Source organism: Rhizobium oryziradicis, assembly GCF_001939045.1.
Lineage (GTDB): Bacteria > Pseudomonadota > Alphaproteobacteria > Rhizobiales > Rhizobiaceae > Allorhizobium > Allorhizobium oryziradicis.
The window spans coordinates 631,576-689,246 of the sequence record NZ_MKIM01000028.1; the positions used below are offsets into that span (position 1 = coordinate 631,576).

The 57,671-nt window shown below is 54.6% G+C and carries 55 protein-coding genes and 1 pseudogene (2 of these 56 only partly in view); 14 read left to right on the forward strand and 42 right to left on the reverse strand.

The window, feature by feature from the left end; all coding sequences use genetic code 11:
* The 5 genes from BJF95_RS18465 to BJF95_RS18485 all read left to right on the forward strand — a co-directional run.
* A protein-coding gene (locus BJF95_RS18465) for a hypothetical protein (protein WP_075640878.1) crosses the window boundary here: on the forward strand, positions 1–91 show its end. 2,264 nt of this gene lie to the left of the window's left edge; the window shows 91 of its 2,355 coding nt (coding positions 2,265–2,355); the start codon falls outside the window, past its left edge; it ends in the stop codon at positions 89–91.
* Positions 84–539 carry a hypothetical protein gene (locus tag BJF95_RS18470; RefSeq protein ID WP_075640879.1) on the forward strand — a complete coding sequence of 152 codons (456 nt, stop codon included), beginning with the start codon at positions 84–86 and terminating at the stop codon, positions 537–539. The genes BJF95_RS18465 and BJF95_RS18470 overlap by 8 nt, the downstream gene beginning before the upstream one ends.
* The gene (locus BJF95_RS18475; RefSeq protein WP_075640880.1) at positions 539–946 is read left to right on the forward strand and encodes a hypothetical protein; all 408 of its coding nucleotides are present in this window, start codon (positions 539–541) and stop codon (positions 944–946) included. Before BJF95_RS18470 ends, BJF95_RS18475 begins: the two co-directional genes overlap by 1 nt.
* A gap of 139 nt (positions 947–1,085) precedes the next feature.
* Positions 1,086–3,377, forward strand: a complete 2,292-nt coding sequence (locus tag BJF95_RS18480; RefSeq protein ID WP_075640881.1) for an AAA family ATPase — start codon at positions 1,086–1,088, stop codon at positions 3,375–3,377.
* 57 nt (positions 3,378–3,434) lie between these two features.
* Positions 3,435–4,709: a DUF3644 domain-containing protein gene (locus BJF95_RS18485; RefSeq protein WP_245297367.1), complete on the forward strand. Its 1,275-nt coding sequence runs from the start codon at positions 3,435–3,437 to the stop codon at positions 4,707–4,709.
* A 90-nt stretch (positions 4,710–4,799) separates the two neighbouring features.
* Here BJF95_RS18485 and BJF95_RS18490 read toward each other — a convergent pair.
* The 4 genes and pseudogenes from BJF95_RS18490 to BJF95_RS18505 all read right to left on the reverse strand — a co-directional run.
* Positions 4,800–5,663: pseudogene (locus tag BJF95_RS18490) on the reverse strand (S66 peptidase family protein); the annotation flags it as partial.
* Positions 5,650–6,375: an alpha/beta fold hydrolase gene (locus BJF95_RS18495; RefSeq protein ID WP_075640883.1), complete on the reverse strand. Its 726-nt coding sequence runs from the start codon at positions 6,373–6,375 to the stop codon at positions 5,650–5,652. The pseudogene BJF95_RS18490 and the gene BJF95_RS18495, both read right to left, overlap by 14 nt.
* Positions 6,372–6,773 (reverse strand): hypothetical protein, encoded by a 402-nt coding sequence (locus BJF95_RS18500; protein WP_245297368.1) that lies wholly within the window; start codon positions 6,771–6,773, stop codon positions 6,372–6,374. Before BJF95_RS18500 ends, BJF95_RS18495 begins: the two co-directional genes overlap by 4 nt.
* 122 nt (positions 6,774–6,895) lie before the next feature.
* Positions 6,896–7,606, reverse strand: a complete 711-nt coding sequence (locus tag BJF95_RS18505) for a cysteine hydrolase family protein (RefSeq protein ID WP_075640884.1) — start codon at positions 7,604–7,606, stop codon at positions 6,896–6,898.
* Between the two features lie 302 nt (positions 7,607–7,908).
* Between BJF95_RS18505 and BJF95_RS18510 the strand changes: the two genes are divergently transcribed.
* Positions 7,909–8,664 (forward strand): glyoxalase superfamily protein, encoded by a 756-nt coding sequence (locus BJF95_RS18510; protein WP_075640885.1) that lies wholly within the window; start codon positions 7,909–7,911, stop codon positions 8,662–8,664.
* A 366-nt stretch (positions 8,665–9,030) separates the two neighbouring features.
* Here the strand turns inward: BJF95_RS18510 and BJF95_RS18515 are convergent, their stop codons facing one another.
* The 4 genes from BJF95_RS18515 to metG are packed head-to-tail and all read right to left on the reverse strand — an operon-like array spanning position 9,031 to position 14,013.
* Positions 9,031–10,815 carry a chloride channel protein gene (locus tag BJF95_RS18515; RefSeq protein WP_075640886.1) on the reverse strand — a complete coding sequence of 595 codons (1,785 nt, stop codon included), beginning with the start codon at positions 10,813–10,815 and terminating at the stop codon, positions 9,031–9,033.
* Between the two features lie 31 nt (positions 10,816–10,846).
* Positions 10,847–11,674, reverse strand: a complete 828-nt coding sequence (locus BJF95_RS18520; RefSeq protein ID WP_075640887.1) for an MBL fold metallo-hydrolase — start codon at positions 11,672–11,674, stop codon at positions 10,847–10,849.
* A 7-nt stretch (positions 11,675–11,681) separates the two neighbouring features.
* Complete coding sequence (locus BJF95_RS18525; protein WP_075641145.1) at positions 11,682–12,464, reverse strand: TatD family hydrolase; 783 nt, start codon at positions 12,462–12,464, stop codon at positions 11,682–11,684.
* Between the two features lie 4 nt (positions 12,465–12,468).
* Complete coding sequence (gene metG / locus BJF95_RS18530; RefSeq protein ID WP_075640888.1) at positions 12,469–14,013, reverse strand: methionine--tRNA ligase; 1,545 nt, start codon at positions 14,011–14,013, stop codon at positions 12,469–12,471.
* 494 nt (positions 14,014–14,507) lie between these two features.
* Here metG and BJF95_RS18535 point away from each other — a divergent pair, with 494 nt between their 5' ends.
* On the forward strand, positions 14,508–15,308 hold the full coding sequence (locus BJF95_RS18535) for a sulfite exporter TauE/SafE family protein (RefSeq protein ID WP_245297369.1): 801 nt from the start codon (positions 14,508–14,510) through the stop codon (positions 15,306–15,308).
* Positions 15,309–15,329: 21 nt separating this feature from the next.
* Here BJF95_RS18535 and BJF95_RS18540 read toward each other — a convergent pair whose 3' ends face one another.
* The 4 genes from BJF95_RS18540 to BJF95_RS23685 form a co-directional block, all read right to left on the reverse strand.
* Positions 15,330–16,349, reverse strand: a complete 1,020-nt coding sequence (locus BJF95_RS18540) for a DNA polymerase III subunit delta' (protein WP_075640889.1) — start codon at positions 16,347–16,349, stop codon at positions 15,330–15,332.
* A 1-nt stretch (position 16,350) separates the two neighbouring features.
* Positions 16,351–17,028 carry a dTMP kinase gene (gene tmk, locus BJF95_RS18545; protein WP_075641147.1) on the reverse strand — a complete coding sequence of 226 codons (678 nt, stop codon included), beginning with the start codon at positions 17,026–17,028 and terminating at the stop codon, positions 16,351–16,353.
* A gap of 126 nt (positions 17,029–17,154) precedes the next feature.
* Positions 17,155–18,402: a D-alanyl-D-alanine carboxypeptidase family protein gene (locus BJF95_RS18550; RefSeq protein ID WP_083638921.1), complete on the reverse strand. Its 1,248-nt coding sequence runs from the start codon at positions 18,400–18,402 to the stop codon at positions 17,155–17,157.
* A gap of 140 nt (positions 18,403–18,542) precedes the next feature.
* Positions 18,543–19,556 carry a septal ring lytic transglycosylase RlpA family protein gene (locus BJF95_RS23685; protein ID WP_425348713.1) on the reverse strand — a complete coding sequence of 338 codons (1,014 nt, stop codon included), beginning with the start codon at positions 19,554–19,556 and terminating at the stop codon, positions 18,543–18,545.
* A gap of 555 nt (positions 19,557–20,111) precedes the next feature.
* Here BJF95_RS23685 and BJF95_RS18560 point away from each other — a divergent pair.
* A complete protein-coding gene (locus tag BJF95_RS18560; protein WP_075641149.1) occupies positions 20,112–20,726 on the forward strand; it encodes a GntR family transcriptional regulator in 615 nt (204 codons plus the stop codon).
* Positions 20,727–20,874: 148 nt separating this feature from the next.
* On the opposite strand, the gene BJF95_RS18565 is transcribed toward BJF95_RS18560, so the two are convergent.
* The 6 genes from BJF95_RS18565 to cysG form a co-directional block, all read right to left on the reverse strand.
* A complete protein-coding gene (locus BJF95_RS18565; RefSeq protein WP_075640890.1) occupies positions 20,875–21,969 on the reverse strand; it encodes a hypothetical protein in 1,095 nt (364 codons plus the stop codon).
* 551 nt (positions 21,970–22,520) lie between these two features.
* Positions 22,521–23,333 carry a ferredoxin--NADP reductase gene (locus BJF95_RS18570; protein WP_075640891.1) on the reverse strand — a complete coding sequence of 271 codons (813 nt, stop codon included), beginning with the start codon at positions 23,331–23,333 and terminating at the stop codon, positions 22,521–22,523.
* Between the two features lie 167 nt (positions 23,334–23,500).
* Positions 23,501–24,004, reverse strand: a complete 504-nt coding sequence (locus BJF95_RS18575; protein ID WP_075640892.1) for a DUF934 domain-containing protein — start codon at positions 24,002–24,004, stop codon at positions 23,501–23,503.
* 12 nt (positions 24,005–24,016) lie between these two features.
* Positions 24,017–25,690 carry a nitrite/sulfite reductase gene (locus BJF95_RS18580; protein ID WP_075640893.1) on the reverse strand — a complete coding sequence of 558 codons (1,674 nt, stop codon included), beginning with the start codon at positions 25,688–25,690 and terminating at the stop codon, positions 24,017–24,019.
* Between the two features lie 8 nt (positions 25,691–25,698).
* On the reverse strand, positions 25,699–26,013 hold the full coding sequence (locus BJF95_RS18585; RefSeq protein ID WP_075640894.1) for a DUF2849 domain-containing protein: 315 nt from the start codon (positions 26,011–26,013) through the stop codon (positions 25,699–25,701).
* A 2-nt stretch (positions 26,014–26,015) separates the two neighbouring features.
* Positions 26,016–27,458 (reverse strand): siroheme synthase CysG, encoded by a 1,443-nt coding sequence (gene cysG / locus BJF95_RS18590; RefSeq protein ID WP_075640895.1) that lies wholly within the window; start codon positions 27,456–27,458, stop codon positions 26,016–26,018.
* A gap of 224 nt (positions 27,459–27,682) precedes the next feature.
* Between cysG and BJF95_RS18595 the strand changes: the two genes are divergently transcribed.
* Complete coding sequence (locus tag BJF95_RS18595; RefSeq protein ID WP_075640896.1) at positions 27,683–28,270, forward strand: deaminase; 588 nt, start codon at positions 27,683–27,685, stop codon at positions 28,268–28,270.
* A gap of 23 nt (positions 28,271–28,293) precedes the next feature.
* Entirely contained in the window at positions 28,294–29,133 is an 840-nt protein-coding gene (mazG, locus tag BJF95_RS18600; RefSeq protein ID WP_075640897.1) for a nucleoside triphosphate pyrophosphohydrolase, read from the forward strand.
* 47 nt (positions 29,134–29,180) lie between these two features.
* Here mazG and hflX read toward each other — a convergent pair whose 3' ends face one another.
* The 7 genes from hflX to dusB all read right to left on the reverse strand — a co-directional run bounded on the left by hflX (position 29,181) and on the right by dusB (position 38,549).
* On the reverse strand, positions 29,181–30,536 hold the full coding sequence (gene hflX, locus BJF95_RS18605; RefSeq protein WP_139317559.1) for a GTPase HflX: 1,356 nt from the start codon (positions 30,534–30,536) through the stop codon (positions 29,181–29,183).
* Positions 30,537–30,670: 134 nt separating this feature from the next.
* Positions 30,671–30,913 (reverse strand): RNA chaperone Hfq, encoded by a 243-nt coding sequence (gene hfq, locus BJF95_RS18610; RefSeq protein WP_075640898.1) that lies wholly within the window; start codon positions 30,911–30,913, stop codon positions 30,671–30,673.
* A gap of 181 nt (positions 30,914–31,094) precedes the next feature.
* Entirely contained in the window at positions 31,095–32,459 is a 1,365-nt protein-coding gene (gene ntrX, locus BJF95_RS18615; RefSeq protein WP_075640899.1) for a nitrogen assimilation response regulator NtrX, read from the reverse strand.
* Complete coding sequence (locus tag BJF95_RS18620) at positions 32,449–34,719, reverse strand: sensor histidine kinase NtrY-like (protein WP_075641151.1); 2,271 nt, start codon at positions 34,717–34,719, stop codon at positions 32,449–32,451. The genes ntrX and BJF95_RS18620 overlap by 11 nt, the downstream gene beginning before the upstream one ends.
* Positions 34,720–34,936: 217 nt before the next feature.
* A complete protein-coding gene (gene ntrC, locus BJF95_RS18625) occupies positions 34,937–36,388 on the reverse strand; it encodes a nitrogen regulation protein NR(I) (protein ID WP_075640900.1) in 1,452 nt (483 codons plus the stop codon).
* The gene (locus BJF95_RS18630) at positions 36,385–37,527 is read right to left on the reverse strand and encodes a two-component system sensor histidine kinase NtrB (RefSeq protein WP_075640901.1); all 1,143 of its coding nucleotides are present in this window, start codon (positions 37,525–37,527) and stop codon (positions 36,385–36,387) included. The genes ntrC and BJF95_RS18630 overlap by 4 nt, the downstream gene beginning before the upstream one ends.
* Positions 37,524–38,549 carry a tRNA dihydrouridine synthase DusB gene (gene dusB / locus BJF95_RS18635; protein ID WP_075640902.1) on the reverse strand — a complete coding sequence of 342 codons (1,026 nt, stop codon included), beginning with the start codon at positions 38,547–38,549 and terminating at the stop codon, positions 37,524–37,526. Before dusB ends, BJF95_RS18630 begins: the two co-directional genes overlap by 4 nt.
* 137 nt (positions 38,550–38,686) lie before the next feature.
* Here dusB and BJF95_RS18640 point away from each other — a divergent pair, with 137 nt between their 5' ends.
* The 4 genes from BJF95_RS18640 (at position 38,687) to BJF95_RS18655 (ending at position 42,140) form a co-directional block, all read left to right on the forward strand.
* A complete protein-coding gene (locus BJF95_RS18640; RefSeq protein WP_075640903.1) occupies positions 38,687–39,910 on the forward strand; it encodes a bifunctional 2-C-methyl-D-erythritol 4-phosphate cytidylyltransferase/2-C-methyl-D-erythritol 2,4-cyclodiphosphate synthase in 1,224 nt (407 codons plus the stop codon).
* The gene (locus tag BJF95_RS18645; RefSeq protein ID WP_075640904.1) at positions 39,907–40,407 is read left to right on the forward strand and encodes a CinA family protein; all 501 of its coding nucleotides are present in this window, start codon (positions 39,907–39,909) and stop codon (positions 40,405–40,407) included. The genes BJF95_RS18640 and BJF95_RS18645 overlap by 4 nt, the downstream gene beginning before the upstream one ends.
* A 155-nt stretch (positions 40,408–40,562) precedes the next feature.
* Complete coding sequence (locus BJF95_RS18650; RefSeq protein WP_075640905.1) at positions 40,563–41,303, forward strand: hypothetical protein; 741 nt, start codon at positions 40,563–40,565, stop codon at positions 41,301–41,303.
* 96 nt (positions 41,304–41,399) lie between these two features.
* A complete protein-coding gene (locus BJF95_RS18655) occupies positions 41,400–42,140 on the forward strand; it encodes a hypothetical protein (RefSeq protein WP_075640906.1) in 741 nt (246 codons plus the stop codon).
* 44 nt (positions 42,141–42,184) lie between these two features.
* Here BJF95_RS18655 and BJF95_RS18660 read toward each other — a convergent pair whose 3' ends face one another.
* The 17 genes from BJF95_RS18660 to mfd all read right to left on the reverse strand — a co-directional run.
* Positions 42,185–42,637, reverse strand: coding sequence for a type II toxin-antitoxin system RatA family toxin (locus tag BJF95_RS18660; protein WP_075640907.1), 453 nt, complete (start codon positions 42,635–42,637; stop codon positions 42,185–42,187).
* Between the two features lie 9 nt (positions 42,638–42,646).
* On the reverse strand, positions 42,647–43,219 hold the full coding sequence (locus BJF95_RS18665) for a P-loop NTPase family protein (protein WP_075640908.1): 573 nt from the start codon (positions 43,217–43,219) through the stop codon (positions 42,647–42,649).
* 3 nt (positions 43,220–43,222) lie between these two features.
* Positions 43,223–43,798, reverse strand: coding sequence for a P-loop NTPase family protein (locus BJF95_RS18670; protein WP_245297371.1), 576 nt, complete (start codon positions 43,796–43,798; stop codon positions 43,223–43,225).
* Between the two features lie 80 nt (positions 43,799–43,878).
* Complete coding sequence (lipA, locus tag BJF95_RS18675; protein ID WP_075640910.1) at positions 43,879–44,850, reverse strand: lipoyl synthase; 972 nt, start codon at positions 44,848–44,850, stop codon at positions 43,879–43,881.
* Positions 44,851–44,892: 42 nt separating this feature from the next.
* The gene (locus tag BJF95_RS18680; protein ID WP_075640911.1) at positions 44,893–45,147 is read right to left on the reverse strand and encodes a GlsB/YeaQ/YmgE family stress response membrane protein; all 255 of its coding nucleotides are present in this window, start codon (positions 45,145–45,147) and stop codon (positions 44,893–44,895) included.
* Between the two features lie 65 nt (positions 45,148–45,212).
* Positions 45,213–46,658, reverse strand: coding sequence for a dihydrolipoyl dehydrogenase (gene lpdA / locus BJF95_RS18685; RefSeq protein ID WP_075640912.1), 1,446 nt, complete (start codon positions 46,656–46,658; stop codon positions 45,213–45,215).
* Positions 46,659–46,736: 78 nt separating this feature from the next.
* Positions 46,737–47,003 (reverse strand): HP1242/YdcH family protein, encoded by a 267-nt coding sequence (locus tag BJF95_RS18690; RefSeq protein WP_075640913.1) that lies wholly within the window; start codon positions 47,001–47,003, stop codon positions 46,737–46,739.
* Between the two features lie 92 nt (positions 47,004–47,095).
* A complete protein-coding gene (locus tag BJF95_RS18695) occupies positions 47,096–47,734 on the reverse strand; it encodes an SGNH/GDSL hydrolase family protein (protein WP_075640914.1) in 639 nt (212 codons plus the stop codon).
* A 15-nt stretch (positions 47,735–47,749) separates the two neighbouring features.
* A complete protein-coding gene (locus BJF95_RS18700) occupies positions 47,750–49,075 on the reverse strand; it encodes a pyruvate dehydrogenase complex dihydrolipoamide acetyltransferase (RefSeq protein WP_075640915.1) in 1,326 nt (441 codons plus the stop codon).
* Between the two features lie 15 nt (positions 49,076–49,090).
* Complete coding sequence (locus tag BJF95_RS18705) at positions 49,091–50,461, reverse strand: pyruvate dehydrogenase complex E1 component subunit beta (protein WP_075640916.1); 1,371 nt, start codon at positions 50,459–50,461, stop codon at positions 49,091–49,093.
* An 18-nt stretch (positions 50,462–50,479) separates the two neighbouring features.
* A complete protein-coding gene (gene pdhA / locus BJF95_RS18710) occupies positions 50,480–51,526 on the reverse strand; it encodes a pyruvate dehydrogenase (acetyl-transferring) E1 component subunit alpha (protein ID WP_075640917.1) in 1,047 nt (348 codons plus the stop codon).
* Positions 51,527–51,703: 177 nt separating this feature from the next.
* Positions 51,704–52,015 (reverse strand): FtsB family cell division protein, encoded by a 312-nt coding sequence (locus BJF95_RS18715; RefSeq protein WP_075640918.1) that lies wholly within the window; start codon positions 52,013–52,015, stop codon positions 51,704–51,706.
* A gap of 200 nt (positions 52,016–52,215) precedes the next feature.
* Positions 52,216–53,490: a phosphopyruvate hydratase gene (eno, locus tag BJF95_RS18720; protein WP_075640919.1), complete on the reverse strand. Its 1,275-nt coding sequence runs from the start codon at positions 53,488–53,490 to the stop codon at positions 52,216–52,218.
* Positions 53,491–53,606: 116 nt separating this feature from the next.
* The gene (gene kdsA / locus BJF95_RS18725) at positions 53,607–54,452 is read right to left on the reverse strand and encodes a 3-deoxy-8-phosphooctulonate synthase (protein WP_075640920.1); all 846 of its coding nucleotides are present in this window, start codon (positions 54,450–54,452) and stop codon (positions 53,607–53,609) included.
* Positions 54,449–55,303 carry a VOC family protein gene (locus BJF95_RS18730; protein WP_245297372.1) on the reverse strand — a complete coding sequence of 285 codons (855 nt, stop codon included), beginning with the start codon at positions 55,301–55,303 and terminating at the stop codon, positions 54,449–54,451. Before BJF95_RS18730 ends, kdsA begins: the two co-directional genes overlap by 4 nt.
* A 634-nt stretch (positions 55,304–55,937) precedes the next feature.
* A complete protein-coding gene (locus BJF95_RS18735) occupies positions 55,938–56,612 on the reverse strand; it encodes a hypothetical protein (protein WP_075640921.1) in 675 nt (224 codons plus the stop codon).
* Positions 56,613–56,776: 164 nt separating this feature from the next.
* A protein-coding gene (gene mfd / locus BJF95_RS18740; protein ID WP_075640922.1) for a transcription-repair coupling factor crosses the window boundary here: on the reverse strand, positions 56,777–57,671 show its 3' end. Its footprint extends 2,618 nt past the window's final position; only the last 895 of its 3,513 coding nucleotides appear in the window; the start codon falls outside the window, past its right edge — the gene reads right to left on this strand; the stop codon is at positions 56,777–56,779.

Here is a 57,671-nt window from a genome sequence, read left to right on the forward strand (position 1 = left end):
CGACGGTATCGACCTGTCGGTCACGCCGAAACAGCAGTTCGGCAATACCATCATCGACACCATGAAGAATCTGAGAGACCTCGATGTTTGACAAGGTACGGGTGCTGGAGGAACTGCTCGAGGCGATGATCGCCGAAAACGAGACCATTACCGTCAGGGCGGTTTGCCGCCGGAGCGACGGGGTCTTCAAGCACGCTACCGACATCACGCGCAATACCCAGCGGCAGGCGACGGTCAATGCGGCGGTAGCCAGACAGGAAACCATCCGGACAGCCGTCGAGCGCAGTAGTAAGAAGTCCCGTAGCGAACTGGAAAGGCTGGTCGCGACCAAGAACGACGAGATAGCGCAGTTGCAGGCGGATAAGGAACTTCTGATAGCTTCGCACCGCGCCATGATCCTCGCCGTGGCCGAAATGGGCGGGTTCGCCACCTGGAGGAAGTTCTACGAAGGCTACCAGGAGGTCATAGACAGGCTTGAGAAGATGCGCGCCATCCCGTCAGGCGAAGTGGTGGACTTTCCCCCGAGAGGCGTCACCTGATGGCGCGGGGCACAGGCAAGAGCGGCATCGAGGTCGCCCAGGAGAACGTCGAGGCTCTACAGGCATATCTGGAGGACCTCGGCGACCAGCCGTTGCCTCGTTATGGCGTCGATCTGAACAAGAGCATCATCGCGAAGGCGTGCGGGTTCGACCGTAAGGTGTTCCAGACAAACCCGCGCTGCAACGAAATCTTGAACGAGGCCGATAGCCGCGACCGCGAGGCGAACCTGACGCGCCTCGACCAGGCAGAAGCGGACCGCGAGCAGAAGTCCAAGGTCGATGGCAACCAGATGGCGTTGGAAGAGGAGAACCTTCGGCTGAAGGCAGAGAATGCTTCGCTACGCCGCGACCTTGACCGCCTTAAGAGGCTGAGCGCGGTGATCGCCGAGACTGGGAGGCTTCCATGATTGGGTGTTTGAAGTTTGGTCCTCGGAGCCGCGCCGTCGTGGCCCCGACAGGCCATGGGAGCTGGATCGCAGTGAATGAGGCACAGGGACCCGCGACGGAACGTCGTGGGTGGCCGCAGTGAACGGAGAGCTGGAACCCATGGCAGGGGCCACTGAACGACGGCGTGGTTCCGAGGATCAGACGTTCCTGGTCCTTGGTGAGCGTTCTGAGCAGTCTTCCTGGGAACTTTCCATCACCTCGGTCCATGCCAGCCGGTTCGGAGACCATGTCATCATCGGCCGGGACGAGACCGAGCAGCTCCGCCGTGCCCTCGTTCTTTCCAAGAGGTCACCGCGTGATCCGGCCGTCGGCGAGACGTGGCGTGTCACAGGCTCGATCCAACTCCATCCCGAGTATGGTCCGCAGCTCCATGCCGAGGTAGCCCTTCCGCTCGTGACCAAGGGACGAGCGATCATAAGGCATCTTGCGACCGACAAGCGCTTCGTCAGCATTGGGTGGGCTACGGCCGAGCGGGTCTGGGAGCGCTTCGGCGAGACCATCTATGACATCATCCGAGATCGCGACCTGAAGGTGCTTGCGGAGGTCGTCGGCGCGGATCGGGCCATCGCCATTGTCGACGGCTTTGGCATGCTTGCTGAGGAGGTCGAAATCTTCCGGTGGCTGGATCGGTACGGCGTCTCGCCTCGTGTGGCTGGTGCTGCCGCCCGCGTCTGGAGTCTTGGAGCCATCGACCGCATCAAGGCCGATCCGTTCACGATGACATTGCTGGAGCCGTGGAAGGACGTCGACGCAAGAGCGTTGCGGCTGGGCGTCGCGCTTGACGACCCGAGGCGATTGATGGCCGCCGTCGAGGAGGCGTTGGCCATCCGCTTCCGGGCAGGGAACATGGCCTCCCCTTCCCCGGTTCTGAAGCCTCTCGTGAAACGCCTGCTCGCACCTTGGTCGGGCGATCCAGCGACTGCCATCGATCTCGCCTTGGCCAAAGGTCGCGTGGTCTCACCGTCACCCGATCTTCTCCAGTCGCGAGCCTGCCAGTTCATGGAAGAGGAGGTCGCCCGACAGATCAACGAGCGCATCGGCCGTGAGATTCCAGGATTCGATGGCAAGCTCGTCGTTGACGCTATCGCGAAGGTCGAGGAGGAAATAGGATACGCTCTCACCGATGCACAACGAGAGGCCGTATTCATGGCCACGAGCTGCGGCGTCTGTGTGATCAGCGGCGGCGCAGGCACGGGTAAGACGACAGTCGTCCGGGCGATCCTTGCCGCTCTGGAAGCCGTCCGCGACAGCCTTCCGGCTTCGCAGCGCCAGGGTATCGAACACCTGCAGGTCGCTCTGGCAGGCCGCGCAGTCAGACGCATCAGCGAAGCCACCGGTCGCCCGGCGAGCACCCTCTCAAAATTGGTTCACGAGATCGAAGATGCAGGCCGCCGCGTTCGGGCAGGAACCGTCATCTTCGACGAATCTTCAATGCTCGATACCCCCTCGATATACAGGGTGCTCGCCCAGTTGCCCATCGAGGTGAACCTGATCTTCATCGGCGACCCCGGACAACTTCCGCCCATCGGACCCGGCCTGCCCTTCCACACCATGGTCGAGGCATCAGGCATTCCTTCCGTTATCCTGAACGTGATCCATAGACAGGACGAAGCAACTGGCATTCCAGTCGTCGCGTCAGCCGTGCGTATCGGCAAGGCAATTGACATCAGGCGCTTCGATCCGAATGTTGCGATGGCACCTGGCATCTATATCTTCCCAGCGACGAACGAAGACGTGGCAGTAAAGACCATGGCCGCCTTCCGCGCCATGTGCGGGCGCGTACCGGCCAAGGGCAAAACGGCTGACCTGCATGACTTGGACGTTCAAATACTCACGCAGGTGAAAAACGGCCCCGCAGGATTGAAGGAGCTGAACCGCGCCATCGAGACCGAATACATGGCCAGACAGGCGAACGTCGAGGACTGGGGGCTGAGTGTCGGGTCCAAGATCATGTGGCTGAAGAACGATTACTCGAAGGCCCCTGAGCTTGACACCGAAGGCAAGCCCGTAGTCGATAAGCTAACTGGTGATCCAATCTGCGCGGGGTTCATGAATGGTTCGCTGGGCGTCGTAATGAAACCTCATCCAAAGGGTGCGTGCGTCAGATTTGACGACGGCGCTGAAGACGTAATCACCACGGCTGACCTTGAGAAGCTCACCCTTGGCTATGCGATCAGCGTGCACAAGGCACAGGGATCGGCCTTCAAACGCATCATTATTCCAGTCGTCAGGTCGAAGCTGTTGGACCGGACTATGCTCTACACCGCCATAACTCGCGGAATAGAGACCGTGGTTCTTGTTGGCGATATCGATCTCGTTAACGATGTAATCGCCACCAGCCCACATACGCTCCAGCGCAACCATAGTTTAAGATTCGAAGTTGCAACTTAATGTTGCTCTCGCAGCGACTCTCGCTAATATCTCCTGCAAACGGGGGGGGGATGGTGAGTGGCGGTAGAAACTGATTTGGCGGCGGTCGCGGTAGCTAATGAAGAAAACGACGACATCGAGATCGGCATTATAGGAGCCGAAATCGAGAAGCCGAAGGTCAAGCGACGTCGTGGCAATACGCTTGAAAAGTGGGAAGCGGCTCTGGTTAAGGCGATGATCCGCCGCAAGACTTACAACGACCAGGATATTCTTTCCTACTTCACTCGCCCCACGCGGACTGTGAATCACCGTCTAATCGGTGAAATAAGAACAGGCTCAAAACATAAAGCTGTGAAAGCAGCAGACGACGAGGGACTGGATGCTTTCCTCTCTACGTGGCCCGATATCGATCATGAGACGGGACTGAGTGTCCGTGGCGACGAACTCCTGATTAAGGCCCGAGAGGCGATGATCGCCGCCGTTCATACCTTCAACAGCGCTGGTCTGACGTTCCGCGCTGAATTGTTTGTGGTGACCGCGATCATCGCATGGACCTACTTGTTGCACGCATACTTCAAGCGCGAGGGCGTTACCTACATCTACAAGGGAAGCAAAACACCTAACGGCCAAGATCGCTTCTGGGACCTTGCTCAATGTTTGGACACTGGCAAATGCCCCTTGTCTCCGGGCGTCAAGACGAACTTGCGCTTCCTAATTGGGCTTCGGAACGAGATCGAGCATCAGTCCACCAGTAGGATCGACGACGCGGTTGGCGCAGAGCTTCAATCCTGCTGCTTGAACTTCAACGACGCCTTGAGAACTTATTTTGGACACCAGTTCGGCTTGGAGAAGCGATTGCCTATTGCACTTCAGTTTGTGTCTTTCGGCATGGACCAGCGCACGGCGTTGAAGAAGGCTTCGAGCTTACCTGTTCACGTGTCCTCCTTCATATCGGCATTCGAACATGATCTGACAGAGGAGCAGGTTAAGGACCCTGCGTTCAGGTTGAAGGTAGCTTTTGTTCCTATAGCAGCGAAAAAGGCTGCCGGTGCGGATCAGGCTGTCGTCGTCGTCTCGCCGGTGTCAGACCTCGCCGAACAGGTCGAGGTGGTCTTCAAAGAGGTCAACCGCACTCGCTACATCAGGCAGGACATCCTCGATAAGGCCGCAGAAGCCGGATTCCCGAAGTTCGGCGCCGGGGCACACACGAAGCTGATGAATGAGCTTGACGCAAAGAATCCCGCGCGGGGATACGGCTGCGTGGGTGATTATAAGGCTCACTGGGTATGGTTCGACAAGTGGCTTGAGACGGTCCTGCAGCACTGCAAGGACAATGCGGAAAAATACCAGTAGATACGTGACGGCCAGATCGTGGCCTGCGGTCGCTCGTACGAAAGCAGACTTTATCTTCAGCGTCCTACTGTCGGCGTCAAGAGTGGCTTCAGTGCCAATCGGTATCGCCAGGGCATTGTCTCCGTGGCCCAATGGAAGGCCTCCTAGCACGGGGACCCCAAGTAGGCTTAGTCGATCCCGCAAGACATCTACCACTGTCAAACCCTTGGAAGGGGCGAAGTTGGTGAACTGACCGACAGCCACGCCCTTCACTCCCGCAAGGGAGCCGCTCTTGATCAGTCGCGTAAGATTGCGGTCGATATGCCCGATTCCCTTCTCCACATCTTCGATCAGCAGTATCGCGCCATCGAGGTTAGGAAGTGTCCAGCCTGCTGCTGTTGCGATCATGTCCAGGTGACCGCCTATGAGCGCACCGGTGACCTTTCCGGACGTCGTCAAATCAGCGGTTGGTTCGCCTTCGTGCGAATGAACAAGGGTATCTTCTGTCGACGAGATAGCCGTTTCGAACGATCTGGAAGAAGTCTCACCTGATTGAACCGGATTCCATGCTGCGCCATGTATTCCTGGCACTGAACACTGCTTCCAGATCGCCAAGTGAAGGATAGTGATCTCGCTGAAGCCGATCAGGACCTTTGGGTTCGCACGCATGGCAGCGAAGTCGACACCATCCGCAATCCGGTAGGCCCCCTTTCCGCCCCTCGTCGCGATGATGGCTCGAACGGTCTGATCCCTGATGGCGTCGTTGAGGTCTGCGAGACGGTCTTCGTCTCGACCGGCTAGGTACCCGTATCGGTCAAGGGCGTGGGCTCCCACTTGCGGTTTGAGGCCGAGTCCCGCAAGGAATGTGAGGCAGCGTTGCACGTCAGCTTCATCAGGGGGGCTTGCTGGCGAAACCAACCGGACGATGTCTCCGACAGCTAGCGGTGCCAACTTTGGCGTCTTAGTCGATTCCATTGTTACCTCGGCTCCGGCTCGAAGGAGTCAATTGGTCAATTAGGTGTTTGATTATCGAATTGAGTGCGGCGGGTCGTTCCATCGGCACGTAGTGTCCACAATCCGGAATGACGTGCAGATAGCCATTGTACGCTGAGGCTGCTTGGTTCGCGCTTGTGGTCGTCCCTGGCAATACGTCCGCGTCGCCCGTCACGACATGCACAGGGCCACGGAATGTGGAAAGGATGTCGCCCCTGCTTTGGCGGCTATGGAATGCCCTGACGCCTCGCACTACGTCCTCAAGCGGCTGACGCATAAGAATACCTTCCGCTTCAGCGATGATATCAGGGGAAGTGCTTGAGGAAAAAGCGGGCTTCCACCATTCGGCCCACGCAGCCTTTAGTCCCATCCGCTGGAGGTCATCGGCGTAGGTTATGTTCGCCCCTGAATCCACCCGCCTTGCAGCTTTTGTCCCTATGATTATCAACCCGGCGACACGATCTGGTGCAAGCGCTGCAACCTCCAAGGCGCATGAGCCGCCAACCGAGCAGCCGACGACGATCAGTTTGTTACCCATCGGGAGTTTTAGGGCCTCAGCAGCCCAGTCTTCGACGCGATCACCGAAACCATAAAGCGTTGGCGCATGCGTTGCACCTGGTAGGAGGTCGAGCTGGGCTGCCCACATCGATCCATCCAAAGGCAGTGCATGGAGCAGCAGGAGTTCGGGATTCATGCGGAAGGTTCCAACGATTGCGGGTCACGCCAGCGATGCGGCTGAGTGTCTTTATGGAGATCGCGGTACCGCTTGAGGTTGTTGGCAGATACGACTGAGATCGGTTCCATGCCAACCACCACTAAAACCCCATGCAGCAGCGGATTATCCCACTGGAAGGGAACGTCGCCCCAGAAGAGCGTAAAAGGCCCCTCTCGTTCTTGAACCAAGGTTATCTCGCACAGCGTGCCATAAAAGCGAAAAGCTCGTTTGTGCCGGAAGCGCTTCAGCGGAACCTCTTCGAACTCAGGAATCTCCCGGAGCTTCGTATCCAGTTCTTCAAAGGTCTCGCTGCGATAGAGCATGTCGATATCGCTGTGAGCGAAGGGCTCACGGAGACCCAAAACTTCCTCCGCCATCCCCCGAAGAGATCGCAGGTCATCCCTGAACTTCGTAGCTTGGCTATGATGGCGGCGACTTTCTCTCGGGTGTTTTCCATTGATCTCTCCGGACCTGCGTCGAACATTGTTAATTACCCTGCTTAGGCGGACATAGGGGCGATGGCATCGTCTGTCGGCCGCACATCGCCAAAGCTCCGATAGATGTTGTGGAGTGCTGCGTTGTGGTCCTGATCCCGCCTGGCAGCCGTCCCGTCGGCTATGAAGATTACCCGGAAGCCGCTGGCATAGGCGTCTCGGGCCGAGGACTCACAGCAGATGTTCGTCAACGTTCCGGTGATGAAGACCGTATCGATTCCGCGAGCGCCAAGTACAGCGGGCAAGTCTGAAGAGCCGGGGAAGAACGCGCTATAGGCGGACTTCTCGAAATACAGGTCTTCTGCCTGCGGAGATAGCCCGGCCCACACTCTCTCCGATATCGGACCAGCCCCGCCTGACGTCCGAAATACTTCCGCTACTTCTTCGCCAAAGAATTCCTTGGTGAGGTCGGGATATGGTTGATCGATCCCAGGGACGACCCACGCCACCGTGCCACCAGCGGTGCGAAGCGCGGCGGAGAGACGAACGATGTTGGGCAGTATCCCTCGGCAATAGCCGCTTTCCTCGACGAAAAACCGGACCATGTCGATCACGACCGGAGCCGTTCGACGTGGATCGACAGATTCATAGGCATGGCGTCGCCCGCGCCTTTCCTCCTGCCGGTCGTACTCCCGCTGCTCAATTAGCCAATTGTGAAGCTTTGGGCGTGGACCCGTTATTTGGAGTGATATTGCGCTGCCCTGATCAGAATCCATCTCGGCGAATCCTCGTGCGATGCAACGATGATCACCAGCCGTTGCATCAACGTCAATGGCCCGCACCACGACGCGACAAAAGCGACAAAAGCGTTAAAGGTTTATCAGCCGCAGGGCGGGGTTTAATCGCTTGACAGGACCTACAGGCAAGGCCACCATGAAGTTGGTCGGTGCTACCAGTCCGCTCACGCCCCGCAAAGGGCATGGTGAAAGCACCAGATTGACGATCAAAGTCTCGCGAGAGATCGGTCCGTCAGAAATGTGAGCACTGGCTTTTGGTCCGATCCATCACGGGAAAATCGATGAATACTTTTATGGAAGCCAAGCACATGGCCAAGGTGCTTGAGGGAATACTGCGCGAAAGAAATGTCGCCATCTCACACGGCGAAACTCTCAACATTGTAGCTCGCCAGTTTGGACTGAATGACTGGAATACCCTTTCGGCGCGGATCAAACGTGCCGAGGTCGCAGATGGCCGACGCGTGCAAGCGTTGGTTAGTTGGGATTTTGTAGGAGAGCATCCAACCGAATATGACTTCGGGCTGGACGAGGATGCCCGCAATTCCGGTCGCAGGGCAGCAATGATCAACTACAGCGGAGCCAGGCCAACCCGATACAGAGATGCCAAACAGGCATTTGGATCGCTCTGCCAGACCGTGTCCGCCGTCCCCTATCAGGGGCAACGCCTCGAAGTGACCGCAACCTTGGCAACCGAAAAGGTCTCTCACGGTGCTACAATCTGGGCGCGGGTAGACAAATCTCCTGGCAATACTTTGGCCTTTGACAATCTCAAGGATAGGCCGGACGACGGGTGGATGTTTGGAGACAACAATTGGGGAGTTCGGAGGCTTGTAATTGATGTCCCGCCCGACGCGACATCGGTGCAATTCGGCTTCTTCCTCAAGGGTACGGGAACGGTATGGTCCACTGACTTCAGCGTTGCGGCAGTCGGCGCAGATGTTCCGGTGACTGGAAAGCCGTATCAATCGCAGCGAAAACCGGGCTGGATCGCACCTTCGAATCTTGACTTCTCGCAGGTCGTTGACCTGGTTCCATGAGACGCCGGACATGGAGAGGCACCTCAAGGAGTTGCCCTTCATCATGCTTCGAAGAAGAGCCTTGCAAAAGTGCTTAACAAACGCAACAGGTCGAAAGCTGAGGTTCAGCAACACAGCCGCTCCTGTTGCGTTTGTTCCAAAATCAAAAAGCAACAATCCGGGCTTTAAAACAATTGCAACGGGGTAATGGATCGGCATCTCTCATTATGCCTCCGAAACATGGGTCGCGATCCACATACTCACTCAACTTCAAAGCCGAAACCGCACTCTTTGGAACTTTAATGGATGACCGGGATGTAGCTTAGAAGGTGGAATGGCTCTCTTCTACACCATCCCACTCTACACCATCTCAATGGCGCGTTAAGATTAAATCTCGCCCGATGCCTCGCGTCGCCGTTGGTCGAGTTCTTCACTGTAGCGGCGTAATGTGTGGCTCTCTGTGAGCAATCCGATGGGCTTGACCTGCCCGAGGTCGTTGACCACGGCCAAAGCTTCGCTGTGGGTCGCATCAAAAATGGCCGCCGCCTGTTTGGCGTTCATGTTTGGCAGCAGCACATCCTTGGTATAGCGCAGATAGCTTTCCAGCGTGCGTTCTTCACCATCACGGTCCATGGGATCGGCATAAACTTCCGGTACCAGCACAATGCCTTTGTAGCGGCCTTCGTCATTGACCATGATAACGCGCTGGGTTGAGCCGAGCGGAAACCGCTTGTTGAATTCTTCCAACCCCATGGAGATTTTGGCGGTGCGGACATCGGCGCGCATCATTTTATTGACGGTCAAATCGCGGATCCAACCAACATCATGGGCACTGCGAATGGTTTCGCCGCGCAGATGAAAACGCCATGTGGCAAAGGAATAGCCAAAGGACACGCGCACCACCAGCGACGCGGTCACAACAGCCGCCAGCACCAGCGCGGTGATGGGAAAATCACCCGTCAGTTCCAGCGCCAGAAAGGTCATGGTCAAAGGCCCGCCAATGACAGCGGCAGCAAAGGCGCTCATGCCCACCACGGCATAAACTGTTGGCGTCAGCGTCAGTTGCGGAAAGAAATCCGTGCCAAAGACGAATATTTTGCCCAGCAGCGCGCCCATAAACAGTGAAGCAAAAAACAGACCGCCGCGAAAACCGGAGCCAATCGACACAGCGCTGGCAACTGATTTCAGCATAAAAAGCATCACCAGCGCGCCAAGGGTTGAATCCGAATTGAGGTTGAGATGCAGCGCGCCGTGGCCGCTAGACAGCACCTGCGGCGACACAAGACCCAGAAGCCCCACGATAATGCCGCCGAGAAAGGGTCTGAACACTTGCGAAATCGAGCTTCTACGTGCCGTTTCTTCAATGAAAGACACCGCCTGCATGAGCACAATGCCAATGCCGGCGCAGATAATGCCAAGGGCGATCGTCGGCACATAATCCAGCGGTGTCACAATGCCCATGACACCGACATCAATGGAAAGCCCATGATGCGCGATCTGATTGGCCACCAGATTGGACACCAGCGCAGACACAATCACCGGAGCCAGAGTAATGACCGTATAAGAGCCGATAATCAGTTCAATCGCATAGAAAGCTCCCGTGAGCGGCGCGTCAAAAGCGGCGGCGATGGCACCTGCGGCCCCGCAGCCGACCAGAATGCGCATGTCCCCTCGCCGCAGTTTCAGCTTGATACCGAGCTTGGAAGCAACGCCGGAGGCAATCTGCGTATAGCCCGCCTCAAGGCCCACGGAGGCACCAAACCCATTGGAAATGATGTTTTGCACGCTCACAATAATACTGTCTGTCAGCGATAAGCGTCCACCATGCAGCGCGTTGGCCTCAATGGGGTCAACCATGGGCTTTTTGCGGGTTTTGGACAGGATAAACACGATAATACCCAGCAAAATACCGCCAATAATCGGACCAAACAGCACAATCGGCCCGCTGACCTGACTGCCGCTCAAGGTGTCATCAACGCCAAAAACCCAATAATGCAGGCTTTCACTGAGGAACCGGACCAGCGAAACAAGAAGGCCTGCCAAAACGCCCGTACACACGCCGAGCACCACCAGCGACAGTTCACCACGACGAAACATGGCCTGCAGACGGGAGCGCCGAATATTATCCAGAAAACTGGCGATACCGGGAGATTGGAATGGCTTGTTCAACATCGAAACTTTAGCCGATCACGGGCTGGTTGGATCAAAATTGGGGCGTCACCAGATTGGTTTCAAACTGCATCTGATCATAGGCAGGTTCCACATGTGCGGGCGTTTCCTCCATGACTCTGTCGTAATCAAGAGGAATATGCATGTGAGTCAAAATAGCGCGTTCAGGTGACAGCGATTTGATCCAGCCAAGCGCCTGCGCCAGCGAGAGATGGCTGGGATGTTCTTTGTATTGCAAGGCATCAATCACCAGCACATCCAGGCCCGACAAGCGCTGCACTGTTTCCGTCGGGAAGTCGGAAACGTCACTGCAATAGGCCACATTGCCAATGCGAAAACCAAGCGAGGTGATATCGCCATGCTGCTGCAACAAAGGCAGGAGAGGGATGCTGCCCCCCTTCCCTTCAATCACCACCGGCTGATCCAGGTTTTCAATCACATGCGGTTGCACAATGGGTGGATAGCTGCTGCCCTCAGGTGTTTTCAGGCAATAGCCAAAACCGGCCTCGATGCGGCCCATGGTTTCAGCATCGGCATAGATTGGAATCCGCCGCCGTTGGATCATGGCATAGCCGCGCAAATCATCAATGCCGTGCAGGTGGTCGGCATGGGCGTGGGTGTAGATAACGGCATCGATTTCGCTGATGCGTGCCCGCACCATCTGCTCACGCAAATCAGGGCCAGTATCCACCAAAACCGTGGTTTTGCCGCCGTCATCACTCCATTGCTCGATGAGAAATGCAGCCCTTGTGCGCCGATTTTTCGGGTTTTCAGGATTGCAATTGCCCCATTCACCATTGATCCGCGGAACACCCGGAGAAGAACCACATCCCAAAATGGTGAAACGACGGCGATAGGTCATAGATCAATCATAGCCTTGGCATTTTGGAAAACAATTTCAACGCATTGTCCGTGGTGATCTTGGCCATCTCTGCATAGCTCAAACCCTTGACCTCGGCCAGCACTTCGGCAGTGTTGACCACATAAGAAGGCTCATTGCGCTTGCCGCGCCAACGCTTGGGCGCAAGGTAAGGCGCATCCGTCTCCACCAACAGGCGATCGAGCGGCACATCCTTGGCAATATCGCGCAGTTCTTGCGATTTCGGAAAGGTCAGAATGCCCGAAAAAGAGATATAGCCACCAAGTTCAACGCCAGTTTTGGCAAGCGCTTCACCCGCCGAGAAGCAATGCAGAATGAAGGGGAAGGCCCCTTTTTTTGTCTCTTGCGTCAAAATCGCTGCCATATCCTCATCCGCACTGCGGCTGTGAATGACCAGCGGCAATTGGGTTTGACGTGATGCTTCGATGTGGCGCAAAAAGCCGGTTTTCTGATCCTGTGGCGTTTGCGTATCATAGAAATAATCCAGACCGCATTCACCAATGGCCACAATTTTCTCGTGGGCATTGGCCAGCTGCACCAGATCAGCCGCAGAAATATCCAGCTCTTCATTGGCATTGTTCGGATGGGTGCCAACCGAGCAGAACACCGATGGATAGCGCTGCGTCAATGCCAACAGCGCATCCAGCTTGGCCACTCGGGTGGAGATTGTCACCATCTGTTTCACGCCCGCATCATGGGCGCGCTTGACCAGTTCGTCACGCTCGCTCTCGAAATCGGCAAAATCCAGATGGCAATGGGTATCAATCAGCATAACTTCAAGCCTTGTCAGGGGCAACATAGCGTGGAAACACCGGAGTAGGTGCTTCCAGAACGGTTCCGGGTGTCAGGCGACCCGCCTCACCCAGCTTGTCAAAGCTGCGGTCTTCCGGTGCTACCGCCACGAGATCCAGAAGCTTGGCAGCACTGTCCGGCATGATTGGCTGAAACAGAATGGCAATCTGACGCACCACTTCGGCCGTGACGTACAGCACCGTTTCCATGCGCGGCACATCCGTTTTGCGCAGCACCCAAGGTTCCTGGGCTGCAAAATAGCGGTCTGTTTCGTTGACAATGTTCATGATGGCCGCAACAGCCTTGTGAACCTGCTGCATCGCCATTTCCTCGCGGCAGATGGTGATGGCAGAATCAGCCACGGCCAGAATAGCCTTGTCGGCATCGGTCAATTCGCCGGCCTGTGGAATTTTACCATCGCAGTTCTTGACGATCATCGACAAGGAACGGCTGGCAAGATTGCCAATGCCATTGGCGAGATCGGCATTGATGCGCGTGCCAATGCCCTCTTCCGAATAGCTGCCATCCTGTCCAAATGACACTTCGCGCAAGAAGAAGAAACGCACCTGATCCAGACCAAAGTGGTTGACCAGATTAACCGGGTCCACAACATTGCCCAGCGATTTCGACATTTTCTCGCCCTTGTTGAGCAAGAAGCCGTGCGCATAGACCCGCTTCGGCAGCGGCAAACCGGCAGACATCAAAAATGCAGGCCAGTAGACGGCGTGGAAACGGATGATATCCTTGCCGATGATATGGGCGTCTGCTGGCCAATATTTGGCGCGCGGGCCATTTTCATCGGTCAGATAGCCGGTGGCGGTGATATAATTGGTCAGCGCATCGACCCAAACATACATGACGTGCTTGTCATCGCCGGGCACCTTGATGCCCCAATCGAATGTGGTGCGCGACACCGACAAATCCTTGAGACCGGATTTGACGAAAGACATCACCTCATTGCGACGCTCATTGGGACCGATGAAATCGGGTTGGTCTTCATAGAGCTTCAGCAGCTTGTCTTCATAGGCCGAGAGCTTGAAGAAATAGCTCTCCTCTTCCACCCATTCCACGGGCGTGCCTTGCGGACCATAGCGCACGCCATCACGCACCGAGGTTTCATCCTCAGTGTAATAGGCCTCATCACGCACCGAATACCAGCCAGCGTAGCTATCCTTATAGATATCGCCATTGGCTTCCATCCGCTTCCAGATGGCCTGGCTGGCCTCATGGTGGCGCGGCTCGGTGGTGCGAATGAAATCATCGTTGGAGGCATTCAGCAGTTTTCCCATGGCGCGGAATTCATCTGAATTGCGCTTGGCGAGTTCTTCCGGCGTAATGCCTTCATTGCGCGCGGTCTGCTGCATCTTCTGACCGTGCTCGTCTGTGCCGGTCAGAAAGAACACATCCTTGCCATCGAGGCGCTGAAACCGTGCTAATGCGTCGGTTGCGATCAACTCATAGGCATGGCCAATGTGTGGCTTGCCGTTTGGATAGGAAATGGCGGTGGTGATGTAGAATGTGTCTTTCATGGATCGGCCTTTGGAGTCCGCGTCTTGTCTTTATAAAGTGTATGCCGCTCTTAACGCATGTTGGAGCCATGCGAAACAACAAGTTTCTAGAGTTTGTCAGGGAAAAGACGAATCCGGTTTTCCCGATCAGACAAACGAAATCAAAACAACGATGTCTCTGGCTGCATCAATCTGAACCTGACACGCTCTCGTGAATGACCTTTTTGCAAAGAAGCCGATTGCGCTTGACCACCCTGCCCCGCATTTGGTTCATTGCATTTACAGTGATGCTTTGCGCCCAATACCGCAGAAACAAATATCTGACCCAGAGCAAATTTTAGGGAGTCTTTTCTTCATTGAGGCAAAAACAAGACCAGAAAATCTTTGGCTGCATATCATAAGAAGTGGTATAGCCTGCTAACTATTTGAAAATACGTCATTCATCGTGAGTCCATGGCTGAAAGCTTTGTAGATCAGGTCAAGAACACACAGGGTGGCACACCCGGAGACATAGCTTGCTGACAAATTTTTCTTTTGACCCGCTGCTATCCCTTTCCGGCTTTCTCGTTGGATCTTTGGTGGGCATTACAGGTGTCGGTGGCGCATCTCTGATGACACCGCTCATGGTTCTTATGTTTGGAATTCACCCGACGACGGCCGTCGGAACAGACCTTCTCTATGCTGCGATCACCAAGATGGCCGGCACGGCTGTTCATCATCGCCATGGCCATATTCGGTGGCGGCTGGTGGGTCTTTTGGCCATGGGAAGCATACCCGCAACCGCCATCACCCTGTGGTTCATGAGCGGTATGGATCGGAAAAGCGCCCATTCAGTGGCAATTTTAACCACCAGCCTTGGCATCATGCTGATGCTCACGGCTTTGATCCTGCTGTTTCGCGATCTGCTGATGCGGTATGAAATGCAATGGCTGAAAAGGCACAGCACCCCAAGCCCCAGAACAATTGATGCCGGCACATTGGTATTGGGCGTTATTTTGGGCGTATTGGTCACGATGACCTCGGTAGGCGCTGGTGCCATAGGGGTTACGGCTCTGCTCTTTCTCTACCCGCGTGCCAAAATCAACGACATTGTCGGCTCAGACATCGCGCACGCAATACCGCTGACATTGCTTGGTGGCCTGGGTTACTGGATGATCGGCGATGTAAACTGGCTTTTGCTGATTTCGCTGCTGATAGGCTCCATTCCCGGCATCATTCTGGGTAGCTATGCCGCACCAAAACTTCCAGAAAAAGCAGTGCGCACCACGCTTGCTATTGTGCTGGTCATCGTCGCGTTCAAGCTCATCACCCATTGATATAAAATGCAGTGTCTGTGCTTACGCCGCCACTTCAGCCAACACTTCCAGTAGGCTTTGCTTGCGGTCAAGATTATAGGCTGAGGCAATCCCGAGCTTCTCAATAATGCCACTGGAAAGCCGTGACAGCCTCTCGGCCCGGCTAAGGTCGCCTGCCATGGCGGCGTGCTTTGCATTGTCCATCAGAAATTCGGTGATATGCTCAATGAAAAAATGATAGATAACGTCGCTGTCCTTGGCTGAAAGCACATCCGCCAGCTTATGCATCTGCCTTCGCGCAGCAGCCCCCTCATTGGCCAACATGTCATTGAAGGAATTCACAATATCCACACCGCCATAATTGATCAGTTTCAGCGCTTGCGACACGCTACCCTTTGCGTCCGTTGCCAACATGGTAGCCTGTTCGGGCGAGACGCGGGTGCCAAGGTGCGATAAAGCCTGGGTAAGATCCGGCACACTCAAAGGGTTCAGCTTCAAAGGCATGCAGCGAGAGCGAATCGTCGGCAAAAGCTTGCCCGGCGCGTGCGACAGCACCAGAAATAGCGAGCGTTTCGGCGGCTCTTCCAGCACCTTCAAAATGGCGTTTGCCGCATTACGGTTCATGTCATCAGCGGGATCGAGAATCACAATGCGCCAGTTGCCGCTACCGGATGTTTGAGAAAAAAAATGCCCCGCTTTGCGCACCTCTTCCACCGTGATGTAGGATTTGACCTTGCCGGTCTTTTCATCGGTCGGGCGGCTCAAGTGCAGCAAATTATGGGATGCACCAGAGGCAATTTGTCGTCCCACCAGCGAGCTCTGATCTGGATCATACAACACATCGGGGGCGGCATCTGGCTCCGGGCGCGATAAAACATGATGAGCAAAGCGAAACGCAAGCGTGGCCTTGCCAATGCCCTGCGGCCCTTCAATGAGAATGGCGTGGTGCAGCTTGCCGGATTGGTAGGAACGCGCCAGGAAATTCTCGGCTTCCGCGTGACCAAAAAGCTTGGTGTTGGCAAAGGGGGCAATAGCCCCATCCAGAATGCCCGGTGTTTCCATATCAGTTCACCTTTTCCGCATCGTGCTGTCGGCCAATCAAAAGCGGCTGCAACAATTGGAAAATATTTTCTTCGATCTGGCCGACCTCAGCCTCTGCATTGACCACGCGACAACGGTGCGGCTCTGCCTTGGCAATCGCTAAAAAAGCCTCGCGACGACGCTCGTGGGTTGCCAGTTCTTCTTTTTCAAAGCGATCAGGCGTGTTTTCACCAGCATCCCCTGCCCGCCTTTGCGCCCGCGCCAGACCTGCCTTGGCCGGAAGGTCGAGAATAATGGTAAGATCCGGCATAACGCCGTTCACCGCCAAACGCTGTAATTCCTCGATAAAGGCAGGCTGCAGGTTGCCAGTCGCTCCTTGGTAAACACGAGAGGAATCCATAAAACGGTCACATAGCACAATATCGCCGCGCAGCAGGGCCGGGCGCACCCGCGTTTCCACGTGGTCATTACGGGCGGCGGCAAACAGAATTGCCTCCATCTCCACCCCGAAAGGCTCGGCCGCCCCTGACAAGAGAACATGCCGCAGCGCCTCAGCGGCGGGCGAGCCACCCGGCTCGCGCGTGACCACCACCGATAAGCCCAAGGCCATCAGCCGCGCCTGCAACAGCCTGATCTGAGTGGATTTCCCCGCCCCCTCGCCGCCTTCAAAAGTGATGAACAATCCACGACCCAATGCCAATGCTACGCTTTCTCTGCCGCCCATATCCATGGGCATCAAGTTTGAATGATTGCTGTTTATCGCAAGCGGCTATGTTGCGAAACCTCTACAGGCACAAACAGAGAGGTAAATTACCTCCATTTCAGCTTAAACCCATGAAAACAGCAATTCCACCACGGCATCACGCACCCGCTTCATCAAAGCACCAAGCGTTGAAGGCTCTACCGCCTGCAAGGGCAAATCGCGCAACTCTTTATCGCCAAGCAAGATGTGAAGCCGGGCAACCTCCTGTCCTTGCGCAATTGGCGGGCGCAAGGGCCACCGATAAACAAGCTTTGCGGTCAGCTTGCCTGCCGCATCCGTTGGCACGTAAACGTCCACAGCTTGCGGAGATGCCAGAGAAATCTCTCCGGGCTCGCCCCCATAGACGCTCGCTTTGCCAACAATCTGACCTGCTTCAAACAGACGCTTTTTCTCAAACGCCGAAAAGCCCCAGGCAAATGCTCTTGCTGCATCATCGCGTCGGGTCTGTTCGGTTGCGCTCCCGGCCAATGCTAAGTAGAGCCGCACACCGTTTTGCTCGGCTGAGGCAACAATGGAATATCCCTCGCCCTCAGCGAAACCCGCAACCAACCCATCAACACCCGGCACCTGCCCCAACAGCGGGTTGCGATTGCGCTGCGCAATACGGTTCCACTCGAACTCGGGCTGGGCATAGAGCTTGTAAAACTCCGGATAGGTGTTTTTGATGTGCTCCGCCAAACTAATCAAATCACGGGCGCTGACCTTATTGTCCGGGTTTGGCAGACCAGTGGCGTTGGCAAAGTGGCTGTCTTTCAAGCCCAGCGCAATGGCTCGCGCATTCATCATTTTTACAAAATTATCTTCCGATCCCGCCATGCCTTCCGCCAGAATAAGGCAGGCATCATTGGCCATCTGCACCATGGCCCCCTTCAACAAGGCCTCTACGGGCACACGAGAGCGCACGGCGGCAAACATGGCGGCAGTGCGCGATGGTGCACCGCCGGTGCGCCAGGCATATTCCGACACCGGAAACTCTTGCGTCAGAGAGAGCTTGCCGGATTTCAGGGCGTCCAGCACGAGTTCCACTGTCATCAACTTTGAAAGCGAGGCCGAGCTGAACGGTGTTGAGGTATTTTTTTCGAAGAGAACACTGCCCGTCTCTTCCTCAATCAACAAAACCTGCTTGGCTTCCGTGGCAAACACTGCAGGTGCGGATGCATTGCTGGCAGGCTTATCGGTTGCCGCGGGCGGGCTTTGCGAAAACGCGGGCGTGGCAACTTGCACAGCCACAAAAGCCAACACAACAAAGGCTCTGGCAAGCCCAAGTGCATTTCCAAGGGCATTTTTTTTGATCGGCAAGCTCAAATGCATTGCCACCTCTTGCAAAAACGTTGGCCGCATCCGCGACAAACGCCTGTTTTCAGGACGAAATCGCAGCAAAAAAAGAATCGCTCCGCTTCATCCTATGCTTAGGTTTTCCAATCCACTTGGTCCAGAAAAATCTAAACCGCTTACGTCCCAACGCCGGAAGGACCAACAACCCAACCTGGAGGCAAACCGCCGTTTGAGCGCGGCGCGGCTGGCTTGGCGGGTGCTGTCCGTGCAGGCCTTGGCGCATAAGACGGCGCTTCGTTGCGCGCAACAGACACCGCAGGCGCTTGCGCCCGCGTGGCGGGGGCATTCCAGGAAGGCTCACGACGCTGCGCTGGCATTGGCACGGCTTCGTTTTGCGATGCAATGGCAACTTCGGCATGGGTTGCCGGCTTGCTGTAAGCCATCGCCGCTGTAGGAGCAGCCGCTGGCTTAGCCGACTTGGCGATTGGCCGTGGCGTTTCCGCCGGACCTGCAAAACGGCCAAAGAAGCTCTCTCGTTGCGCAACTGGCGCATTGGAAGCCACCATCACGCCGCTTGCAATCTGACCACCACCCATGGGATCGATGCCCGGGCCACGCTGGCCTTTGCGCACATAAGACGCCATCAAATAAGGCATATCGTGACCGCTCATATCCGCCGGGCCGACATATTTCACACGAACATGCGCTGTGCCGTGACCTTTCACGTCCAGCAATTGCGCGGCTTTGTCCGAGAGATCAATCAGGCGATTGGCGTGGAACGGTCCGCGGTCATTAACGCGAACGATAACCGAGCTTCCTGTATCAAGATTGGTAACACGGGCATAGCTGGGCAGCGGCATGGTGGGGTGAGCCGCTGAAATGCCGTACTGATCGTAAACTTCGCCATTGGCGGTGTAGCGACCATGAAAGGCCGAACCATACCACGAGGCCAAACCGGTCTGGTCATAATTGGGGTTTTCGCGGGGCTTGTAGACCTTGCCAGCCACCACATAGGGGTCGCCAACCAAACGACGACCGCCGCCTTTCGGCACGGGACCGCCGTTCACCACCCGCGGGCTGGCCTTTACGCCATAAGCGGATTCGGCGAAATATTCCTTGCTGCGTTTTTTTGAACTGACCTTGTCGCCAGAGTGCGTGGTGCCGCACGAGGCCACGGCTGCACCTGCCATAACCACAACGGCCAAACGCAGCGAGACTGAAACTGGACCACGAACTTTCAAGATACTCATCCCCATCTACGTACCAAGACACCGGCTTGTACCGCGACGCGGTCACTCACACCTGAAAAACACACATATCTGTCCCCGAATGAAACAGCTCGTGCCATAATCTACATGGGGACAAAATGGCAAAAATACGATTATGGTTAAAGCCTTTATTGAATAACTTGTTGCCATGGTTAATGAATTACTAATTTCTGGCATCGAGCCAAGGCTGCCACATTCTCATAACTCTTCGCAGTTCGCTACTGATACCGCTCCCCGAGATGATGAGATTTTATGCTGTAATGCCGCGTTTCCCGATGTTTTTAATGGACCGAAATAACAGCCGCACACCACTATTTTGCCTTTATAAAACGGACACTGATATATCAGAGCAAATCGCATAGGTTAATTTCCAACTCACCCCTCTGATATATCAGTTGGTGGATTTTGGAAAAATCCGCTATAGACAGACCAATTGAAGGCACATCGATCTGCTTTTCGGGAGAGTTCATGTCGGACATTCAAGCATCACAAAGCCACAACGCCTATCGCGCGTTGGAACTTTTGATTGTGACCCTCAAGCTCGCCCCCGGCGAACAGGTGACGGAAAAGCAGTTGATTGAGTTGGCAGGCCATGGCCGCACCCCGGTGCGCGAGGCCATTCAGAAACTGGAATGGCAAGGGCTTATTGTGGTGCGCCCTCGCGTTGGGCTGCAAATCTCGCAGATCCACCCGGAACACCACAGCCAGATCATGGCCGTGCGCCAACAACTGGAACCCCTAGCTGCCGCCCTCGTTGCCACCAACGCCAGCACGGAGCAGCGGCAAGCCTTGGTCCAGTGCGCCAAAGCAATGACAGGCGCTGCAACGGAGGGCAGCATTGACGACTTCCTGACGGCCGACAAACTGTTTGACGAAATTCTGGAAGCCGCCTGCCCCAACCCCTTCCTCACTGCCTCGCTGCAACCCCTCCAAACCCACTCCCGCCGCATCTGGTATTCAACGGCAACGCTGGAGAAAATGGACCGCTCTGTGTCGCTGCATGTGGCGGTTATTCGGGCGATTAAGGATGGGGATGAGGGGGCGGCGAAATCGGCGATGGGGGCGTTGTTGGGGTATTTGGAGCGGGGATAGGTTACAGAGCAAGTGGTTCGTGCAGTGTCTACAATCAAGTCAGGGAGTTTTCAGTTTATATGCTGCTCAGCCTCATTTAAGATAACCCAAGTATGCACTGAAGGTGATATGCTGACCCTTGTGAATTGAGCCAGCTCATTCATAGGAACTACGTGCGCCAACTCGGATAAGCACCATTCGCCAAGATTTTTTGGATCGCTTCTTGCACGAACCGCTCTATTTCGAGTGCGGAAAAGCGCGAGCTGGAAAGAAACTCACCTCGATGTACTGCGCGACTTAGCATGTCATAAATCGCATCGGTTGCAGTTTTTGACTGACCTAAGTAAGGAGCGCCACGATTTTTTACCTTTGAGGCAATCTCGTCCTTCTCTCCATCATTGATAAACATGTTCTCTATGCATATCCGCAGATGAATAGCCTTCTGTACCTGATTACTGCTCAGTCGAGCACGATAAAACTGATCCATCAGGATGAAAAGGCGGCTTCGATCATTTACGGCAAACCTGCCAATCAGATTCAACACCCCGTCGATTGCGACTAGATCTTCATTGGTCAGATCGGTCGGTATGAAACTACCCAAGTCCATGCGCAAGTAGCGGCAAAATTTCTTGCTCAAGAAGTCGTATCGGTGAGGTACTGCGACTTGGCGAAAGAGTTCGGGGGCTCCCCCTCGGGAGATGAGAGCTATAGCCAATCGCGTCCAAGTGAAATCGTCATCATCTCGAAAATCTGGGTCAAAAAGTTCCGGATCCGCCTCTAGAGGCAGCATTAGCTTTTTAACTCGGTAATGTCTTGCTAACACAGCATATACGCGATGATTGGAAATTAGTCCTAGTTGTTGCTGATCAAGCTGGTCCGCGAGAGTCGAGGGTACAACATCCTTGCAACTGATGAAGGAGATACCATTGCAAAACCTGTGGGCGTTATCAGCGCTGGTATCCACTAACACCACAACCTGCTGCAAATCCACATGAGTGTCAGATAAATATTGCTCGATTTCTACAAGAGCTGCTTCGATACCAACAATGAGCGCTCGTCGCACGACATGTATGCTGAAATCCAAAGGCTGAGGTGTAAACCACCCATTTCCGTAAACATGCTTTGCGTGCAGAATTTCGCGGGCGGGCGGATACTCTTCGATCGCAGGAGCGATCTCCGCAGCAATATCCATGATGTCCCAAATATTCTGAGGCTCTTTCTTTTGTGTAAATTTATTGTAGGCCTGAACTGCGCGTTCCTTCAATTACTAAACTCCCGCACCTACAATCTGTGCTGCGATACAACGATACCGAGTTATCTCAAGAAAAGTAATTGAAACAATAAAAAAATATAGCCGCCAGTTCATCATCGACCGCGGATTTATCTTTCACAAAAGGTGAATTTTATCGTCATCCGCGACACATGCCACCTCCCATTGCGGTCCTATCAACAGCCTAACTTTAAGGTAATTAATACTCGCTCAATAAGGATTGAATTTAGCCAATGAGGCCATTAAAATTAGTCCATAGAGTGAATACGACGCTACCGTTTCTATCCGTGGCTTACCCCCCCCTCTGCCCTGCCGGGCATCTCCCCCTCAAGGAGGGAGATAGACTCGTGGTGGGCTTCACTCTTCAAATCATCTTTGCCAAGAGTATGAAATCACGGCGTTATCGGTTAGAATTTGCGGGTAACCCCATCAGATCTCCCTCCTTGTGGGGGAGATGGCTGGCAAGCCAGAGGGGGGTAAATCGCACACCGAAACGTTTATGTAACGCACTGCAACGACCTATCCCAGTTACAACACAACACAAATCACCCCACAAACGCCCGCTCAATCACAAACTCGGCAGGCTTGTTATTCGCGCCCTCGTTCAGCCCTGCCTTTTCCAGCAGCGCCTTGGTGTCTTTCAACATGGCTGTGGAGCCGCAGATCATGCCGCGGTCGGTTTCGGGGTTGAGGGGTGGAACGCCGAGGTCGGTGAAGAGTTTGCCGTTTTCGATCAAGTCGGTGATGCGGCCCTGGAAGGCGTAGTCTTCGCGGGTGACGGTGGCGTAGTGTTTCAGCTTGTCGCCAACGATTTCGCTCAGCATTTCATCGGCCTTGATCTCTTCGACCAGATCAAACCCGTATTTCAGCTCGGCCACATCACGGCAGGTGTGGGTGAGGATAACTTCCTCGAACTTTTCATAGGTTTCCGGGTCGCGGATCAGGCTGGCGAAGGGTGCAATGCCGGTGCCTGTCGAGAACATATAGAGGCGCTTGCCGGGGGTGAGCGCGTCCAGCACCAGCGTGCCGGTGGGCTTTTTGCGCATCAAAACCTTGTCGCCCGGCTGAATTTTTTGCAAATGCTGGGTCAGCGGGCCGTTTGGCACCTTGATGGAGAAAAACTCCAGTTCTTCATCCCAGCTTGGGCTGGCGATAGAATAGGCGCGGTACAGCGGCTTGCCGTCCACCATCAGGCCAATCATGGCGAATTCGCCAGAGCGGAAGCGAAAGCCCGCAGGCCGGGTCATGCGAAACCGGAAAAGGTGGTCGGTGTAATGCGTCACGCTCAGCACCGTTTCGGCGTAAACGCCTTCTGGCACGATCAATTCGGCATTATCGGTCTTTACGGGAGCATTCATGGGAGGTCGAATCCTTCAAATCTCGTCTAGACAGCGCAGCAGTTCATCAAGCGCGCTGTCGCAATTTTAAATTTACCGCCTTTGCGGAGCCTATAGACCAAATTACCGCCAAAGAACATAGGCTCGATGGCGGCAAAGACAGAGTGGCGTCAAGCGCGTATCCATCATCAGGCCGAGCGGCGGCGCCAGCTATAACCTTCCACCGGGCCGTTGCCGCGCGCGGCCGGCTGGTAGTGGTTATCAATGCCAGGCAAACGCCCCTCTTCCAGCCGCTGCAAAGCCACCGCATTGCTCACGGCAAAGCTGTCAAAGCCAGTGCGCAGCATCAGCGGAATCTGGTCGATCAACACATCGCCCACGGCCCGCACTTCGCCCTGATAGTTGAGTCGATCGCGCAGCAGCGACGCATGGCTGAAACCACGGCCATCGTTAAACGCTGGAAACTTCACAGCCACCAGCGCGATACGGTCGAGAGAGGGGGCAAGCTTGGTCACATCATCGGCAGGGGCAATGACCACGCCAAAATCAACGGCATTGCTTTCTTCAACGGCAGTCAAAAACGCATCCAGCGGCAGAAGAGGCTTTTGCCCCTCGCCTGCTTTCAGCTCTTCGGTTTCGATAATCCAAGGGTCTTGTGCGGCAAAACCGGCTTCTTTCCAGATACGGGTCATTGGCAGCACTCCTTACGCGGCTTCAGCGGTTGCACCGCCATACAGAGCTTCCTTGAACGGCTTTGGCCCCACACGGCGATAAGCCTCAAGGAAAGTTTCCTTCGGATCAAGACGAAGGCCCAGATAGGTGTTAACCACCGTTTCCACGGCATCCGTCACCTTTTCCGGCTCAAAACCACGACCGATGATTTCGCCAATCGACGAGTTTTCATCACCAGAGCCGCCAAGCGTGATCTGGTAAAGCTCGGCACCCTTCTTTTCCACGCCCAGCAGGCCAATGTGGCCGACATGGTGGTGACCGCAGGCATTGATACAGCCGGAAATCTTGATTTTCAGCTCACCAATCTCTTCCTGACGGGCTTGCGAGCCAAAGCGGTTGGAAATGGCCTGCGCCACCGGAATAGAGCGCGCATTGGCCAGCGCGCAATAATCCAAGCCGGGACAGGCAATAATGTCAGTGATCAAACCGGCGTTGGCAGTTGCCAGCTTTGCACCATTAAGCGCTTCGTAGAGTGCTGGCAGATCAGCCATGGCCACATGCGGCAAAATCAGGTTTTGCTCGTGGCTGACGCGAATTTCATCAAAGGCGTAGCGCTCGGCCAAGTCTGCCACCAGTTCCATCTGGGCATCCGTGGCATCGCCCGGTGTGCCGCCAATGGGCTTGAGCGAAATCGTCACCATGCCGTAATCAGGGTTTTTATGCGCCTGTACATTTTGCGATACCCAAGCGGCAAAGCCTGCATCTGCCTTTTTCGCCTTGGCCAGCGCTTCCCAGCCTTCTGCCCGTGCGGGCAACTCAGGCATGGCAAAATAGGTCTCGATGGCGCGAATATCACCTTCAGGCAGCTTCAAAACGCTGTCCTTCAGGTTGGCGAATTCGGCATCAAACTGGCGGGTCAATTCCTCTGTGCCCGTTTCGTGCACCAAAATCTTGATGCGCGCCTTGTACTTGTTATCGCGGCGGCCATGCAGGTTATACACCCGCACAATGGCGGTGATGTAAGACAGCATATCCTCTTCGGGCAGGAAATCCTTGACCTTTTTGGCAATCATCGGCGTGCGGCCCTGGCCGCCGCCCACGTAAACTGCAAAGCCGAGATTGCCGTTTTCGTCCTTTTTCACATGCAGGCCAATGTCATGTACCTGAATGGCGGCGCGGTCGCGCTCGGCACCCGTCACAGCAATTTTGAACTTGCGCGGCAGGAAGGAAAACTCCGGGTGAACGGACGACCACTGGCGCAAAATCTCGGCATAGGGGCGCGGATCTGCCACTTCATCTTGGGCTGCACCGGCAAAATGATCAGCGGTGACGTTGCGAATGCAATTGCCCGAGGTCTGAATGGCGTGCATTTCAACACTTGCCAGATCCTTCAAAATCGCCGGTGTGTCCGACAATTTTGGCCAGTTGTATTGAATGTTCTGGCGCGTGGTGAAATGGCCGTAGCCGCGGTCATATTTGCGCGCCACATGGGCCAGCATCCGCATCTGTTTTGCATTCAACGTGCCATAGGGAATGGCAACCCGCAGCATATAGGCATGCAATTGCAAATAAACGCCATTCATCAACCGCAGCGGTTTGAAAGCGTCTTCGGAAATTTCGCCCTTGAGACGGCGTGCCACCTGATCACTAAACTGGTCCACGCGAGCGGACACGAAAGCGTGGTCGAATTCATCGTAACGATACATAGTCTTCCTCAGGCGGCTATAAAATCAGGATCGGCAAAACCGTGGCCATCGGCATAGGCCATGGTCGGGCCTTCTGCGCGAATGCGCTCGCGCAGGCGCAAAGGCCAAAGCGTGCCATTGCGCTCTTCCACATCAATAATGTTGACATCCACCACCAGATTGTCGGCCAAAGCCTGCTTGCCGGTGTTTTCAAGTGCAGATTCAGCTTCTGCATGGCGGGCCACAAATGCGTCTTGCAATTTTTCGGTCCACTGGCCGGAAGCATCAAGCCAAACGGCAATGCCATCGCTCAAGCGGTTTGCAGTCAAGACTTTCTCTGCCATGCTCATACCTTCATCATGTTGTGTTCAGCGCCAATGGATGCGCCCAATGGCGCTGAATGGACAAAATTTGCGCCCGCAACGGCATCACCGATAATCACCATCACCGGCCCGGTCAATTCGGTGCGGTTTTCAAGATCGGGCAACTCCCGCAGCGTGCCATGCAGCAAACGCTTGTCGCCTCGGCCAGCGTTTTCCACGACGGCCACCGTGGTGTCCGGGGCCAGGCCACCGGCCATCAGCCGCTCTGCAACCGAGGCAGCCACACTGCGGCCCATGTAAACAGCAACCGTTGCACCCGAAAGCGCAACCCGCGCCCAATCTGGCAAAACATCGCCATTCAAATCGTGGCCGGTGGTGAACACCAGCGTGGACGACACACCGCGCAGCGTCAGGGGCAGTTCAAAATCAGCGGCGGCTGCGAGAGCAGACGTAATGCCGGGTACAATCTCATAGGCCACACCGGCATTGCGCAAGGCTGCCATTTCTTCGCCAGCGCGCCCAAAGATCAGCGGATCGCCAGATTTCAGCCGCACGACACGCTTGCCTGCCCGTCCAAGCTCTACCAGCAGATCATTGATCTCGTTTTGCGATTTGGTGTGACAGCCTTTGCGCTTGCCCACCGAAATGCGCTCGGCGTCGCGTCTGCCCATATCAACAACGGCCTGAGGCACCAAAGCGTCAAACACAATCGCGTCGGCTTCCATCATCAACCGATGAGCACGAAGCGTGAGCAGATCTTCTGCCCCCGGCCCGGCCCCCACCAGAAACACCCGGCCTTCGCGCGAGGCAGTGGCAGCGCCCTTGAGCAATTTTGTCGCTTGACGGCGCGCAGCACTGATATCACCGCTTTCAACGGCATCAGCCACATCACCTTGAAAAAACGAGCGCCAAAACAGGCGCCGCGCCACACCGCGCGGCACGAGCCGATCAACGGCGCGGCGATAGCTGTTGGCCAGCCGACCAAGCTTGCCCAGTGAACGCGGCAATTGCCGATCAATACCGGCACGGATCATTTGCGCCAAAACCGGACCAACGCCTTCTGTACCAATGGCAATGGCAATCGGCGCACGGTTCACCAGTGCCGGGGTATAAAAATCGCAATAATCGGGCTGATCCACGGCGTTTGCCGGAATTTTGGCAACGCGAGCGGCATTGACAATCACACGATCAGAGGCACCCTCGCCGGTGGCCGCAAACACCAAAGACATGCCGTGAAGCAGGTCTGCCGAAAAAGACGAATGATCGACCTCAATGGCTTTGCGCTTCAAAAAGGCGGCATAGTCCGGCTCAGGATCGGCTGTGAAGGCGATGATCTTGGCTGAAGTGTTGCTGATCAATCGTGCTTTCGCAAACGCCTCATCACCATCGCCAAACACAGCCACCTTTGCGCCTTCAACGCGAAAGAAGGCCGGAAAGACCGACAGTTTTTCAGAATCAACGCTCAATGGACCAATCCCTTGTTTAGCGGCATTATCGGCGCAAATACCAGTTTATTGAAGAAACAGAAATCCGCCTTGTCATGCGTGCCGATATTTCTTTGCTAGCCTGTTTGCTGATCATAGCAAAAGCAACCCGCAGCGCACAATTTTCTTTATTTTATCGACCGGCCTTTGCCTCACACTCTCCTTTAGGGCTAAATGCCAGACAAGATTCTCTAAAGAGGCTAGCCATGAGCGACCAAAACCTGACTGCGCGCCTGCTCGATGTCATTGAACATGATATTATTCCTCTCACGCAACAAGGGGTCGCTGCTGGCAACAAGTTGTTTGGTGCTGCCGTTTTGCGCAAATCCGATTTGTCACTGGTGGTGGCCGAGACCAACAATGAGCTGGAAAACCCGATGTGGCATGGTGAAGTGCACACATTAAAGCGCTTTTATGAAATGGGCGAACGGCCAGAAACCAAAGACCTGATTTTTCTCTCCACGCACGAGCCCTGCACGATGTGCATGTCGGCCATCACTTGGGCGGGCTTTGATAATTTCTACTATTTCTTCACCCATGAAGACAGCCGCGATGCCTTTGCAATTCCCCATGATTTGAAAATTCTCAAAGAGGTGTTTGGTCTTGAGCCGGGCGGCTATCGCAAACAAAATGCCTTTTGGAACAGTTTTGCCATCAATGATCTGATTGAGGTGGAGGAAGATTCGCGCCGCAGCGGCCTTCTTGCCCAATCACAGAAAATTCGCAGCCTCTACGCGGACCTTTCCACGCAATATCAATCCAGCAAAAGTGGCAACGCCATCCCGCTGAACTGACATCGATACAAAGGATAGGCCTCATGGAACCCTCAACGGATATCGCGCGCCTGCTCGAGATTATGGCCGCCCTGCGTCAACCGGAAACCGGCTGCCCATGGGACATTGTCCAGACATTTGACACCATCAAACCCTATACGCTCGAAGAAGCCTATGAGGTGGCCGATGCCATAGAGCGCAACGACCCGGATGATCTGTGCGAGGAATTGGGCGATCTTCTGCTGCAAGTGGTGTTTCATGCGCAAATCGCAGCCGAATCCGGGCTGTTCACCTTTGAAGACGTGGTTGAGGCCATTACCAAGAAAATGATCCGCCGCCATCCGCACGTTTTCGCTCGCTCAGATGCTGACACGCCGGAAGCGGTGAAGCAGCAGTGGGACAAGATCAAGAAGCAGGAAAAAAGCGAGCGCGCCGCTCGCCGCACTGCCCGCGGCATGGCTGATGTGTTTCAAGACGGCCTGCTAGGCTCTGTGCAGCGCACATTTCCTGCCCTCACCGAAGCCGTGAAATTGCAAGAACAGGCCGCAAAAGTTGGTTTTGATTGGGATAAGGCAGAACCGATCCTCGACAAGATCGAGGAAGAAATTGCCGAGTTGCGCGAAGCAATGCGCGAGGGTGATCAACACAAAATTAAGGATGAATTGGGCGATCTCACCTTCGCACTGGTCAACATCGGTCGTCATGTCAAAGCCGATCCGGAACAGGCGCTGCGCGGAACAAACGTCAAATTCCGTCGTCGTTTTGGTTATATTGAAAAAACATTGCGCGCCAACGGAGAAAGCCTGGAGCACGCCAGCCTCGCCCGTATGGAAGAACTGTGGCAGGAGGCAAAGAAGCTCGAGCGAGGAATAGCGGGATCTTAGAGTGTGTTTGGTCAGGAAAACCGGTAACCACTTTTCCCTGACAAACTCTAATCCCGCTCCCAATCCTCTTTCGCTTGGCCCTGCAAAACACCAAGCTTGCGCTCCAGTTCATCGGCCTGGCGATCTGTGAGGCGCAAATCAAGGCTGACGGAACCGTCTTCCATATCTTCGCGGCCATCAACCACTGCATTTTCATAGGCCCAGGACACAACAGCCTGTTTATCGGCGGGAATGATAACGGTTGCTTCTGTCAGCACGCCTGAAAGCCGCTGCGAGATAACATCCATCAGGGCATCAACACCCTCGCCGCTCAGAGCCGAGACCGGAATAACGTTTTTGCGGGCCGCAACCTTTTGCAGAATGGCGTCATGCGCTTCCGGCTCCAGCCGGTCAATCTTGTTCCAAACCTCAATGATACGCTCATCACGCGCTTTTTCGTCAATGCCGAGATCGCTCAAAATGCGCAGCACGTCGCCCGACTGGGCGCCATTGTCAGGATCGGCCATGTCGCGCACATGCAAGATCAGGTCCGCTTCCAGCACCTCTTCCAGTGTTGCGCGAAAGGCAGCAACCAGATGGGTGGGCAGATCGGAGATAAACCCAACCGTGTCTGACAAGATCACTGTGCGCCCTTGCGGCAGCTTCATGCGGCGAAGGGTTGGGTCCAGCGTGGCAAACAACATGTCTTCGGCCAACACGCCAGCACCCGTGATACGGTTGAACAGCGTGGATTTTCCGGCGTTGGTATAGCCCACTAGTGCCACAATCGGATGCGGTACCTTGCGGCGCTTGGCGCGGTGAAGCTGGCGGGTGCGCACCACTTGCTCCAGCTCGCGCTCCAGCCGCACAATGCGATCTTGCAGCATGCGCCTATCGGCTTCGATCTGGGTTTCACCGGGACCACCCATGAAACCGGCACCACCACGCTGACGCTCCAAGTGGGTCCAGCTCCGCACCAGACGGCCCTTTTGATAGTTCAGATGGGCGAGATCAACCTGCAACGTGCCTTCCTTGGTGGAGGCGCGACGACCAAAAATTTCAAGAATGAGACCCGTGCGGTCAATGACCTTGGCGTTCCATTCTTTTTCGAGATTGCGTTGCTGAACCGGTGTGAGCGGATGATCAATGATCACCAGACCCGCATCATGGCTATCCAACAGCGCCTTGACTTCCTCAATCTTGCCGCTGCCCATCAAGGTTGCCGGGCGCGGCTGATTGACCGGTACAATCAACCCTTCAACAACGGTGAGATCAATGGCGCGGGCCAGCCCCATCGCCTCTTCCAAACGGCTCTCATTGCTGCGGGTGGGTGCCGGAATACTCTCTCCTGTCGGCTTTTCAGCAGAACGAGCCTGCTTGAGCACAGGCACAAGCACCACGGCGCGCATATCGTCGCGGTGCATTTCCTGTTCAGGGATAATAGAGTCCGATGTTGTGTCCCGATTTGAGATAGCCGTTTTCCTGTCTTGAAATAGAAATGCTTATTCCCCAGCGCATTTACCGGGGAAGGTGAATAGACCGATGGGTGCGCTGAAGATTAAGCTGTGCTCTCTTCGCCTTCAAACATCTGCATCGGCTGGCCCGGCATGATGGTTGAAATGGCATGCTTGTAAACGAGCTGAGAATGCCCATCGCGACGCAGCAACACACAAAAATTGTCAAACGAGGTGACAACGCCGGTCAATTTAACACCATTGATCAAAAAAATCGTCAATGAAATTTTCTGCTTGCGAACCGTATTGAGAAAAAGGTCCTGCAAATTCTGAGAACGTTCCGCCATGGCGCCGCTTCTTTCTATTTTGCCGGTCGGGGATACCGGTTGGAGATTTTCTATCTGATTTTTTGAGCAAACTGCCCTCATGCCCCTTGGGACAGTTTGGTATCAAATCAATGAGCATTCCGCAATCTGGAAAAATCCATTTGAATTCATTGCCAGATCGCTTTGCGCTCGGAACACGCCATCAAACCCCGAGGGATTTCAGTTTACGATGAAGTGCTGACCTCTCCATACCGACAAATTCAGCGGTGCGTGAAATATTGCCGCCAAAACGGTTGATCTGCGCAATCAGATAATCGCGCTCAAACATCTCGCGCGCCTCACGCAAAGGAAGCGTCATGATCTGGTAATCGCTGCGGCCTGAGACTTTCGGCAGCATTTCACCCAGATCCGCTGGCAGCATTTCGGCGGTGATTGTGGTGTCCGGGCTATCGCTTTGGGCCAGGATCAGCAGGCGCTCGATATTGTTGCGCAGCTGGCGAATATTGCCCGGCCAATCATGGGCCTGCAACACCGCCATCGCATCATCGCCAATCTTGCGCGGACGAATACCCGCCTGTTCGGCAATATGGCGCACAAACATATCCACCAGAAACGGAATATCCTCGCGCCGCTCCGACAAAGCAGGCACCCGAATTGGCACAACAGCCAAGCGATGAAACAAATCCTCCCGAAACTCGCCATCGGAAATCATGCTTTCCAGATTATAGGCGCTGGAGGAAATGATCCGCACATCCACCTTGACCCGCTTCGAGCCACCAACACGCTCAAATTGCTGATCCACCAGAACCCGCAGAATCTTGTTCTGGGTCTCGCGTGGCATTTCGCCCACTTCATCCAGATAGAGAATACCGCGATGGGCCTCCTCCAGCGCACCAATGCGGCGCGCCTGGCCAGGGCCGCCTTCTGTGCCAAACAGGGCAACTTCCATCCGGTCAGGCGTGATGGCTGCGGCATTCAAGGTCACAAACGGTCCTGCCGCCCGCGCCGAACGCTTATGGATCATACGCGCCACCAATTCCTTGCCGCTGCCAGACGGCCCGACAATCATGATGCGGCTGTTGGTTGGTGACACCTTTTCAATGGTCTGGCGCAATTGTGAGACGGCAACAGAAGTGCCAATTAGCTCGCTGGAATCACCGGTACGGCGTTTCAGATCCGATACTTCGCGCTTGAGCTTGGAGTTTTCCAAAGCCCGCTCGGCGATCAAAATCAACCGATCCGCCTTGAAGGGCTTTTCGATAAAATCAAACGCACCGCGTTTGATGGCCGAAACCGCCGTTTCAACATTGCCATGGCCTGAAATCATCACCACTGGCAAATCGGGATGCCGGGCCTTGATTTCATCCAGCAGCGCCAACCCATCCAACCGGCTGCCCTGCATCCAGATGTCGAGAAAAATCAGGCGCGGCGCACGATCCGAAATCGCAGCCAGCGCGCTGTCCGCATCATGGGCCGTGCGCGTCTCATGCCCTTCATCACTGAGAATGCCGGAGACAATCTCGCGAATATCTTCCTCGTCGTCGACAACCAGAATGTCAGAGGCCATAGGCTACTTCCTCACCATTTTGCGCGTCAGCAGAGGCAGTGCCAGCCTGTCTTGGAAGCACCACGCGGATCATCGCACCCCGGCCTCCATCAAACTCGGCTGGTGCATCATGCAATTCAAGCTGACCACCATGTTCTTCAATGATTTTTTTGACAATTGCCAAACCAAGGCCGGTGCCCTTGTCACGCATCGTCATATAGGGCTCCAGGATGCGGTGGCGGTTTTCCACCGGCAATCCTTTGCCGTTATCGATAATGTCCACCACATAGCTGTCGCGGCTCTCGTCAGTCCGGGTCAAAATCCAGACGTGACCGGGCAATTGTGGCGCGTCACTTGGTACCGCCTCAATGGCTTCAACCGCATTTTTGATGAGATTGCCAAAGGCCTGGGCCAGCATTCTCGCGTCAAATGACCCTTGCAATGGCGCATCGCCCAATTCGCGCGTGAAGCTGCAATCGCTGTGCCCCATCTCTCGCAAAAAGATCGCGTCTTTCAAAATGTCGCGCAGATCGGCACTTTGCTTGGTGGGCTTCGGCATGCGGGCAAAGGACGAAAACTCGTCCACCATCCGGCCAATGTCTTCCACCTGCCGCACAATCGTGTCCGTGCATTGATCAAACACGGGGCGATCAGCGTCATCGATCTGCTTGCCAAACCGACGCTTAAGACGCTCGGCAGACAGCTGGATCGGTGTCAGTGGGTTTTTAATTTCATGGGCAATGCGGCGTGCAACATCGGCCCAGGCGGTTGAACGCTGGGCGATCACAAGATCGGTAATGTCATCAAGAGTGATAACGTAGGATTCGGCAGCGTTGCGGGTTTCTTCACGCGTCACCTGCACAGAGAGTGTGCGCTCTTTGCCGCCGCGAATAAAATTCACCTGCTTGCGGAAATCTCCACGATGGCGAAGGGCGGCTTCCGCAAAGACAAGATTGATTTCGGGGGCCACGGCATCAAGTTTTTGCCCCATCAATTCGTCTTGCGTGCGCGCCAGAAACAGCTCTGCCGATGGATTGACGATGGTGATCGAGCCATCATCCTCAACACCAATGACGGCCGCCGTCACGCCGGATAGCACCGCCTCGATAAACCGGCGGCGGTCATCGACCTCGTCTTTCGCTTCGAGAATTTCATCACGCTGGGTTCTGATCTGTGAGATCATCTTATTGAAGGTGCGCGAAAGGCTGCCGACGTCGCCATCCGCCACACGCACGGGCACCACGACATTCATATCGCCAGACGCCACGTGTTCGGCAGCGCCAATCAGCAAACGAATAGGGCGCACAATTCGGTCTGCAACAGCAATCGCCGTCCAGATGGCCGCCAGCAAAACAATCAATGCAAAACCGAGATACAAAACTGCAAAAGCGATTTGCAGCGTCGCCCGCCCCGCCTCCATCGCCTTATATTCGGCCGTGTTATCTTCCATCTCACGCATCGCCTGCATGACCTTGGGGTCAACGGCACGGATGGTGTAGAGAAAGGCACCACTGAGGGATTCCAGCTTCATGATGGCGCCGACAAGATTGGTGGAGCCTGGCGGAATCAACGTGGGTTGGCCAGCGGCAGCTTTGGCAAGCGCGTCTTCAGGTATCGGCGGCAAAGTGCCGTTCGTGGCAATATTGGCCTCAACAATGGGAGTGCCGTCCTTTCGGACAAGAAATGCACCAAGCAAACCGCGCCCCTTGGCTTGGCGGGTCATCAAATCAACAAAGCCAGTGCGATCCAGGAAAAACAGTGAGCGATTGCGCTCAAGGTCATTGGCCATAGAAATTGTCTGGCCCTGCAAATAACTGGCGTTCTCCATCAAATACGCCTGCGCGACATTCATGGATGAACTGACGATGGACTGGGTGCGAATGGAAAACCAGCGATCCAGCCCCACATTAAGCGTGATTGTCGCAAAGATTGCCACCAAAATGGCGGGCGTGATGGCAACAATGGAAAACAGCGCCACAATGCGCACATGCAGGCGTGCCGCCGCCCTGCCCCGTCTGCGGGCCTGCACGAGACGATGGACCTCGCGGCCAATCAAAAACAGCAGGCAAACAACGAACAGCGAATTGACGATAGCAGAACTGATCAGAACTGTCTGGGTCGGTGCAATCGGCGTCAGGCCCAAAAGTACCGGCAAGGTGAATATGGCACACGCCAGCGCACCACCTGCCAGCAACAGGCCCGGCAGGGCGAAAGAGGAGCGTCTTTCCTGCTGCAGGACGGCAGAGGCTTCTCGCTCAGAATGTAATGCCGGTCGGCGCATTGCTATCCAATCTTGTTTTCGCAAAACGGCGAAATATTCCAGATTGATAAGGTCGCCATACAATCTGCGACCCTCCCCCCACACCTCAAAAACCGCCTATCTTTCTCACGGTCCTTTTCGGAAAACGTGACAAAAACAACACGACTATGATGAGTCTTTCATGCGTTGCTATTGAGCAACGCATTGTGGCGAAATTGCAACGCTACCTGCCCTTATGTCAAGCACTGCGCGAACTGCGATACACAGAAACACCCAGTTCGCGAATTTTCTTGCGCAAAGTATTGCGATTCAGCCCCAAAAGATCGGCGGCTTTGATCTGATTTCCCCGTGTTGCGGTGAGGGCCGCAAGAATCAGCGGATATTCCATTTCTGTCAAAACACGGTCGTAGAGACCGGGCGGTGGCAGCGCATCACCAAAAGAGGCGAAATAGCTGCGCATATTCTCCTCAACGGCCTGAGCAATGGTCACGTTGCCGCCAGAGGTGCCTGATTTTGAAATCGGGCTATCATTGATGTCAGAGCGCAATTCCTGCTCAACGATCTCGCGGGTAATCACATCTTGCGGATAAAGCGCCATCAACCGGCGAATGAGGTTTTCCACCTCGCGCACATTGCCCGGCCAGGCATAGGATTTCATCACTTCCAGCGCTTCTTGCTCAAACCGCTTGGCGTCCAGCCCTTCCTTTTCGCCCTGCTGCACGAAATGGCGCACAAGATCGGGAATATCCTCGGCACGATCGCGCAGAGGCGGCAGGCGCAAAGGCACAACGTTCAGACGATAATAGAGGTCTTCGCGGAACAGTCCCTGATTAATCGACTGCTTCAGATCCTTATTGGTGGCCGCCACAATGCGCACATCCGTGCGGATCGGCGTGCGCCCGCCCACAGTGGTATATTCACCCTGCTGCAACACACGCAGCAACCGTGTCTGCGCATCCATGGGCATATCGCCAATTTCATCCAGAAACAGCGTTCCACCTTCGGCTTGCTCAAAGCGGCCCGATGAGCGGTTCTGCGCGCCGGTGAAGGCTCCTTTTTCGTGACCAAACAGCTCGGATTCGATCAAATCGCGTGGAATTGCCGCCATATTAATGGCAACAAAGGGACCATTGCGCCGCTTGCCGTAATCATGCAGCGCCTTGGCCACAAGCTCCTTGCCGGTGCCGGATTCGCCGGTGATCATCAACGTCAGATCCGTTTGCATCAAACGGGCCAGCACCCGGTAGATTTCCTGCATCGCGGCAGAGCGGCCCACCAGCGGCATACCATCTTGCATATCATCGCCAAGACGGGCCGGTTTTTTCTTGGGCTCGGCCAAAGCGCGGCCAATGATGGCGATCAGCTCGGTCAGGTCAAAAGGCTTGGGCAGATAATCATAGGCCCCTTTTTCCGATGCCCGAATGGCCGTCATGAAGGTGTTTTGGGCGCTCATCACCAAGACAGGCAGATCGGGTCTTGCCTTTTTGATACGCGGCAACAGATCAAAGGCGTTTTCATCCGGCATCACCACATCGGTCACCACCAGATCGCCCTCACCGGCCGAAATCCACCGCCACAAGGTCGCTGCATTGGAGGTGATCCGTACATCATAGCCAGCGCGGCTGAGAGCCTGGTTCAATACAGTGCGGATGGCGGCATCGTCATCGGCAACAAGAATGGTTGCGGTCATCTGGCTTTTCCCGTGTCTTTGGCAAACGGCGCGTCATCCTCTGCTGCTTCTCTCGAAACAGGCATCAGCACGCGAAATGTCGTCCGGTTGGCTTGGCTGTCGCATTCGACAATGCCACCGTGGCCACCAATGATTTTGGCAACGAGCGCCAGTCCAAGACCGGAACCGTTGGTTTTGGTGGTGATGAAAGGATCAAAAAGATGCGGTAGCAAATCCGATGGCACGCCGGGGCCATTGTCATGCACACAAAATTCCAGCGGCAGCGAAATCTTTTCGCGCGAGCCGGCGACAGAAAGGCGAATGCCGGGACGATAGGCCGTTGTCAGCTGAATCTCGCCATCCGGCTTATCGCCAACGGCTTCCGAGGCATTTTTGATCAGATTGAGAAACACCTGCACCAGCTGATCCCGGTTGGCAAACACCGGCGGCAGCGACGGATCATAACTCTCTGTGATTTTGATGTTCCGCGCAAAGCCCGCCTGGGCAATCGCCTTGACGTGGTCCAGCACCGAGTGGATGTTGACCGATGTGCGATCCACCGGCCTCTCATCAGAGAAAATCTCCATCCGGTCAACCAGCGACACGATACGATCGGTTTCATCACAAATCAGCCGGGTCAGGTTGCGATCTTCATCCGGCACGGAGGTTTCCAGCAATTGCGCAGCACCACGGATGCCAGAGAGCGGGTTCTTGATCTCATGCGCCAACATGGACGCAAGGCCTGTGACAGAACGCGCTGCGGCGCGATGGGTCAGCTGGCGGTCAATTTTATCGGCCATCGAGCGTTCTTGAAACACCACCACAACAGCACCCGGCTCGCCGACCACAGGAGCCACATAAAGATCGACCAGCTTGTCTTGGCCAAGTCGGGGAGAGCTCAAATCGACACGATATTCGTTCACTGGCGCACGGCGCTCGCGCACCTGCTCAATCAATTCCAGCAGCGGACTGCCAAAGGGAATAAAAGTGGAAATCTTATAGCGGGCCAAGTGACTGGCACTTGCACCAAAAAAAGCTTCGGCCTCCCAATTGGCAAAGGCAATCAGACCTTCCGCATTGACCAGCACAACCGGATTTTGAATGGCGTTCAGCACGGCCATTGCCAGTGGATTGCCAGCACTCATCATGTCATTGCTCATGCAGCCTCTTCCTGCGGTGCGCAAACCGCTTTAGCCAATGCCTCGTGCAGGCTCCGGGCCACAAACTCAGGGTCTTTCGACGTCATCACTGCCGTTTTTTCCGGCGCAGATAAAACCGCACCATGCCGGTCCAGATACCAGGCCACATGCTTGCGCGCGTGACGCACGCCAACATCTGCGCCATAATGCTCCATCATCAAGCGGTAGTGCTCGACGGCAACATCGGGAATAGATTCGGCATCTGGCCCTTGGTGACCAGCAAGCACACCCGCGTGCCACGGCCTGCCCTGACATCCGCGACCGAGCATCACGGCATCGGCACCCGAGCGGCGCAGAATGTCCTGCGCATCGGCTTTGGTTTCCACATCTCCATTGGCAATCAGCGGAATGGAAATCGCCTCGCGCACGCGGGCAATCGCATCCCAATCGGCCCTGCCCTCATAAAATTGCATACGGGTGCGGCCGTGAATGGTGATGGCCTGAACACCAACCGATTCGGCCCGGCGCGAAAGCTCTGGCGCATTGATGGAGTTTTCATCCCACCCCAGCCGCATCTTCACCGTCACGGGTATGGACACGGCCTTGACTGTCGCTTCAATCAGCGCGAGTGCCACCTCTGGCTCGCGCATCAATGCCGATCCAGCATAGCCGCCAATTACCTTTTTGGCGGGACAGCCCATATTGATATCGATAATATTCGCGCCATTGGCCTCGGCAATTTTGGCGGCTTCGGCCATCCAGCGCGGCTCTCGCCCTGCCAGTTGCACCATATGAGGTGTTAATCCCGCGCCTTTCAGGCGAGACCAGCTCTCGGCAGCATTGAACACCAACTCCCGGCTGGCAACCATTTCGGTCACCACAAGCCCTGCGCCATAGCGAAAAGCCAGCTGTCGAAACGGCAAATCCGTCACACCCGACATGGGAGCAAGCACCACGCGGTTGCGAATGGCAACCGAGGCTATAGTGAACCCTTGATCAAGAGGCGGATGCGGCAAATGATTATCTTTCGAGCATGAAGCCAGTCTGCCTGATTTTTAGACATAAAATTCTTTCATGCCAAGCCCTTTCCGGGCGATACAGACATTTTTTCGAAGGCATGCTGGAAAACCTCCAAAAGCATCGCTAGACAACTAAAACCTGCTAATCGACTGGAAAGACTATGGTGCATACTAAAGCGAGTGGAGCAAGGTCAACAGCGGTGATATTGGTCGCCGCAGGCCGTGGTGAACGCGCCGGAGCCTCAATTGAAGGGCCAAAGCAATATCGCACCATTGGCGGAAAACCTGTGATTCTGCATACCGTGCAGAAGTTTCGCACCTATTTGCCCAATGCAACAATCGTTATGGTTATTCATCCCGATGATGAACAACTGCTGGCAAAGGCACTCAAGTCGATTGCGCATCTTAAAGACGAACTCATCGTCACCCATGGCGGCAAGACGCGTCAGCAATCCGCCTTGGCGGGCCTCCATGCGCTGAAGGCCTTAACTCCAGACACCGTATTGATTCACGATGCTGTGCGACCATTTTTTGACCAGATGCTGCTGGATCGGATCACCAAAGCCCTTGATGAGGGCGCTGATGCCGTTTTGCCAGCCATGCCGGTGGCTGATACACTCAAGCGTGGCAACCACGATGGCTTTGTGAGCGATACTGTTTCGCGCGCTGGACTTTTCGCAGCCCAGACACCACAAAGTTTCAACTATGCCAAGATTTTGAACGCGCATGAAAAGGCGGCAGCCTCTGGCCAGGATGATTTTACCGATGATGCCGCCATTGCAGAATGGGCAGGCATGCCGGTGCAATTGGTGGAAGGCCGGGCCGACAACATAAAACTGACTGTAAAGCGAGATATTGAGATGGCCGATGCCCGCCTTTCCACCACGCTACTTCCCGATGTTCGCACTGGCAATGGCTATGATGTGCACCAATTGGTGCCCGGCGATGGTGTCACACTTTGCGGCGTTTTCATTGCTCACACGCAAGCTCTGAGCGGCCATTCCGATGCCGATGTTGCGCTCCACGCGCTAACCGATGCGCTGTTGGCAACCTGCGGCGCTGGCGACATTGGGGATCATTTCCCGCCGTCTGACCCACAATGGCGCGGTGCTGCCTCGCGCATTTTTCTGGAACACGCCGCAAAAATAGTGCGCGATGCTGGCGGCACGATTATGAATGCAGACATTTCGCTGATTGCCGAAGAGCCGAAAATCGGCCCACACCGGCTGACCATGCGCGAAAAGCTCTCTGAAATTCTGGATATTTCGCTCGACCGCTGCTCGGTAAAAGCCACCACCAATGAAAAAATTGGCTTTGTTGGTCGCGGTGAAGGCATTGCGGCCATTGCAACGGCAACCGTGGTTTTTCAAGGCAAGCCCCAATGAACCTGTTTCCTTCTGATCTCGAACATATGGCTCAAACTATCATTGCCGATTTCACCAAACGTGGCCTGACAATTGCGACTGCGGAATCATGCACCGGCGGCCTGATTGCGGGGCTCCTCACCGAGATTGCCGGATCATCAGCCGTTGTTGATCGGGGTTTTGTAACCTACTCCAATCAGGCCAAAACGGACATGCTGGGCGTACCCGCTCTCACACTGGAAACCTATGGTGCGGTATCTCGCGAAACAGCCATAGCCATGGCCCATGGCGCACTTTATCGCTCAGGCGGATCGGTGGCCATTGCCGTCACCGGCATTGCAGGCCCCGGGGGGGGCACGGCGGAAAAGCCTGTGGGGCTAGTACATTTGGCTGCCACTAAACGCACGGGACAATTGATTCACCTAAAGATGCAATACGGCACGCGAACCCGCGACATCATCCGACAAGAAACCATAAAAACAGCGCTTTCAATGTTGAGTGACATTGCCAGCACCTAAGGAGGCTCTCTCCCAAAAGCGACATTTCGCAACTCAGAGGTGATTTTTCGGAGCATTCTAACTCACAACCTCTGGAAAATCGCCGGATCCCCTCTATTTTCCCGTGTCATTTCCTTTTGCAAGCATGATTTAAGGCTTTTCGCGGGATAAATCAGATGATCTCTTGGACTATATTCAAGCATTCCCTAAATTTAATCAAAGACAACAAGAACGCCGCTTTAAAGATCACGCTCCCTTTTATCGTCGTGACGCTTCTTATGCATACCATGCTGATTTTTGAGGCGTCGACTGACTTCTTTAACGCCGCTATTTTTTCCAGATTTATGTTGTTTGCTTATCTAATCTTTGCCGTGATTAGCTACCCTTGGATTGCAGTGGCATGGCATCGATATATTTTGATTGATGATTATCCAAGCCTTCTACCGCGCTTTCATGGGCCACAGATATTCCGTTATCTCGTCACTGGAACAGCTATTAGCCTTTTGCTGGTGATATGTGCGCTACCATTCTTTATTTTTTCCCATCTCTTGGCGCTGACTCAATCTCTTGTGTACGCGGTTTTGATCATTGCATCGCTTGGTATAGTCGTCTCATCCGTTATTATGATGCGCCTTTCCACCATTCTACCTGCCGCAGCCTTGAATGAGCGAAGATCATTTGGTGAAATATGGACTGTAACGCGGGGTCATACGAAAACATTCGTAGCACTGTTGATTATGATTTTCTTCGCCAATGCTCCCATGAAAATCATCTCAATCATCCTCGCAAATGCCCAATTGCCGCTGGTATCACTTCTATGGGATACATTTTCCGGCTTTGCGATTGTCATGATCGGATTATCCGTCATCACAACGCAATACGGTTATTTCGTCGAGAACAGACCTTTGCAAGAGTAGAATTACACTCTTGCGTTTCAAGCTCTCGAATCTCGAGAAATTTTGGAAAAAAATGCAGTTTATTGTACGATTATAACACTATAGGGGGGAGACTGAATGAAATCCTGGGCAATTTTCCAACACTCCCTGAAGATGATTATCAGACATTGGACAATTGCACTTAGAATAACGTTACCTTTCGCTCTCATCACCTTGCTTTTTCAAGCGGTCGCACCAATCAGAGATATCTCGCCTCAAGCAGAAACGAGCACCTTTTCAATTGTGATCAATATTGCCATTTTTATGTATGGTTGCCTCAGCTATCTCTGGATTGCTGTTCTGTGGCACAGATACATCTTGCTCGTCGAGCATCCAAAGCCTATTCCAAAATTCTGGGGTGCCAACATTGCGTCTTATTTTGGAAAATCATTTCTGATCTGTCTGGTGACTTTGCCCGCCTTGATGCCACTCGCACTGGCAACCATGATACTCAAAAATCTCACATACGATTGGCCGTGGCTTTCAATCGCATTTGGTGCGATCGGGTCGTGCTTTGTCGCAATCGTGTTTTTGCGACTTTCATCGATACTGCCCGGTGCCGCCATCGATTGTTATCACTCTTTGCATGATGCGGTCGCTGCCACCAAGGGCCAAAGCCTCACAATCCTCGGAGTCGGCATAATGCTGACACTCTCGCTAATGCCATTGCACATCATCTCCGTGTTCATGGAAAGCGCACCCGCAGTCGTTGCCTCTCTTTGGAACATCCTGTCTGGAGTTGCAGAGATCGTGATTTACATATCCGTCATCACCACTCTCTATTCATATTATGTCGAGAAGAAATCGATGGTGATTTAGGGCATCGCGCCCAAAAAATCGAAACTGGGCGATGCGCCAAAGCGTCACTCGGTGCCATAAATCTTGTCAGCCCGCGCCTCGAATGCCTCCGTGAACATGCGAAAGGCGCGATCAAACATGGAGCCCATGACGGCACCCAGAATGCGGCTTTTGAATTCGTAATCGATGAAGAAATGCACAGTGCAGCCGCCATCAGCCGTTTCTTCAAATCGCCAGCGGTTATCGAGATATTTGAACGGGCCTTCGATATACTTCACATCAATGGCACGCTCATCGGGCTTGAGCAGCACCTGGGTGGTGAATGTCTCGCGGATGGCCTTATAACCCACCGACATATTGGCAATGAGCAACTCCTTGCCGTCGCGCTCCTTGCGAGACTGGATGGAGAGTGCATCGCAGAGCGGCACAAATTCGGGATAGCGCTCAATATCCGCAACCAGCGCATACATGCGATCGGGAGAGTGCTTTACAGGACGGCGGGTTTCAAACTTTGGCATAAATGGCACTTAAGCCTGCACGCCGACAAGATCAAGAAGCCGAGCCACATCCCGGCGTGATTTTAACACAAAAACCGGCACTTGCGGGCCGTAGAGGTCAAAATTGCGGATAAAAATCGGCGCGTGCTTGCGCTCGAAATTCCAGATGTAGGTTAGAAAGTCGCGATCAGGCCACTTTTCCACGCATCCGGGGGCCATATCAATTCTTGTCTTACCCAGATTGTGAAACGCGCGCCGATAAACACCCAGCAGGCAAAGCCAACGGGGCATACGCACCCAAAGAACCAAATCAGTGCGCGGCAAACGAAGATCGAAGCTTGACGGATTGCTGCCATCCATCAGCCAGCGTTCCTGTGAAATTTTATCCTCGATGATATTGCGCTGCTGAGAACGTGTGCGCTTTTGCCATCCTGGCAACCAGAAGATATCACGATCAAGCGATACAAATTGGAAGCCAAATCGATGGCAAAGCTTCATTGACAGCGTGCTTTTGCCGCCACCAGAACAGCCAACCACCATCACGCGCTGGCTGCTTCTCAAAATGTCAGCAGCATCTTCGACACTTTGCAGGTAATGCACCATATCTTACACCTCACGGTGGTTTTTGGCCAATTCCGACAACAGCTCTGCACTTTGCTTGCGAGATGTCACCATAATCACCGGGAGGTCTCCTCGCGCCTTTTCAAACTGCTCCTGAAACTGCGGCACCTCTTTGGCCTCAAAGTTCCAGACATATTTCAAAAACGCCCAGTCAATTTTTTCCGGGCAGCCTTCCGCCATTTCCGGCCGCACTGTGCCGTGATATTTGAACCAGCGCGAGAAAACACCGTAAAGGGACACAGCGCGCGGTGGCCGCATCCAGATGACCAGATCGGCACGGGCCAATCTCGCCGGCAAGGTGCCGGGGCTATTGCCATCAATGATCCAGCGGTCACCTGCAATGAAGCCTTTCATCCGTTCAACGGCTTCTGGCCTTGGCCGGAGTTTCCATCCCGACAGCCAAAACACATCGCGATCCATGGAAATGTAGGTGAGGTTGAAAAGGCGGCATAGCGCTTGAGACAATGTGCTCTTGCCGCTGCCCGAGCAGCCGATCACACAAATGCGCCGGGCGTCTCTCACAAGGCTTGCCGCCTCAGGGCCCGTTTTGAGATATTTCACCAATGCCGCAACCCTGAAACGTTAAAACCCGACGTTTATAAGCGTCGGGTCTCAAACCATGCAAGGCTGTTACAAAAATTTCACTCGGCAGCGGCCAGCAGCTTCTTTTCCCGGTTGGCTCTCAACCGTGCAAAATCATCGCCAGCGTGGTGCGACGAGCGGGTCAGCGGGCTGGACGACACCATCAAAAAGCCCTTGGTATAGGCAATATCCTCATAGGACTTGAATTCTTCCGGCGTCACAAATTTCTCGACCTTGTGATGCTTGCGCGTCGGCTGGAGATATTGGCCGATGGTCAGAAAGTCCACATCCGCAACCCGCAGGTCATCCATCAATTGCAGCACTTCGTTGCGCTCCTCACCAAGGCCGACCATAATGCCGGATTTGGTGAACATGCTTGGATCCAGCTCTTTCACGCGCTGCAACAGGCGCACGGAGTGGAAATAGCGCGCACCGGGACGCACGGTGAGGTAATTGCCGGGCACGGTTTCCATATTGTGGTTGAACACATCTGGCTTGGCCGCAACAACACGTTCCAACGCACCCGGCTTTTTCAAAAAGTCCGGTGTGAGAATTTCAATGGTGGTCAACGGCGAGGCTTCGCGGATAGCCCAGATGGCCTTTTCAAAATGTTCTGCACCACCATCGTCCAGATCATCACGGTCCACCGAGGTGATGACCACATGAGAAAGCCCCATTTGTTTCACAGCCTTTGCGATATTCGCAGGCTCATCCATATCAAGCGCATTCGGCTTGCCGGTGGCAACGTTGCAAAACGCACAGGCGCGGGTGCAGATTTCGCCCATGATCATAAAGGTGGCGTGTTTCTTTTCCCAACATTCGCCGATGTTGGGGCAGCCAGCCTCTTCGCACACAGTCACTAGCTTGTGGCTGCGCACCAGATCACGGGTTTCCTGATAGCCCTTGGAGGTGGGAGCCTTGACGCGAATCCACTCCGGCTTGCGCTGCACTTCGGTGTCGGGCTTGTGGGCCTTTTCCGGGTGGCGAACGCGCTTTTCAGGAGCCTGAGTTCTATCGAGGATCGTGACCATGATTTTGACCTGTCCAAGCCGCAGCTCTGCGGCAGTAAAAATTTAGCGGCGCACCAGTTTGGCCACAAACAGCAGAAGGCTTGCGCCCACAAAACTGGTGATTAGATAGCCGAGCCAATCACCTTCCACGAAAATTCCAAACCGGCGGAAAATCGCAGACGCCAGAGCGGCACCAACAATGCCGATGATGATATTCATGAAAATGCCAAAGCGCATATCCATGAGCTTACCAGCCAACCAACCGGCAAGACCGCCGACGATGATTGTCATGAACCAGCCTAATTCAAACCCAGTCATCGCCTGCTCCTTATGTGCTTCCTGCCGACTATATAGGCGGCAGGAAGCCTAATCGCAACCAACTCTTAGGCGTTCAGCACTTTGCCATAAGCATCCAGCACGCTTTCCTTCATCATTTCCGACAGGGTCGGATGCGGGAAGATGGTGTGCATCAGTTCTTCTTCGGTGGTTTCCAAATTCATGGCCACCACAAAACCCTGGATCAGCTCGGTGACTTCCGCACCAACCATGTGCGCGCCAATCAATTCGCCGGTCTTCTTGTCAAAGATCGTCTTGATCATGCCATTGTCTTCGCCAAGCGCAATCGCCTTGCCATTGGCGTTGAAGTTATAACGGCCTACGCGGATGTCGCGGCCCTGTTCCTTGGCCTTGGCTTCCGTGAGGCCAACGGATGCGACCTGCGGGTTGCAATAGGTGCAGCCGGGGATCATCGACTTGTTCATGGGGTGAACATTGGGCAGACCAGCAATCTTTTCAACGCAGATCACGCCTTCATGCTCGGCCTTATGAGCCAGCATTGGCGGGCCAGCCACGTCGCCTATGGCGTATAGGCCTGGCACGTTGGTCTTGCCATAACCGTCGATGACAATGCAACCACGATCGGTCTTGACGCCCAGCGTTTCAAGGCCGAGATTTTCGATATTACCCTGCACGCCAACAGCGGAGATCAGACGATCCGCCGTGATCTGCTGCACCTTGCCGTCCTTGGTTTCCACATGGGCGGTGACAGAGTTTGCACCCTTTTCAACCTTGGAAACCTTGGCCTCGGTGATGATCTTCATGCCGCGCTTTTCCAAAGCCTTGCGAGCAATGGTAGAAATTTCAACATCTTCCACCGGCATGATGTTGGCCATCAGCTCAACCACCGTCACATCCACGCCCATGGAGCGATAGAAGGAGGCGAATTCGATGCCGATCGCGCCAGAGCCCATCACCACGAGAGATTTCGGCATGAAATCCGGCTTCATGGCTTCGAAATAGGTCCAGATCAGCTTGCCATCTGGCTCGATGCCGGGCAGTGCGCGTGGGCGTGCGCCTGTGGCAACAATGATGTGCTTGGCAGTGTAGGTGCCCTCACCCAAAACGCCCTTCGGCACAGGGTTCTGTGGCTGCACGGCAGGCTTGGAGGTTTTACCAACTACGACCTCGCCGGGCTTGGTCAGCTTGGCTTCGCCCCAGATCACGTCAATCTTGTTTTTCTTCATCAGGAAGGCGACGCCGCCGTTGAGGCGCGCGGATACGCCGCGCGAACGGGCAACAACGTCTTTCACATCTGCGGTCATCGTGCCGTTCAGCGTCAGACCATAGCTCTTGGCATGATTGGCGTGATCGAGAATTTCAGCCGAACGCAGCAGCGCCTTTGTAGGGATACAGCCCCAGTTCAGGCAGATACCGCCCAGATGTTCCCGCTCAACAATCGCGGTTTTCAGGCCGAGCTGGGCGGCACGGATCGCGGTGACATAGCCGCCGGGGCCAGACCCGATGATGATGACGTCATAAGCATTCGACATGGGCGTTTCCACTCCTCGGTTTCTTGCGGCAACCACCGCTCGGTGATTGCCGGTCACGGGATTGGAAGCGCCTCCGGCTTATACTTCCGGCGTTTCGGCTTCCGGTTCATGGTGAACCAGCATCCCGTAGATTTCATCTTTGAGCCGCATCCGGTTTTTCCGCAGGTCTTCCATATGGAAGTCGTCTACCGGCTCTATATTTGTTTCAGCGCGATGAATTTTCCCGTTTACGTCATGGTAGCTGTCAAACAATCTGGCAAAATGCCCATCGGTCATTTTCAAATGATGGATCAGCGCCACAAATTCAGGAAATTCAGCCGTCAACTCATGCGGTGTGTTTGCCATGATCTCTTCTCCTCTTCAGGTGTATGAGATCAGCTTACGCACTCCGCAAAATACCTCCTTGATGTTGATCAACGCGGTTACATCCAGCCGCGTTAAACACCCAATATCACCCGAACGACCGGCTCAAGACCGCGCCCGACAGCGCGTGTATTGTCGGCATCCAGATGAATGCCATCCAGCGGCGAACATTGCGCCACCGAACTGGCATCAAAAAAACTGCAATCCATTTCATCGGCCAGATCACTGTAGAGACTGGCGACCATGGCTGATTCATCCAGCGCATCGCGAAACATCGCCGCAAATGGCTCATTGGCTGTTTCACAAATCACCGGCGGGGCAACGATCAGAATATCCGGCCCATCGGTTTCCATGGGCCAGGCATGATGACGAATAAGCTGCACCAGCCGCTTCATGCCCTTTGTCGCGGCGTGGGCCGTGCCAGCCGGCCCACGTTTCAAATCGTTGGTGCCCAAAAACAGGATCACCAGATCCAGCGGCGCATGAGTTGCCAAAACGCTCGGCAACAGCTTCACGCCATTGCGTTCGCAATCGGCCAGATAATCATCATAAGCGGTGGTGCGTCCGTTCAAACCCTCGGCAGTCACCGTCACCTCTGGCCCCAGCGCCTTTTGCAAGACACTCGGCCAGCGGTTCTGATACGCATGCCGACCGAGGGATACGGGATCGTACCCCCAGGTCAGACTATCGCCGTAGCAAAGAACGGATTTCATGCCACCTCTTTCAGGTCAGACCAGCATACCCATCGGGCTTTCGATGTAGCGCTTGAAGGCTCCGAGAAGTTCGGCACCCAAGGCTCCATCGACGGCGCGGTGGTCGGTGGACAGCGTGACGGTCATGACGTTGGCGATTTTCATTTCGCCCTTCTTCACAACAACGCGCTCTTCACCGGCACCAATGGCCAGAATCGTCGCATGCGGTGGATTGACCACAGCTGCGAAATTCTTGACGCCCATCATGCCCATATTGGACACGGCCGTGGTGCCGCCCTGATATTCCTCAGGCTTGAGCTTGCGTTCCTTGGCGCGCTTGCCCAGATCCTTCATCTCGTTGGAGATGGCAGACAAGCTCTTCAGCTCGGCCTGACGGATGATCGGGGTGATCAGACCGCCGGGGATCGACACAGCTACACCAACATCGGCGTGCTTGTGCTTGACCATATTGCTGTCTGTCCAAGATACGTTGGCATCCGGCACATCGCGCAGCGCCAGCGCCATGGCCTTGATGACCATATCGTTGACCGAGAGCTTGTAGACCGGCTTGCCATCCTTTTCAGGCGCAGAACCGTTGAGCTGAGCGCGCAGTGCCAGCAGGGCATCCAGTTCGCAATCTACGGACACGTAGAAATGCGGAATGGTCTGCTTGGATTCTTGCAGGCGCTTGGCAATGGTCTTGCGCATGCCGTCGTGCGGAACCAACTCGTAAGAGCCTTCCGAGAACAGCTTGAGCACAGCCTCTTCCGACATGCCCTTAGCAAGAGCAGGAGCAGGTGCGCTGGCTGGAGCAGCCGCGGGAGCCGCAGCAGCTGGCTTTGCACCACCGGTGCTGACAGCTTTCTCGATGTCGCTCTTGACGATACGGCCATGTGGGCCGGAACCGGCAACAGCCTTGAGGTCAAGACCGGCTTCCTTGGCCAAACGGCGCGCCAGCGGCGAAGCAAACACGCGTTCACCGGAATGGGCAACAGCCTGAGTTGGAGCAGGTGCCGCAGCCGCCGCTGCTGACTTTTCAGCCTCAGGAGCTTCCGCCTTGGCCTCTGCCTTCGCAGGAGCCGCTGCACCGCCACCAGCGGCAGCCGCAGACACGTCTTCACCGTCAGCAGCGAGGACGGCAATCAAGGCATTGACCTTGACGCCTTCGGTGCCAGCCGGAACAACCAGCTTGGCAACAACGCCCTCGTCAACGGCTTCCACTTCCATGGTTGCCTTGTCTGTTTCAATCTCGGCAATCACATCGCCAGACTTGACGGTGTCGCCTTCCTTGACCAGCCACTTGGCCAGATTGCCCTCTTCCATGGTGGGAGAGAGGGCCGGCATGGTGATATTGATCGGCATATGCCTCGCCTCCCCTTATTTGTAGCAGACGGCTTTGACGGCCTGGACCACTTCGCCGACATTCGGCAGAGCGAGCTTTTCAAGGTTGGCAGCGTATGGCATCGGAACGTCCTTGCCAGCGATGGTCAACACAGGGGCATCAAGGTAATCAAAGGCTTCGCGCTGGATGCTGTTGGCCACGAAATCGCCAACCGACGACTGCGGATAACCTTCTTCCACCACAACCAGACGGCCGGTCTTCTTCACTGACTCGATAACCGTCGGCAGGTCCATCGGACGGATGGTGCGCAAGTCGATCAACTCAACGTCAATGCCGAGCTTGGTCAGTTCTTCCACGGCCTTGGTCGCATAGGTCATGCCAATGCTCCAGGACACAATGGTCACGTCCTTGCCGGTCTTGTGAATGCGCGCCTTGCCAATTGGCAGAACTAAATTATCCATCTTCGGCACATCAAAGCTGTGGCCATAGAGAATTTCGTTTTCAAGGAAGATGATCGGGTTTGGATCGCGAATGGCAGCCTTCAGCAAGCCCTTGGCATCTGCCGCCGTGTAAGGCGAGATCACCTTAAGGCCGGGAATCTGGCTATACCATGCAGCATAATCCTGGCTGTGCTGGGCACCAACGCGGGCAGCAGCACCGTTTGGACCACGGAACACGATTGGCGCACCCATCTGACCGCCAGACATATAAAGTGTCTTGGCAGCAGAATTGATAATCTGGTCAATCGCCTGCATGGCGAAGTTGAATGTCATAAATTCAACGATTGGACGCAGACCCGCCATGGCAGCACCAACCGCCACACCGGCAAAACCATGCTCGGTAATAGGCGTATCAACAACGCGGCGATCACCAAACTCGGCCAGCAAGCCCTGCGTAATCTTGTAAGCGCCCTGATATTCGGCCACTTCTTCACCAATGATGAAGACATCTTCATTGGCGCGCATTTCTTCGGCCATGGCTTCGCGCAGTGCTTCACGCACGGTCATCGACACCATTTCCGTGCCTTCTGGAATAGAAGGATCAGATTCTGCCTTCGAGACCGGTGCCGCTGGAACCGGCGCAGATGCAGGCTTATCTTCCTGCACAGCAGCAGGTGCCGCAGCTTCTTCTTTGGGTGCAGCAGCCGCAGAATCGGCGCTCTCGCCGTCTTGCAACAAAACAGCAATCGGCGTGTTGACCTTGACGTTTTCAGTGCCAGCCGCAATCAGCAGCTTGCCGATAACGCCTTCGTCAACGGCTTCCACTTCCATGGTTGCCTTATCGGTTTCAATTTCAGCAATCACATCGCCGGACTTAACAGAATCGCCTTCCTGCTTCAGCCACTTGGAAAGAGTACCCTCTTCCATGGTTGGCGACAGGGCGGGCATGAGAATATTGACGGACATGGATAAACCCTCCCTCGCTTACAACAGGATGTCGGTGTAGAGCTCGGACGCATCCGGCTCTTTATCGGCTTGCGCAAAATCGGCACTATCGGCCACAATGTCGCGCACTTCCTTGTCGATCAGCTTGAGATCGTCTTCGCTGGCCCAGCCCTGCTCCATCAGGCGGATTTTAACCTGCTCGATAGGATCATGCTCGGAGCGCATTTTCTGCACTTCATCCTTGGAGCGATACTTGGCCGGGTCGGACATGGAGTGACCGCGATAACGGTAGGTTTCCATTTCCAGAATAACCGGACCCTTGCCCGAACGGCAATGATCAACAGCCTGTTCTGCGGCAGCCAAAACAGCGCGCACATCCATACCATCGACCTTCATGCCGGGGATATTGAACGAAACGCCGCGCTGGGAGAAATCGGTTTGGGCCGATGCGCGCGCAACGGACGTACCCATGGCGTAGCGATTATTCTCGATCACGTAGATAACCGGCAGGTTCCACAGGCGAGCCATGTTGAAGCTCTCATAAACCTGACCCTGATTGGCAGCGCCGTCACCGAAGTAAGCGAGCGAAACATTGTCGTTGCCGCGATAGCGATTGGCGAAAGCCAGACCCGTGCCCAACGATACCTGCGCGCCAACGATGCCGTGGCCGCCGTAGAAGTTCTTCTCTTTGGAGAACATGTGCATGGAGCCGCCCTTGCCCTTTGACAAGCCGCCCCGACGCCCGGTCAACTCCGCCATAACGCCGCGTGCACTCATGCCACAGGCCAGCATGTGGCCGTGGTCACGGTAACCGGTGATCACCTGATCGCCTTCTTTCAGCGCCAGTTGCATGCCAACAACAACGGCTTCCTGACCGATGTAAAGATGACAGAAACCACCAATGAAGCCCATGCCATAGAGCTGACCCGCTTTTTCTTCAAAGCGGCGAATCAACAGCATTTCGCGGTAAGCCTTGAGCTCCTGATCGCGATCAAACTCCACGATAGAACCTTCGACGAATTCGCCCTTAGCAGGCTTGGCCGTATTCTTCCGGCCAGAAGCAGTCGCGTTAGTGCGCGGTGCCATTCATCCCTCCCTGAGTTGTGTAAGGGTTTTTTAGTTGGCACCACCATATTCAAGAAACGGGAAAGTCGCAATGCATTAAATGCATGCCTTGTATTCCGTATAAACAACAGAAAACAAACAGTTTTTTAAGATTAACTGAATTTCAGTTAATTTCGAAATCCATAAAATAGAATGGGTTTATCGGTTGAAAATCACAATTTCATTGGGCTTGGACATATTGAGCTGATAACGCGCTTTCTCGTCCATCATATCGCGATCGAGCGAACCATCACTCAAAAGCCGAACCTGAGTCTCAAGCTTTTTTCGCGCATGGACAAGGCTTGCAAGCTCGGTATTGCGCGTTGCCAGCAGCACATCAAGCTTTTCGCCAGCCTTGAGGCCGTAATCGCCGTGAATACTGTGATAACCGAAATATCCGAGAAATGCGATGGTGACGGCGGGAAGAACGAGCCGGCCGAATTTTCTGTTTTTATGGTGGCGTGTCCACATATTGGCTAAGGCCCTGCAACGCAAAACTGTTGAACGTGAGCATCATGCTCCGATACTGCCGCGCAATGCCGCTATCGGCACCGAACATTGCGACCTTAGACCAATATGCTTAACCGATCGTTGACCATAGCGCCGAGGCACAAAAAAGCCCGCACCGAAATGATCGGTGCGGGCGCAAAAATCATAGCTTTGACGGCCAATCAGCCCTTCAAAATGGAGGTGCCAGCATAGGATGCCTGCAAGCCCAGCATTTCTTCAATACGGATCAACTGGTTGTACTTTGCCAGACGGTCAGAGCGCGACAGCGATCCCGTTTTGATCTGGCCGCAGTTGGTGGCAACCGCCAGATCAGCAATGATCGAATCTTCTGTCTCGCCAGAGCGGTGCGACATAACGGCGGTGTAGCCAGCCTTATGGGCGGTTTCGACAGCATCCAGCGTCTCGGACAATGAGCCGATCTGGTTGACCTTCACCAGAATGGAGTTTGCAACACCCATGCGGATGCCATCGCGCAGACGTGCCGAATTGGTCACAAACAGGTCGTCACCAACAAGCTGTGTCTTGTCACCGATTTTGTCGGTCAGGTATTTCCAGCCAGCCCAATCGTCTTCGCCCATGCCGTCTTCAATGGAGATGATGGGGTATTTACCGGCCAGTTCAGCCAGGTAATCTGCCATGGCTTCAGGCTCAAGGGTGCGGCCTTCGCCAGCCAGCACATATTTGCCATCCTTGAAGAATTCCGTGGAAGCGCAATCGAGCGCCAGATACATGTCTTCGCCGGGGCGGTAGCCAGCCTTTTCGATAGACTTCATAATGAAATCAAGCGCTTCTGGCGCGCTCTTCAAGCCAGGCGCAAAGCCGCCTTCATCGCCAACATTGGTGTTGAAGCCTTGCGACGACAGCTCTTTCTTCAGCGTGTGGAACACTTCCGAACCCATGCGGATCGCATCACGGATATTGTCCGTGCCAACCGGCATGATCATGAATTCCTGAAAGTCGATTGGGTTATCGGCATGGGCACCGCCGTTGATGATGTTCATCATTGGCACAGGCAGAACATGGGCGTTCGGGCCACCAGCATAGCGATAGAGCGGCAGGCCAGACGCTTCAGCAGCCGCCTTGGCAACTGCCAACGATACGCCCAGAATGGCGTTTGCACCGAGGCGCGACTTGTTTGGCGTGCCGTCCAGTTCGATCATGATGTTGTCGATCATGATCTGGTTTTCAGCGTCATGACCGCCAATGGCTTCATAAATTTCGCCATTAACAGCTTCAACAGCCTTTTCGACGCCCTTGCCGAGGTAACGCTTGCCACCGTCGCGCAGTTCAACCGCTTCGTGGGCACCTGTGGATGCGCCCGATGGAACCGCTGCGCGGCCCATGCTGCCGTCTTCCAGATAAACGTCAACTTCAACGGTTGGATTGCCACGGCTGTCGAGAATTTCGCGGGCAATAATGTCGGTAATAGCGGTCATGTTCGCTCCCTGCTGTGTAGATTGACAGGGCAATGTGTCGCCCCATCTGAACCGATTGAATTGTCTTAACCGATGAAAGAAAAATTACAATGACAGTCGATGATGGAATATCGGTATCATACCGCTTTGGTTACCGCATCATAAGCCAACAGCCTGCCCAGCAATCGTTCAAGATCATTGAGATACACCATATTCGGGCCATCTGATGGCGCGTTATCCGGATCTTGATGTGATTCGATAAACAGGCCGGCAACGCCCACAGCCACAGCGGCACGAGCCAAAGTCTCAACAAACTCACGCTGACCACCACTTGATCCGCCCTGGCCGCCCGGTTGCTGCACCGAGTGAGTCGCATCAAACACCACCGGCGCGCCGAAACCTGCCATGATTGGCAGGGACCGCATATCCGACACCAGCGTGTTATAGCCAAAGGAAGCGCCGCGCTCGCACAGCATCACATTGGGATTGCCTGAGAACGTGATTTTTTCCATCACGTTCTTCATATCCCAAGGGGCCAAAAACTGGCCCTTCTTGATGTTAATGGCACGACCTGTCTCGGCAGCCGCCACCAGAAGATCGGTCTGGCGGCACAAAAACGCGGGGATTTGCAGCACATCCACCACGCTTGCCACTTCAGCACACTGATCTTCGCGGTGAATATCGGTCAAAACCGGAAAGCCGAATTCCTTCTTCAACTCTTCGAAAACCTGCAAGCCTTTTTCAAGACCAATGCCGCGACCGGCCTTCAAGGACGTGCGATTGGCCTTATCGAAAGACGATTTATAGACCAGTCCAATGCCCAGCTTGTCGCAGATTTCCTTGATGCTGCCCGCCATCATGAAGGCGTGTTCACGGCTCTCCATCTGGCATGGACCGCAGATCAGCGAAAAACGCGCCGCATTTGAAAACGAAACTTGGCGATTGCCTTCGCCGACAACAACTGTCGAATTAGGGGACGTCATAACGCATTCTCCTCAAACAGGAAGGTAACACCCTGCCCAGGTGCTGCCTGGACGACAATCTCGTCCTGTGTTCTTACATGGCACACGCCATTAGCAGCCAGAACGGCCTCTGTCACCTTAAGATCGGCCACGGTAAACACCAGTGCAAGCACAACAATGCCAATACTGGCATCATTGCCCACAACAACCTCAACGGACATGTTGCGCGCATCAAAGGCATGCCCATTGGTGATCTCGCGGCTGGCCCGGCCGAACACCGGCGTCATCAACTCCTGATAATTTTTATGGCCGGTTTGCATGAGAACGCGCTTAACGCCCAACACGCCATTGGCATGCGTTTCCAGCGCGTCCCTATCGACCGGCAAGGGATTTAACCGCTGGCACGCGAACAAAAAGAATGTCTCGACCAAAGGCTCAATCGCAAATGCGAGGCGAAAGCTGCTGATGCTTTCCTGTCCATCTGGCAAACGCACCGGGCGGGAAAATTCCAGAATATCGCCTGATGCGCCCACTCCGGCCGCCGCAAAAGCGGCGTGATCAGCGATCGCATCTTCGGATTGCACCACAATGGCAGAAAGGCCCTCGGCACGATGTTGGCGAAACACCTTGTCGCGCGCAACAAACAGATTTCCATTGGTGATGGCACCTTCTGCCTCTGCTGCGTCAACAACAGCCAGAGGCTCGAGATAGGTGTTGTCAGGCAGGAATATACAGGCGTTTTCAGTGCCAAAGGGATGACGCCCATTGGCCGCAACACAAAAACCAAGTGATTGCAAACGCGCCCGCGCGATTTCGAGATCAGACACAGGCAGGACCAGATGATCTACTGAACGAATATTGCTTTGCACCACGGCCCTTGTCCTGACTCAATTTGATCACCAGCCACATCCAATTCATGACAATGTGGAGCAATTGTTGAGGTTGTGTGTAAATCATGCACACACAAATAAAAATTAATAGAGAATGAAGCTCTCCGAAGGAAACTCCATTTTTGGGAGGTTTTTCGGACAACAAAAAGAGGATAAAAAACGCTTCTTCGAAGCAAAATTACTGAAAAAAACACAGATACAAAATAGTATATTTAAGAAATTTAAAATATTAAAGTCATGATGAATTCTAGAGCCACATAGAGCGTTGATGTCACGACAGAATATGTAAAAACCATAAACAAAACCATTCTCATGTACTTAATTTCGAAATATGGGTCAACACATGCACCTGCACGCATCGAGACGGGATTCTTGATCCGCAAAAGACGAAATCTAGACTTTTTTAAAGAAAACTCTCCACAACGGCGCTGTAACGCTTTAAATCTGCTGCATAATTTTATCCTTAAATCGATTCCGATTTATGGAATTATACAGTAGTCCGAAAACCGGTTTCCAATTTTCGGACCAAAGCTGTAAAGCGCGGCTCTGAGGCCCCAGTCAAACGCGTCGCATTTTAGGCACGTGTCACGCCGCGCTTCACCATTGATGATGGAGTTCACTTCAATGCGGGTGGCGTAAAATCCAGCACATGACGGGTATAACTTTCGACCACCATGCTGATAGGCGCGCCGTCTGGCAGGCTCAAAAGAGCTTTATGCTCGATAACATGGTTGGGCAGTTCAAGTGTCTTATCGGTGGCGGCAGGAATCGCTGCGCCCATATCCCAGCCTTCAGGCAGAGGTTGCCATAGCAATTTTGCCGAGAGCGTGTGACGCTGAAAGTTCAACGGTTTGACCACACGGCCAAATGCAGCGTCGGTGGTTTCCAGTGCCTTGTTCATATCGGCAGTCAGACGCGATGGCACATACCAGTTATCGGCATCAGACAACACACGTTCACCACACATCAGGCGCACGCGGCGATAGCCGACTTTTTCCGTCTCGCTGACCTTCAAGGCTGCACGGATCTCTGTGGTTGCTGGCTTATCGACGCCCTTCACAGGCTCTGCAACAATTTTGGCGTGATCGGCGAGCTTATGATCACTGCACCAGCGATCAAGCGTCAGCGTGGCGCTGTCGTGACTGAGCAGATCAGCATTGAGCGACTGCAGCACGGCAAGCGCCGACACCCGCGCAATCGGCGTATCCGGCCATGATGCCGATTGTGCTGCAAAGCTGCCAGAAGACGCCATCGTTGAGACAACCACCACGGTTAAAAATAGATTCCGCATATAACCTCCTGAAAATATTTAGCATTCTGCAAAATACAGAATGTGTATCACACCATCACGAGATCATGACGAACAGATGTCGACCCTGCTTCACCCCTCGAAAAAAGGGACTTAGGATCGACATCCAGGACGTGGGCAAACGCCATGTCACTTTAAGTTTGTTGTCACTTCTGGTTTACCATCTCGGCAAGCTGCACCATGATTTTAGCGGCACCGGCCAAGCGCTTTTCCGGGGTTGGCAAATCGCGCGTCAGGAAAACGCTGTGATCCGGCCTGATCTTGGCCATGGTGCCTTGCTTGGCAATAAAGCCCACCAAGGCCGCCGGATTGGGGAATTCCTTGTTGCGGAACTGCACGACAACGCCCTTTGGACCGGCATCGAGCTTTTCAACATTGGCCTTGCGGCACAGCGCCTTGATATACACAATCTTGAGCAGGTTTTGCACTTCGATAGGGAGCGGCCCGAAGCGGTCGATCATTTCAGCGCCAAAACCGTCAATCTCACTCAGCTCGGTCAATTCACCAAGGCGGCGATAAAGGCCAAGGCGCAAATGCAGATCAGGTACATAATTGTCCGGGATCATCACCGAGGTACCAACCTGAATCTGCGGCGACCAGCCGCTATCCACAACCTGATCTTCACCCTTCACTTCGGCCACAGCCTCTTCCAGCATCTGCTGGTACAGCTCGAAGCCAACTTCCTTGATATGGCCGGATTGCTCCTCGCCCAACAAATTACCCGCACCGCGAATATCGAGATCGTGGCTGGCCAGCTGGAAGCCAGCGCCCAATGTATCCAGCGATTGCAGCACTTTGAGCCGCCGCTCGGCACTGGCCGTCAGCACCTTGTTGACCGGCAGTGTCAACAGCGCGAAGGCGCGCACTTTGGAGCGCCCCACGCGGCCACGGATCTGGTAGAGCTGCGCGAGGCCAAACATATCGGCACGATGCACAATCAATGTGTTGGCGGTTGGTACATCAAGGCCGGATTCGACGATGGTGGTGGACAGCAACACATCGTAACGCCCTTCATAGAAGGCATTCATAATGTCTTCCAGC

Coding starts and splice junctions, on each gene's coding strand:
- BJF95_RS18470 (WP_075640879.1), top strand. CDS start 84: ATGTTTGACAAGGTACGGGTGCTGGAGGAACTGCTCGAGGCGATGATC.
- BJF95_RS18475 (WP_075640880.1), top strand. CDS start 539: ATGGCGCGGGGCACAGGCAAGAGCGGCATCGAGGTCGCCCAGGAGAAC.
- BJF95_RS18480 (WP_075640881.1), top strand. CDS start 1,086: ATGGCAGGGGCCACTGAACGACGGCGTGGTTCCGAGGATCAGACGTTC.
- BJF95_RS18495 (WP_075640883.1), bottom strand. CDS start 6,375: ATGAATCCCGAACTCCTGCTGCTCCATGCACTGCCTTTGGATGGATCG.
- BJF95_RS18500 (WP_245297368.1), bottom strand. CDS start 6,773: ATGGCGGAGGAAGTTTTGGGTCTCCGTGAGCCCTTCGCTCACAGCGAT.
- BJF95_RS18505 (WP_075640884.1), bottom strand. CDS start 7,606: ATGGATTCTGATCAGGGCAGCGCAATATCACTCCAAATAACGGGTCCA.
- BJF95_RS18510 (WP_075640885.1), top strand. CDS start 7,909: ATGAATACTTTTATGGAAGCCAAGCACATGGCCAAGGTGCTTGAGGGA.
- BJF95_RS18515 (WP_075640886.1), bottom strand. CDS start 10,815: ATGTTGAACAAGCCATTCCAATCTCCCGGTATCGCCAGTTTTCTGGAT.
- BJF95_RS18520 (WP_075640887.1), bottom strand. CDS start 11,674: ATGACCTATCGCCGTCGTTTCACCATTTTGGGATGTGGTTCTTCTCCG.
- BJF95_RS18525 (WP_075641145.1), bottom strand. CDS start 12,464: ATGCTGATTGATACCCATTGCCATCTGGATTTTGCCGATTTCGAGAGC.
- metG (WP_075640888.1), bottom strand. CDS start 14,013: ATGAAAGACACATTCTACATCACCACCGCCATTTCCTATCCAAACGGC.
- BJF95_RS18540 (WP_075640889.1), bottom strand. CDS start 16,349: ATGGAAACACCGGGCATTCTGGATGGGGCTATTGCCCCCTTTGCCAAC.
- BJF95_RS18550 (WP_083638921.1), bottom strand. CDS start 18,402: ATGCATTTGAGCTTGCCGATCAAAAAAAATGCCCTTGGAAATGCACTT.
- BJF95_RS23685 (WP_425348713.1), bottom strand. CDS start 19,556: ATGGCAGGTGCAGCCGTGGCCTCGTGCGGCACCACGCACTCTGGCGAC.
- BJF95_RS18570 (WP_075640891.1), bottom strand. CDS start 23,333: ATGAATGCTCCCGTAAAGACCGATAATGCCGAATTGATCGTGCCAGAA.
- BJF95_RS18575 (WP_075640892.1), bottom strand. CDS start 24,004: ATGACCCGTATCTGGAAAGAAGCCGGTTTTGCCGCACAAGACCCTTGG.
- BJF95_RS18580 (WP_075640893.1), bottom strand. CDS start 25,690: ATGTATCGTTACGATGAATTCGACCACGCTTTCGTGTCCGCTCGCGTG.
- BJF95_RS18585 (WP_075640894.1), bottom strand. CDS start 26,013: ATGGCAGAGAAAGTCTTGACTGCAAACCGCTTGAGCGATGGCATTGCC.
- BJF95_RS18595 (WP_075640896.1), top strand. CDS start 27,683: ATGAGCGACCAAAACCTGACTGCGCGCCTGCTCGATGTCATTGAACAT.
- mazG (WP_075640897.1), top strand. CDS start 28,294: ATGGAACCCTCAACGGATATCGCGCGCCTGCTCGAGATTATGGCCGCC.
- hflX (WP_139317559.1), bottom strand. CDS start 30,536: ATGCACCGCGACGATATGCGCGCCGTGGTGCTTGTGCCTGTGCTCAAG.
- hfq (WP_075640898.1), bottom strand. CDS start 30,913: ATGGCGGAACGTTCTCAGAATTTGCAGGACCTTTTTCTCAATACGGTT.
- ntrX (WP_075640899.1), bottom strand. CDS start 32,459: ATGGCCTCTGACATTCTGGTTGTCGACGACGAGGAAGATATTCGCGAG.
- BJF95_RS18620 (WP_075641151.1), bottom strand. CDS start 34,719: ATGCGCCGACCGGCATTACATTCTGAGCGAGAAGCCTCTGCCGTCCTG.
- ntrC (WP_075640900.1), bottom strand. CDS start 36,388: ATGACCGCAACCATTCTTGTTGCCGATGACGATGCCGCCATCCGCACT.
- BJF95_RS18630 (WP_075640901.1), bottom strand. CDS start 37,527: ATGAGCAATGACATGATGAGTGCTGGCAATCCACTGGCAATGGCCGTG.
- BJF95_RS18640 (WP_075640903.1), top strand. CDS start 38,687: ATGGTGCATACTAAAGCGAGTGGAGCAAGGTCAACAGCGGTGATATTG.
- BJF95_RS18645 (WP_075640904.1), top strand. CDS start 39,907: ATGAACCTGTTTCCTTCTGATCTCGAACATATGGCTCAAACTATCATT.
- BJF95_RS18650 (WP_075640905.1), top strand. CDS start 40,563: ATGATCTCTTGGACTATATTCAAGCATTCCCTAAATTTAATCAAAGAC.
- BJF95_RS18655 (WP_075640906.1), top strand. CDS start 41,400: ATGAAATCCTGGGCAATTTTCCAACACTCCCTGAAGATGATTATCAGA.
- BJF95_RS18660 (WP_075640907.1), bottom strand. CDS start 42,637: ATGCCAAAGTTTGAAACCCGCCGTCCTGTAAAGCACTCTCCCGATCGC.
- BJF95_RS18665 (WP_075640908.1), bottom strand. CDS start 43,219: ATGGTGCATTACCTGCAAAGTGTCGAAGATGCTGCTGACATTTTGAGA.
- lipA (WP_075640910.1), bottom strand. CDS start 44,850: ATGGTCACGATCCTCGATAGAACTCAGGCTCCTGAAAAGCGCGTTCGC.
- BJF95_RS18680 (WP_075640911.1), bottom strand. CDS start 45,147: ATGACTGGGTTTGAATTAGGCTGGTTCATGACAATCATCGTCGGCGGT.
- lpdA (WP_075640912.1), bottom strand. CDS start 46,658: ATGTCGAATGCTTATGACGTCATCATCATCGGGTCTGGCCCCGGCGGC.
- BJF95_RS18690 (WP_075640913.1), bottom strand. CDS start 47,003: ATGGCAAACACACCGCATGAGTTGACGGCTGAATTTCCTGAATTTGTG.
- BJF95_RS18695 (WP_075640914.1), bottom strand. CDS start 47,734: ATGAAATCCGTTCTTTGCTACGGCGATAGTCTGACCTGGGGGTACGAT.
- BJF95_RS18700 (WP_075640915.1), bottom strand. CDS start 49,075: ATGCCGATCAATATCACCATGCCGGCCCTCTCTCCCACCATGGAAGAG.
- BJF95_RS18705 (WP_075640916.1), bottom strand. CDS start 50,461: ATGTCCGTCAATATTCTCATGCCCGCCCTGTCGCCAACCATGGAAGAG.
- pdhA (WP_075640917.1), bottom strand. CDS start 51,526: ATGGCACCGCGCACTAACGCGACTGCTTCTGGCCGGAAGAATACGGCC.
- BJF95_RS18715 (WP_075640918.1), bottom strand. CDS start 52,015: ATGTGGACACGCCACCATAAAAACAGAAAATTCGGCCGGCTCGTTCTT.
- eno (WP_075640919.1), bottom strand. CDS start 53,490: ATGACCGCTATTACCGACATTATTGCCCGCGAAATTCTCGACAGCCGT.
- kdsA (WP_075640920.1), bottom strand. CDS start 54,452: ATGACGTCCCCTAATTCGACAGTTGTTGTCGGCGAAGGCAATCGCCAA.
- BJF95_RS18735 (WP_075640921.1), bottom strand. CDS start 56,612: ATGCGGAATCTATTTTTAACCGTGGTGGTTGTCTCAACGATGGCGTCT.